This window comes from Rathayibacter sp. PhB152 (genome assembly GCF_003751395.1).
GTDB classification, from domain to species: Bacteria; Actinomycetota; Actinomycetes; order Actinomycetales; family Microbacteriaceae; genus Rathayibacter; species Rathayibacter festucae.
The window spans coordinates 1-55,800 of sequence record NZ_RJUT01000005.1; the positions used below are offsets into that span (position 1 = coordinate 1).

Consider the following 55,800-nt stretch of genomic DNA (forward strand, 5'->3'; position numbering starts at 1 on the left):
AGAACTCAACACCCGCCCCCGCAAAACCCTCGACTGGGCCACCCCCGCCCAACGCCTCGACCAACTCCTCGTTGCAACAACCACTTGACCACAAGCCCACCGTCGCCAGCAGGACGGGTCTGCAGACTCGTCTTTCGGGCGCCGGTGGATCTCGATACGCCCGCTCCGCGGGCTACTCGATCAGCAGGGAGTGCCGATCAGCGCGACTCGAACTCCTGGCGGAGCGTCCCGTGGATCGGGTGCGCCGGGTCGTCGCCGACCGCGCGCGCCGGGTCGTCGATCTCGACGGCGCGTCCCGGTGCGAGGTCCGCGTCACCGCCGATCATCTCCGAGACGCCGTCGAGCAGATCCTCGGCGATCCGGCTCGAGAGCCCGCTGCGCTCGCCCGGCCCGGGATCGGTGAGCTCGTCGACCGGAGCGGCCAGCGCCGCCTCCAGTCCCGTCCGCTCGACGCCGGCCTCCGGCTCGTGCTCGATCCGCCGCGCCTGCTCGTGCTGTGTCTCCGACCCCTGGGGCATCGTCGCTCCTCGTCCGTCTCCTCGCGGCAGCGTCGTCCCGAATGGGGGCCGAGCGCTCCCGCCGCTGCCCCGAGCGTAGATCACGGCGTGTCCGATCGCGGCGTCAGTCGAGCAGCAGCCAGGAGTGCGCCTCGACCCGCTCGCCGCCGACGCTCGCCGCCTCGTCGCCGAGATTGAGCGCGAGCCGGGCGCTCTCGCCGGCCGGCCCCTCGGCCACCAGCAGCACGGCGGAGTTCGACAGGTCGACGCTCCTGGCCCGCGCGGCGACCAGCCACGGGTGCCGGCGGCGGAAGGCGATGACCTCCTGGTGCACGCGGTAGGCGTCGTTCCGCGGCCACTCGGCCGGGTCCGCCGGGAACTCCGGCCGGATCGCGTCGTCGCCGCCCGCGCGCTCCTCCTTGACGCCCTCGAGCCCGCGCTCGTCGCCCGAGTAGATGCTCGGCACGCCGCCGACGAAGCCGAGGATCGCGACGGCGTGCCCGTGGTGGCGCGGGTCGCTGATCGCGCTGGCGAGCCGGGTCACGTCGTGGTTGCCGACGAAGGTCAGCGGCACGAACGCCTCGAGGCACTCCGCGTGCCGCTGCAGCGTCCAGTCGAGCTCGAACAGGTTGCCCTCCTCGATCGAGCTGCGCACCGACTTCCAGAGCTCGTACTGCGTGACGGAGTCCAGACCCGACTCCCGCACGTAGCCGGCGTAGTCGCCGTGGATGACCTCGCCGACGAACCACGCCTCCGGGAAGCGCTCGCGCACCGGGTCGATCGCGGCGCGCCAGGAGGAGGGGTCCACCGCGTAGGCGGCGTCGAGCCGCCAGCCGTCGATCCCGCGCTCGAGCCAGTGGCTCAGCACCGCGGAGACGTGCGCGGCGACCTCGGGGTTCGCGGTGTCGAGCTCGACGAGCGCCTCGTGCCCCTCGAAGACGTCGACCGGCAGGCCGTCGACCTCGCGCGCCGCGTCGGTCCGCCGGAAGCGTGCGGCGGCGGGCGAGCCCTCGCCCGCCGCCACGGCCTCGCGCCACCACGGGTGCTCGCGGCCGACGTGGTTGAAGACGCCGTCGAAGACGAGGCGGATCCCGCGCTCGCGGCAGGCCGCGATCAGCTCGTCCAGGTCGCGCTCGTCGCCCAGGCGCGGGTCGACCCGGAAGTGGTCGACGGTGTCGTAGCCGTGCGTCATCGAGGCGAAGACCGGCCCGAGCAGCAGGCCGTTGCAGCCCAGCGCGAGCAGGTCGTCGAGCCAGGGCAGGATCCGGCGCAGGCGGTGCTGCGGCTCGTCCCCGGGCTGCGGCCCGTCGGCCGAGGTCGCCTCGGCGCCGAGGAACGCCAGCGGGTGGATCTGCCACCAGATCGCCGTCGAGATCCAGCCGTCCGTCGTCGTCTCCGCCACTGCGGCCGCCTCTCCCGGCGGGCTCGGGTGCGCGCCGTCGGTGAGTGTAGCGACGGCCCCTGACATCGCCTCCCAGCCGCTCCCGACGGCTCCGCGGGCTGCCGATCGGCGTGTTTCCGGGGATTCCGTCGCGCGAATCGCCGCCGATCCGGGATCGGGCTGGTAGGTTACGGACGGTCCGACCGGTCGACGGGGTCCGTCCCCGGCCGTTGGACGACACACAACCACCAGCTGTTCTCAACAGCGCGAACGTCCTGGGAGGACACTCCAATGGCTGACAAGTCGCTCAACCGCACCGAGCTCGTCGCGAAGATCGCCGCCGACTCCGGCCAGAGCCAGGCCGCCGTCAACGGCGTCCTCGACTCGCTCTTCTCGACCCTCGCCGACTCCGTCTCCAACGACGTGAAGGTCACCATCCCCGGCTGGATCGCCGTCGAGCGCACGTCCCGCGCCGCGCGCACCGGCCGCAACCCGCAGACCGGCGAGACCATCCAGATCGCCGCCGGCCACTCGGTCAAGGTCTCGGCCGGCACCAAGCTCAAGGCCGCCGCCAAGTAGTCGCGGCTCGCGCCCTCACGGCGCAGCAGTTCCACACGAAGACCCCGGCCCTCCGCCGGGGTCTTCGTCGTCCTGCCGCCCCCCAGCCGCGAGAACGTAGGCTTGCCGGGTGAATCGAACCGTCCGGATCGCGGGCCCGGCGCTCCTGCTCGTGGTCGCCGCCCTCGTCGCGCTCCTGGCGGCGCTCGCGTTCGGCGGCGGTTCGGCGGCACCGCTCCTGAACGACCCGGGGCTCGTCGTCCGCTTCGGCCTCCCGGTCGCCAAGCTCGCGGTCAACCTCGGCGCCGCCGGCATGATCGGCTCGCTCGTCCTGACGCTGTTCGCGCTGAGCCCCCGCGCGATCGCGAAGCGCACCGGCGCCCCCGCCGAGGCGGAGCCGCGCACCGAGTACACGATCGCGCTCGACGTCGCCGCCGCGAGCGCCGCGTTCTTCGCCGCCGCCTCCGCGCTGACCGGCTTCTTCACCTTCCTCAACGTCACCCAGACGCCGCTGAGCCTCGACCGCGACTTCGGCACCAAGCTCAGCTACTTCATCGGCAGCATCCCGGTCGGCCAGGCCTGGCTGATCACCACCCTCCTCGCCGCCGTCGTCACGGTGCTCTGCTTCGCCGTGCGCAACCAGACCGCCCTCGTCTTCGTGACGGCGATCGCGCTCCTGACGCTGCTGCCGATGGCGCAGCAGGGCCACGCGGCCGGAGCGAGCGGCCACGACGCCGCGGTCACCGCCCTGGGCCTGCACCTGGTCTTCGCCGCGATCTGGCTGGGCGGGCTGGTCACGATCATCGTGCTGCGCCCGCTGCTCGGCGGCGCGCGCCTGCTGCCCGTGATCGGGCGCTACTCGAGCCTCGCCCTCGTCAGCTTCATCGTGGTCGCCGCCTCGGGCTACATCAGCGCCGAGCTGCGGCTCGCGACGCTCGGCAACCTGCTCACCGGCTACGGCGTGCTGGTGCTCGTCAAAGTCGCGGCGCTGACCGCGCTCGGCGTCTTCGGCCTCGTCCAGCGCCGCTTCCTGATCGCCCGCATGCGCAGCGCCGGCGGAGCGGGCGGGCGAAGCTTCTGGTGGCTCGTCGCCGCGGAGATCGCCTTCATGGGCATCGCCTCCGGAGTCGCGGCGGCCCTCGCCCGCACGGCGACGCCGGTCGACCAGGTCGCCGCCACCGAGCTGACGAACCCGACCCCCGCGGAGCTGCTGACCGGCGAGCCGCTGCCGCCCGCGCCGTCCGCCCTGAACTTCCTCACCCTCTGGAACGTCGATCTGGTCTGGCTCCTGGTCTGCGGCTTCGGCATCGCGTTCTACGTCGCGGGCGTCGTGCGCCTGCACCGCCGCGGCGACCGCTGGCCCGTGCATCGCACCGTGCTCTGGATCGCGGGCATGCTGCTGCTGGCGTACATCACCAACGGCGGCGTCAACGCCTACGAGAAGTACCTGTTCAGCGCGCACATGCTCGCGCACATGGTCCTGACCATGGCCGTCCCGGTGCTGCTGGTCCCGGCCGCGCCGGTGACGCTGATCGCGCGAGCCGCGGCGCGGCGCACCGACGGCTCCCGCGGCGGCCGGGAGTGGGTCCTGCTCGCCGTGCACTCGCGCTTCGCCACCGCGATCTCGCACCCGATCGTCGCGGCGCTGCTGTTCGTCGGCTCGCTCTGGGGCTTCTACTACTCGCCGCTCTTCCGCTGGGCGACGACCGATCACATCGGCCACGAGTGGATGATCGTCCACTTCCTGATCACCGGCTACCTCTTCGTGAGCGTCCTGATCGGCGTCGACCCGAGCGTGCACCGCGTGCCCTACCCGATGCGCCTGCTGCTGCTGCTGGGCACGATGGCGTTCCACGCCTTCTTCGGCCTGGCGCTGATGACGGGGGAGGGCCTCCTGCTCGCCGACTGGTACGGCGCGATGGGCTGGGGCACGAACGCCCTCGACGACCAGCAGGCGGCCGGCGGCATCGCCTGGAGCATCGGCGAGATCCCCACGCTCGCCCTCGCGATCATCGTCGCGGTGATGTGGAGCCGCTCGGACGCGCGCGACTCCAAGCGGCTCGACCGCCAGGCCGACCGCACCGGCGAGGCCGAGCTCACCGCGTACAACGACCGCCTGGCCGCCCTGCAGAAGCGCGGCTGAGCCGGGCCGTCCCCGATCCGGGCCGTCCCGGTCGAGTCGTCCCCGGTCGACGGACGTCCCGCGACAGCCCCGAGCGGGTTCCGCGGGCGCTTCCTAGGCTGGCCGCTGCTGTCCGACCTCGCCCGCGTCCCGCGGGCTCGAGGCGCAGCGCTGCGAGAAGGGGAGCGCATGATCGAGGCACGAGGCCTGACCAAGAGGTACGGAGCGAAGACCGCGGTCGACGGGATCGACTTCACCGTGGCGCCGGGGAGGGTGACCGGATTCCTCGGACCCAACGGCGCCGGCAAGTCGACGACGATGCGGATGATCGTCGGTCTCGACCGGCCGTCCGCCGGCTCGGTGCTGGTCAACGGCCGGCCCTACCGGGAGCACGCCGCGCCGCTCGCCGAGGTCGGCGCCCTGCTCGACGCGAAGGCGACGCACCGCGGCCGTACTCTCCGCGACCACCTGCGCGTGATCGCCGCGACCCACCGCATCCCGCGCTCCCGGGTGGAGGAGGTCATCGAGGTCGTCGGCCTCGGCAGCGTCGCGCGCAAGCGCGTCGGCGGCTTCTCGCTCGGCATGGGCCAGCGGGTGGGCATCGCGACCGCGCTGCTCGGCGACCCGCGGACCCTCCTGCTCGACGAGCCGGTGAACGGCCTCGACCCGGAGGGCGTCCGCTGGGTCCGCGACTTCGTCCGCGCGAAGGCGGCGGAGGGCTGCTGCGTGCTGCTCTCCTCGCACCTGATGAGCGAGATGGCGCAGACCGCCGACCACATCATCGTCCTCGGCCGGGGCCGGATCCTCGCCGACGCCCCGCTGGACGACTTCCTCGCCGAAGCGCGGCCGCGCGTGCGCGTCGAGAGCCCGGACTCGGTGCGGCTCGCCGAGTTCCTCGCCGCCCGCGGCGCCGCGGTCGCCGTCACCGGCGGCGGGCTCGAGATCGAGGGGCTCGAGGCGCCGGTGATCGGTGCGCTCGCCCACGAGGCCGGAGCGGTGCTGCACGCGCTCACCGCGCTGACCCGCTCGCTCGAGGAGGCCTACGTCGCGATGACGGCCGACGCCGTCGAGTACACCGCCGCCGGTCCCCACGGATCCCAGCCCCTCGAAGGAGCCTCCCGATGACCGCGACCGCCCCCAGCCCCGTCCGCGACGCCCCGAGCGGAGTGAGGCTCCGCCTCGACGGAGTCGTCCTCTCCGAGCTGCTCAAGCTCGTCACCGTCCGCTCGACCTGGTGGTCGATCGTCGTCTCGGTGCTCCTGGCGCTCGCTCTGGCTCTGGCCCTCGGTGCCGTCGTCACGCCGCCGAAGGAGGGCTCCGTCTCCGCGTTCGTCGCGGGCGGCGCGACCCTGCACCTGCAGTTCGTCGGCCTGGTGATCGCCGTGCTCGGGGCGCTGTCGCTCGGGGGCGAGTACTCCACCGGGATGATCCGCTCGACCTACACCGCCGTGCCGCGCCGGGTCCCGTCCCTCCTCGCCCGCGGGGTCGTCGTGGCCGTCGCGTCCTTCGTGGTGGGCGTGCTCACCTGCGTCGGCTCGTTCGCCGTCATCGCCGGGATGCTCGCGGCGAAGGGCACGCCCACGTCGCTGCTCGACGACGGCGTGCTGGGCAGTCTGCTCGGCGGCGGCCTCTTCCTGGCGGTCATCGGGGCGTTCTCGGTCGCCGTGGCGGCGCTGCTGCGCAGCACGGCGGCCGCCATCGGCCTCTCGGTCGGCGTGCTCTTCGTGCTGCCGCTGCTCGCGAGCATCGCGGGCGGGCTGCTGCAGGCCCAGTGGATCATCGACGTCAGCCCCTACCTGCTCTCGAACCTTGGGCTGGCGCTGTCCAGCGTCCCGAGCGAGGGCTCCGGCGTGGAGCAGATCAGCACGACGTCCGCGCTGCTCGCCAGCGCCGGGTGGCTCCTCGCCGTCTGGGTCCCGGCGCTGACGGCGACGCGCGTCCGCGACGTCTGACCGCGGCGCCGAGGTGCGGGGGTCGGCTGGGTACAGTGGAGCGGTGACCCAGCCGACCCTCTCCGACGAGCAGCAGCGGGTGTTCGACCTCATCGAGAACACCCGCGAGCACCTGTTCGTCACGGGCCGCGCCGGCACCGGCAAGTCGACCCTGCTCAACTACCTGAGCTGGAACACCGACAAGCAGATCGTCATCTGCGCGCCGACCGGGGTCGCCGCCCTCAACGTCGGCGGGCAGACGATCCACTCGCTCTTCCGGCTCCCCATCGGCGTCATCGCCGATTCGGACCTCGATCAGCCGCCCGAGCTGCGGAAGCTCCTGAACACCATCGACACCCTCGTCATCGACGAGATCTCGATGGTCAACGCCGATCTCCTCGACGGCATCGACCGCAGCCTCCGCCAGGCGCGGCAGCGCCGGTCCGAGCCGTTCGGCGGCGTCCAGGTCGTCCTCTTCGGCGACCCGTTCCAGCTCGCGCCCGTCCCGGGCGACCCGGAGGAGCGCGCCTACTTCGCCGACCGCTACCGCTCGCTCTGGTTCTTCGACGCGCTGGTCTGGCAGGAGGCGCCGCTGCGGATCATCGAGCTCGGGAGGATCCACCGCCAGAGCGACGAGCGCTTCAAGTGGATGCTCAACGCGGTGCGCTTCGGCATGGTCACCAAGGAGATCGCGGACGTCCTCAACGCCGCCGGTGCGCGCACGCCGCCCGAGAACGACGCAATCACCCTCGCGACCCGCAACGACACCGTCAACCGGATCAACCAGACCGCCCTCGCGCGGCTCAAGGGCCCGGTCAAGACCGCCTCGGCCGAGATCAGCGGCGACTTCGGCGGCCGCGCGTACCCGGCCGATCAGAACCTCGAGCTGAAGATCGGCGCGCACGTGATGTTCCTGCGCAACGACGCCGAGCAGCGCTGGGTGAACGGCACGATCGGCCGCGTGACCAAGGTGGCCGGCACGGTCTGGGTCGAGGTGGACGGCGAGGTGCACGAGGTCGAGCCCGCGACCTGGGAGCGCTACCGCTACTCCTACTCCGCCGCGACCAAGAAGCTGACCCGCGAGATCGTCGCCGAGTTCGCCCAGTTCCCGCTGCGCCTGGCCTGGGCCGTCACGATCCACAAGTCGCAGGGCAAGACTTACGACTCCGCCGTGGTCGACCTCGGCTCGCGAGCGTTCGCCCCCGGTCAGACCTACGTCGCGCTCAGCCGCATCACGAGCCTCGAGGGGCTCTACCTCACCCGGCCGCTCCGGCCGAGCGACATCATCGTCGACAAGGACGTGCTGCGCTTCATGTCCGAGCGCCGGGCCGAGCCCGCGGCCGTCGCCGAGCCGGAGTCCGCGTCCTCCTGAGCGCCTGAGCCCCTGAGCCCCTGAGCGGCCCGTCAGGCCGCGGCGCGCGAGCCGGCCAGGTCGCGGAACACCGCGGTGGTCAGCCGGTACGCCTCCGCCACCTCGGCGATGACGCGCTCGCGCTCGTCCTCGTCCCAGCCGGCGGCGTCGAGCTGCTCGCGGTAGACCGCGCGGAAGGCGGACGGCGTCGCGATCTCGCCGTAGAGGTAGAAGCCCACGCCGTTGGTCTCGAAGCCGAAGCGCCGCTGCAGCAGGCTCCGCACGATCGAGCACCCGGAGAGGTCGCCGAGGTAGCGGGTGTAGTGGTGGGCGACGAAGCCGCCGCTCCAGCCGCTCGCGACGGTGCGGATCCGCTCGACGTAGGCCGCCGTGGAGGGGAGCGGGCTGATCCGCGAGCGCCAGTCCTCGCCGACCAGGAAGCGCAGGTCCTCGCCGATGGCGGGCAGCCGGGTGAGCTTCGGCGAGATGAACGGCGCGGCGACCGGGTCGCCCGCCATCGCCTCCGCCACGGCTTCGAGCGCCTCGTAGACGAAGTAGTGCTGCGCGATCATCGCGACGTAGTCGTCGCGGCTGCCGGACCCGGTCATCAGCGCGGTCATGAAGGCCGAGACCTCGTCGTCCGCGGCGGACCGACCGAGGCGCGTGCGAAGGGCCTGCGAGAACGAGGTGACGTTCGAGACGTTCGGCACGGCGGCCTCCTTCGGCGTCTTAGGTTGCCCTTACCTTAGCTCGAAGGCACCGCGGTCGCCAGGGCAGGGCTCAGTGCGAGTGCCCGCTGTCGGTGACCGTCGTCATCATCCCGCCCATGTCGTGCGAGCCCTCGGAGGAGGCGGACAGCGCGGGCGTCGCGAGGGCGGAGACGAGGAGCGCGCCCGCGAAGAGACCGAGGACCGCGCGCGGGGCCGAGACGGGCCGCTCCGCGGTGCGCTGCGAGCGGAGGGTCGCCGCGACGACGGCCGCGGCGACGAGCTGCAGGGCGCCCGCCGCGAGGGCCGGTAGGGGATCGCGGAGCAGACCTGCGGCGATCGCGAGGACGAAGCCGGCGACGGTGACCCCGGTGACGGCGAGCGCGGTCCGCGGGAGGACGATCCGGTCGCGGGCGAGGACGACGACACCCCAGACCAGCTCGACGACACCGAGGGCGGCGAGCGGGAGGGTCCCCGCGTCGAGCTGCCCGGCGGCGAGGGAGAGGTGCACGAGGCCGGCGCCGATCCCGGCGAAGGCGGCGTTGCCGCGGGCGACGGTGCTCATCGCGGTCTCCGATCGTGGTGGAGGTGCAAGAGGAAGAGGCCCCGGATCGACACACCGCATCGTGTCGTCCGGGGCCGTTCGGTCCGTCCGCCGCGGAAAACGGCGGGCCCGCGGCGGACGGAGTCTGGGGGGAGCGGACGGATCCGCTCCGGGTCAGGCGACGGCGGTGCGCGCCCGGGCGCCCTTGTCGGCGGTGAGCCCGACTCCGAGGAGGACGAGCGCGCTGGCGAGGTGCAGGAAGTGGTCGGCGGTGTTCAGCGCGAGCACGTTGAGTGCGGTGTTGACCAGGAAGAAGCCGACGACGCCGAGCAGCAGGTAGACCGCGCCGACCGTCGTGTTGACCGTCTTGGCCGCCGAGGTGGTGGAGAGACCGGCGATCAGCAGCGCGCCGCCGATGAGCAGGTGCGCGATGTTGTGCAGCGGATTGACCTCGAAGATGCCGAGGAGCAGTCCGCCCTCCGTCGCGAGGAACTGGACGCCGCCGGTGACGACGAAGCCGAGCAGTCCGACGACCACGTAGACCGCGCCGAAGAGCGTGGCGAGCAGCCGGTTCGGTGATGTGCGCATGATTCCTCTTCTCCTTCCGGGCAACGCCTCCGCGTCGCTTGTCCCTTCTTCGTAGCAGCCGCTCAGACGGTTTGGAAAAGGGGTGGCCGGATCCGGATCCGCGTGGTTCCGGGTCACGGTCGGGACACGAAAGCCCCCGCGCCGGCCCCCGCCCCGTGCTGCGCGAGACCGCGCCCGTACAGTGGAGGGGTTCCAGCACGCGTCTTCGGGGGGAGTCGAACGGCATGATCGGTGGCCGCAGGCCGACCCGGGTCGGGGCTCTCGTCGTGACCGCTCTGGTCCTCGCCCTCACCGGCTGCACCGGCGGTGCCGACTCGGTCGTCCCGGACGCGCCGCCCGGGCCCGTGCCCGACGAGCTGGGGACCGCGCTCTCCGGCTTCCTCGTGGAGGCGCAGGGCGCCGCGGGGGCCACCGGCGCGATCGCGGGCGTCTGGTCGCCCTGGGCCGGCGGCTGGGAGACCGCGGTCGGCTCGATCGGTGACTCCGAGGCCACCCCGGTGACCACCGAGACGCACGTGCGCCTCGGTACCGGCGGGACCGCGGCGATGACCTGCGACGTCGTCGTCGCGCTCGCGGAGAAGGGGACGCTCGATCTCGACGCCGACGTGGGCGAGTCCCTCACGTCGCTCCCCGGCATCGAGGGGATGACCCTCCGCCAGCTCTGCTCGCACACCTCCGGCCTCGCCGACTTCCGCTCCATCCTCTGGCCGACCGTGGTGCAGAACCCCGCCCGCGAGTGGCCCACGCTCGAGCTGATCTCGGCCGCGCAGGTCAGCGCGCCGATCGCCGAGCCGGGCGCCGCGTGGGCCGACTCCTCGACCGGACCGCTGCTCGCCGGCGTAGTGGCGACGCAGGCCACGGGGCGCAGCATGCAGTCGCTGTACGACGAGTACATCGTGCCCCGCTACGGCCTGAGCAGCACCCGCCTCCCCGGCGACTCCGAGCTCGAGGTGCCCGGCCCGGCGATGATCGGCTTCTCCGCCGCCCTCGACCCGCGCTCCGGCGCTGTCCAGTGCGGGGTCCCCCGCGACCTGTCCCAGGCCTCGCCCTCCTCGCTCGGAGCGGCCGGCGGCGCCGTCACCGATCTCGACGATCTGCGCCGCCTCGCCCAGGGTCTGGCGTCCGAGCCCGCGGGGGAGGCGATGTGGGCCGATCCCGTCCCGCAGGGTCAGGGGCGGGCGGAGTGGCTGCTCGCCGGTCTCGGCGGCCACCAGGCCGGCCCGCTGCGCGGGTTCTCCGGCATCGCGCCGGGCTTCCTCACCGCCGCCTACTCCGATCCGGAGTCGGGGCTGACGGTCGCGGTCGCCTTCAACAGCTCGACCGCGGGCGACGGCTTCGCCGCCTCCGCCGCGCGCGCCCTCGCGGCGATCGCGGTCGAGCAGGGCGCGGCGGCCGGCGACACCGGGCTGCCCCAGCTGCCGTGGACGGCCGACGGCGAGCGCGGCGCCGTCCAGGGCGCGCGCCCCTGCTGAGCGGTCCTACCCTGGACCCATGCCGATCACTCCCGACACCAAGGACTGGACCTGGGTGCTCGAGCGCCCCTGCCTCGAGTGCGGCTTCGACGCCTCGCTCGTCGAGCCGGACGCCGTCCCCGCACTGATCCGCCAGAACGCCGCCGCCTGGCCGTACGTCCTCGAGCGCGAGGACGCCGCGGGCCGCCCCGACGACGAGACCTGGTCGCCGCTGGAGTACGCCGCGCATGTGCGCGACGTGCACCGCATCTACCGGCTGCGCCTCGGGCTGATGCTCGAGGGCGACGACCCGCTCTTCCCCAACTGGGATCAGGACGTGGCGGCGGTCGAGGAGCGCTACGACCAGCAGGACCCCGCGGCGGTCGGCCGCGAGCTCGTCGAGGAGGCGGACCGCATCGGCCACGTCTTCGAGGGCGTCGACGGCAGGCAGTGGCAGCGCCCTGGTCGCCGGAGCGACGGCGCGTCCTTCACGGTCGAGACGATCGCGAAGTACTACCTGCACGACGTCCAGCACCACCTGCACGACGTCCAGGGCTGAGCGCCCGGAGCCGGCTCGCCGGTCGGTGCGTCAGCAGTCGATCAGCTGCGGGTTGAGGAACGACAGGGTCCGCGCGTAGGCGAGCGCCGCGGCGGACGGGCTGACCGACTCCCGCAGGGTGGCGTTCGCGAAGTGCCGCCCGGTGTCCGGGTAGGTGTGCGCGGTGACGGGCGTGCCCGCCTCCTTCAGCCGGCCGACGAACGACTCCGGGTCGTCGCCCTCCGGCCAGTCGTCGCTCTGCGCGTAGTGCAGCAGCGTCGGGCAGGGCACCAGCGCGTGCTCCTCCCGGCCGAGGGTCGCGTAGTAGGCGACCACGGCGTCCACGAGACCGGTGGCGGCGACGAGCAGCGCCAGCCGCCCGCCGAAGCCGAAGCCGATGATCGCGGAGCGGGCCGCGCCGGCTGCCGCCCCGGTGCGCACCGCGTCGGCGACGGAGGCGAGGGCGCGGTCCTGCGCCGCCATCGCGGCGAGGTCCCGCGCGTCCTCGGCGGCGAGCGTGGCCCAGCCGTCGTAGAGGTCGGGGACGAGCACGTGGTAGCCGTGCTTCGAGACGGCCTCGGCGAACGGCTCCAGCCAGGGCAGCCGGCCGAACACGTCGTGCAGGATCACCACGACGGGGCGGCCGGGGTGCCCGTACTCGAGGGCGATGCCCGGAGACGGGATCTGGACGAGCTCGCTCACCCGTCCAGCCTGCACCGTCGAGGGGCCGGATCGGCGGATCGGCGCCGATCCGGTCGGCGTGTCGGGCTGAGCGCCCGGGGGCTCGTCGGACTGTCGACGAGCCCCCGGGGCGCCGAGCGCCTAGGGGCTCGTCAGAAGGTTGACGAGCCCGTAGCCCTTGGTCGGCGTGGCACCGAACACTGTCCAGGTTCCTCCCGGGAGCCGGTAAGCCGGGCCGTTCGCGGTGAAGCCGGGGCGCAGCGCGACCGTGCTGTCGAACTCGCGCCACTGGTCCCCGCCCGCCGCCTCCGCGCTGGCAAGGTGGTAGGTGCGACCGGCCGCGAGCGTCACCGGTGCGGCGAGCGGCCGGTACTGGAAGCCCAGACCGTCGGTCTCGCTCACCGCGGTGTCGAGTGCGGCGGTCGCCACCGCCGTCCCGGTGGTGGAGTCGTAGAGGCTCAGCTGGTGCACGCCCGTCGTCGAGCCGGTGACGAGCTGGCGCCCGAGCGCGGTCACCGTGACCGGCGAGGCTCCCGTGGTGAACGACAGGCCGACCTCTCCGGTCAGGTCGTTGCGGACGGTGCCGGGGTCGGCCTGGGACACCAGGCTCCCCGCCGCGGGGGCCGCCGTCGTGGTCACCTCCGCCCGGTCCAGCGCGGAGACGCTCTGACTCGCCTGCGGGTTGAAGCGCCCCGTGTGGCGGAACTCCAGCGTGTGCGGTCCCGACGCGAGGTCGGGGCTCTGCCAGATCAGCTGGTCACCGTGCCGCTGCGCGGCGTAGAGGTCGAGGTCCGTCGGCGGTCCGCCGTCGATCGACACGCGGGCGATCCCGGCGGTCGGGCCGGTCACGCCGCGCAGCGCGACCTTCGTCCCCGTGAACGACAGCGTCGCGGTCGCGTCCTTCTGCCCGGTGTAGCTGGTCGTTCCCGCATGCAGGTTCTGCGGGTCCCCGCACGCCGCGGCGGCGCAGTGGCCCCAGCCGGCGCTGTAGGACCACTGGTTCGCGCCCGTTCCGATGGTGGCGTCGTCGACCTGGATGCGGGCGTTCGCGCCGGAGTAGCTCAATCCGTCGATCACGAACGTCGTGATCGAGTTCGCGGGCAGGGAGGACGTGAGTGTCGAGCCCGCGATCGTGCCCGCGCTGACCGGCGCGATGCTCTCCGTCGCCGAGGTGCGGAACGCGGTCGCCGAGGCCGTCCCTCCGAAGGCGCGGAGGTCGAGGGCGATGTCGCGGGCCGCACCCGAGCTGTTCGTCGCGACGGCGACCAGCTTCCCGGAGCCGAAGTCGTACGCGGTCATCGTCGAGGGGTCGGTGTCGGCGATCATCACCGAGCCGGGGCGGAGGAACTTCGAGTACTGCCCCATGGCGTAGTAGCGCTTCGGGAACGTCAGCTCGCCGGAGCCGCTCGCCGCGTAGTCCGCGTAGACCAGTCCCCACAGGTCGTTGAGCTTCCCGCCGTTGGTCGGGCCGTCGACGGCCTGCCAGATCACCCACGCCTCGGGATGCATCTCGTCCTGGTTCTTGATGATCCGCGAGGACAGCTCGAGCGCCGCGCCCATCGACGTCGGGCTCGTATCGTCCCGATCGCCGTTGCTGCCCCACTCGGACATCCAGAGGCTCGTGTTCTCGCGCTCGGCGACGAGCCGCACCGCGTTCCCGTCGCCTCCGCCGTAGTCGTGGGTGTCGATCTGGGTCAGGCCGTCGCGCACCGCGGGGGAGTAGGAGTTGACGCCGGCCACCGTGCTGGCGACGCTGACCTCGTCGGACGCGGCGATCCCCGTCGACGGGGTCATCCCGCGGCTGCTCAGCGCCGCGATCAGCTCCTGGTACACGGCGTTCTGAGTCGCCTGCGACGCGTTCATCCCCTGGGTGCCGATCGGCGTCGTCACTCCCGGTGTCGGGTAGTCCTGGAGCAGCGCCGGCCAGGTGGTGTCCTTCGGCTCGTTGAAGGGCTCGATCGAGGAGATCGGCACGCCCGTCGTGGTCTGCAGGTGCTGCGTGACGGTGGCGAGGTGCGCTGCGTAGTCGTCGTAGAACGCGGGGTCGAGGTTGTCGGTGCCGGGTGCGGAGAAGTCGCCCATGGAGCACGCGGTCTTCGTCATCCAGACGGGTGCCGAGTAGTTCGTGGCCTGGAAGACGTTCGCCCCCCGCTTCTGAGCGGCGCGCAGCATCCAGGTCTGGCCGGAGGTGTCCGCCCAGTCGTAGGTCCCCTGGGTCGGCTGGAAGGAGTGGAAGTCCGACTCGGGCCACTGGGTGGCCGCGCAGGTGTTGGCGGGGCCGTCGGCCCCGTACACGTAGCGGGCGACCGTGAAGCCGAGCCCGTCCACGGGATCGAAGAGCGCGGTGGCGAGCGCCTCCCTGGCGGGCACGGAGGCCCATCTGCCCGATCCCTCGGCCCACCAGGCCAGGGAGGTGCCCCAGCCCTGGATGGTCTGGTAGGACGTGCCGGGATGGATCCCGATCGTGACCGGGGCGGCCGCGACGGCGACCGGTCCGGTGGCGAGGCCCGCCGCCGCTGTCGCGACGGCGAGTGCCCCCGCGACGGCGAGGCGTGCTCGTCGAGGTGCTCGACGAGTCCGGTTCGTTCTCATGTCAACTCCTTTGTTGAGGGGTGGTCTTCGATGTCCGCGCCTTCGTGCTGCGGCTCCGGTGTCGCTGCCGTCGGTGTCCCTGCCGTCGGTGTCGCTGCCGTCGGCGGCCCGGTGCGCGCTGCCCGGCCTGCGGAGCGCCGGGCGGTCAGGCCCGCGTCGACATCGACGCGGCGGAATCCCGGAAGAGGCCGTTCACCGTCCGCTGGAAGACGACGTTGTCCCAGCCCGGGTGGTGCGGGGCGCTGTTGGAGCCGGGGAGGGTGCCCCAGTAGCCGAGCTCGGCGCAGCGCCGCACGGCGTGCTCGGCCAGCTGTTGGCCGAGCGGTCCGTCCTCGAAGTCGGCGTGCAGCGGGGTGTAGCCGATCCAGCCCTCGCCGATGACGGCGGGGATGCCCCGGACCCGGCCGAGCTCCGCGAACGCCTCCAGCCGCTCGTCGATCGCCGCCCGCATCGACTCCCGATGATCGACGTACTCGCGCTCCAGCCAGGCGTCCCACTTCCGCGGGTCCACCCAGTCGTAGGCGTAGAACATGCTGGGCGAGATCCCGGTGGCGGCGAGTCGCCAGGGAGGGATCGACGCGCTCCAGTCCTCGAACGCCGGAGCGTCGTCGCGGAGGAGCGACACCAGTTCGGGCGACGGGAAGTGCGGCGCGTCGGCCCGCACCCCGGCCCATTGCTCGAGGGCGCCGAGCACTCCGTAGACGTAGAAGTGGGCGTGCGCGACCTGCGCGTTCTCCGGGACGGCCTCGAGGTCGAGGTGGGGCGGTACGCCGTAGCACACGGTTGAGAGGATCTCGGGATGGTCCTCCTGGAGCACCGCCAAGGCCTCCGTGAGGAGCGGGCGCAGCGCCCGGAAGACGTCGTCGCCGGGGTCGGCGGCCTCGCGCAGGCGGGAGAGATCGACCTCGTTGTGCAGCTCCACGTACGCGACGGTGTCGACCAGGTCGAGAGCGGTCAGCTGGTCGAGCATCCGCGAGAGGGAGCGCGCGAGCGCCAGGCACCGATCCTCCGGCGCGATCGCGCTCAGCATGTCGTGCCAACAGGAGTCGGCCAGGAAGGCGGGACTCTGCTGGTACTCCCACGACGAGACGATGACGACCACCCCGTGCTTCCTCGCCAGCCGGAAGAGCTCCAGAAGGCGCGCCCTCAGGTCGAGCGTGTCCCCGCCCTCGACGTTGTACCAGCGCGTGCCCTGGCCGACTCCGTCGGCGATCCGGGCGAAGCGGAGGGCGGACGTGTCCAGCTCGTGGTCTCCGAAGAGCAGCAGGGGTGCCGCGCAGATGCGGACGGTGTTGTAGCCGCGCTCGACGGTCTGCTGCAGGGCGGCGTCCAGATCGTGGAACGGCTCTCCGGGTCGCGTCTGCGTGAACCAGGTGAAGTCCCAGAGGCAGACGGCGAGTCTCGCCGGGAGCTCGGTGGTACGGGTGGTCATGGTCGTCTCTCCTCTGATCGGACTTCGTCGTCGATCGTGCTCGTCGGCGCCGTTCGCCGGCCCCTGCGCCGGATCCTGCATCAGCCCTTCACGCCGCCCTCGGCCAGCCCCGACTGCCAGTAGCGCTGCAGCAGCAGGAACACCGCGATCAGCGGGACGATCGTCAGCAGCGAGCCGGTGATCACCAGGTTGTAGACGGGGTCGCCGCCCGCAGTCGAGGCCTGGTTGTTCCAGGCGTTCAGGCCGAGAGTGAGGGGGTAGAGGTCCGGGTTCCGGAGCATGATCAGCGGCAGGAAGTAGTTGTTCCAGACGGCGACGACGCTGAACAGGAGCACCGTCACCGTTCCCGGTGCCAGCAGCGGAGCGGCGACCGTCCAGAAGACCCGGAACTCGCCCGCGCCGTCGATGCGCGCGGCGTCGAGGAGGTCGAGCGGGACGGCGTCGCGGGCGAAGTTCCACATCAGGTAGAGGCCGAACGGCGAGACGAGGGAGGGCACGATGACCGCCGACATCGTGTTCGTCAGGCCGAGCTGGCTGAACAGCAGGAAGGTGGGCACCGCGAGGGCGGCGCCGGGCACGGCGACCGAGACGAGCACGGCTCCGAGGACGAACTGCTTGCCCCGGAAATCGTAGGTGGCGAGGGCGTAGCCGCCGAGCGCGGCGAACAAAGTCGCTCCGCCGGCGCCGACGACGACGTAGACGAGGGTGTTGGCCAGCCAGCGCACGAAGACGCCGTCCTGGTAGGTCAGGGTCTCGACGATGTTCTGGACGAGGGTGAAGTCCCCCGCGAACCAGAGTCCGAAGGACGAGGCCAGCCCCTCCTCGGTCTTCGTCGCGTTGATCACCAGCCACAGGAACGGCAGGAGGGTGTAGAGGACGACCAGGCCGCAGACCAGGCTCAGCGGGATGCTCCGCCGCGGGCTGTCGAGGGTGTACAGGCGCCCGGTCATGCGTCCGTCCTCCGGAGGGTGCGGACCTGCACCGCGAACGCGATCGCCGCCGTCATGAGCCCGAGCAGGATCGACACCGCGGAGGCGTAGCTGATCTGCTGGCCGGAGAACGAGAGGGTGAACGCGTAGAGGTTGGGAGTGAAGAACGACGAGATGGCATTCGGCGCGAGCCCCTGCAGGATGCTCGGCTCGCTGAAGAGCTGGAAGCTGCCGATGATCGAGAAGACGACGGTCACGAGCAGCGCGCCGCGGATGCCCGGCAGCTTGACCGAGCGGATGAGCCGCAGCTCTCCGGCACCGTCGATCGCCGCGGCCTCGTACAGCGATCGCGGGATGATCCGCAGCGCCGAGTAGAAGATCAGCATGTTGTAGCCGATGAACTCCCACGTGACGATGTTCCCGATGGACGCCAGGATGAGGTCCGCGCGCAGCGGATCCGGCAGATCGAGGCCGAGCGCGTCGTTGAGGGAGCCGATCAGTCCGTATCGCGAGCTGTACATGAAGCCCCAGATCAGGGTCGAGACGACGGCCGGGACCGCGTAGGGGAGGAAGACGGAGATGCGGAGGAACCGCATCCCGTGGAGTCGGCCGCTGTCGATCGCCAGCGCGAGCCCGAGGGCGACGCCGAGCATGATCGGGACCTGCACTCCGAGCAGGAGCAGCACCGTCGTCAGCCCCTGCCAGAGCTTCGGGTCCCCCACTGCGCGGACGTAGTTGTCGAGTCCGACGAAGACCGTGCCGGTGAGCAGCTGCGTGCGGAACAGGCTGGTGACGACCGCGTAGACGATCGGGGCCGCGAACACGAGCACGAAGGCGGCGAGGAACGGTGTCAGCAGGACCCAGGCGGGCCACTGCGGGCGGAGCGAGCGCCGACGGCGCATCGGAGTGGTCGAGGTCATGGCGATCCTTGTCTCGGGGCGGTCCCGGGCCCGGGGCCCGGGACCGCCGGCCTCATTTCTCGACGGTGAAGCCCTGCTGGGCTCCGTACTCGTCCAGCGACGCCTGCCACTCGAGCAGGCCCTCCTCCAGGCTGATGTCCTTGGTGTAGGCCTTCCCGACGGAGTCGTTGAAGACCCCGTTGGCGTACACCTGGTAGGGCAGGAACTCGAAGTCGCCGGGGACGCTCGCCGACGCGGTCGCGTACTGCTGATTGACCTTCTGGCCGCCGAAGTAGTCGTTCGGCTCATCGAGGAACGCCGTGGACTCCGTGGCGGGCCGGTAGGCCGGCCACAGCCCGTTCTCCTTGATGATGTCGACGCCGGCGCCCTTGGTCGTGTACTCCAGGAAGTCGTAGGCGAGCTCCTTCTGCGAGCTGCTCTCGAGCACCGAGAACCCGCCGCCGCCGTGCTCGGCCGCGACCTGCTCGCCCGCCTCCCACTGCGGGAGCTGAGCCACCCGCCACTGACCGGCCGCATCGGGCACGCTCCCCATCAGCGCCGATCCCATCCAGCTTCCGGCGGGGAGGGTCGCGATCCGGCCGGCGCCGAGCATCTTCACCCAGTCGTCGCTCCAGTCGGCGACGGGCGCGAGCAGGTCCGCGTCGATGAGCTTCTGCCAGTTCTCGGAGTACCTCGTGGTGCCGGCGTCGGCGAGATCGATCGCCACCTCGGCGTCGTCCACCTCGAACGGAGTGCCGCCCGCCTGCCAGATCAGGCTGGTCGTGAGACCCGCGTTGCCGGAGTCGTTCAGGATGTAGACCTCGGGGTCCGCGGCGTGCAGCTGCTCGGCCGCGGTCACGTACTCCGACCAGGTGGTCGGCACCTGGACGCCGAGCCGATCGAAGACGGCCTGGTTGTAGAACATCACCATCGGGCCCGACGCCCAGGGCAGCCCGAGTGTCCTGCCGTTCAGCTGCGATGCCGCCCAGGGTCCGGGAGCGAAGTCGTCGGCCAGCTCGTCCGCGCCCAGGGGACCGAGATCGGCCAGCGCGCCCGCGATGCCGAACTGCGGAAGGGCGGTCGCGTCGAGGAAGGCGATGTCCGGGGCGCCCGACTTCGCGGCGATCGCGTTCTGGAGGGCGGTGTACTGGTCGATGCCGGTGCCCACGTTGACGACCTCGATCTCGACCCCCGGGTGCTCCTCCTGGTAGGCCTCTGCGATCTGGGGGACGTTGCCGTCCCAGGTCCAGACGAGGAGGCTCTGATCCTCCGGCGCGGCCCCGCCGGCGCACCCGCCGAGGGCGAGGGCGACCGCCGCTGCCACGACTGCGGCCGCGACGCGACGCGCGCGGTTCGACGTGTGAGAAGACATCTTCGTCCCTTCTATGTGCACGATCCGAGTTTCGTCGTTCGTGCATGGTTGCGTTACCATCATCGCATGTCACATGAAAATGCGCAAGGCTCATTTTCCGGCGACGATCTTGTCGACGACGTGATGAACCACGTCCGCGAGCGGAGGAGCCAGACTGAGGACATGACCGAAGCCTCTCGGCGCCCGTCGCTCGCGGACGTGGCGCGCCTCGCCGGTGTGGCGCCCGTCACGGCGTCCCGCGTCGCCAACGGCCAGTCGAACGTCGTCCCCGCGACGAGGGCCGCCGTGCTGGACGCGATGCGCGCCCTCGGATACCGGCCCAACAGCGCGGCGCGCGCCCTGAAGAGCGGCTCGTTCCGCACCATCGGCGTCGCCGTCTTCAGCCTGGACAGCCTGGGGATGACGAGGACGATCGATTCGATCGCCCGCGCCGCCGCCGCCGCCGGGTACGCGATCACCCTCGTCCCGGTCTCGGCGCCCAGTCAGACCGGGCTCAACGGCGCGTTCACGCGCTTCGGTGAGCTGGCCGTCGACGGACTCATCGTCATCGTCGAGACCCACCTGCGGGACACGGAGGAGCTGACCCTCCCTGAGATCCCGCGGGTGCTCGTGAACGCGGCCGCCGGCGCCCGCGGACCGGTGGTGGACGCCGATCAGGCGGGCGGTGTCCGCGCCGCCGTCGAGCACCTGCTGCAGCTCGGGCACCGGACCGTGCACCACATCGCCGGCCCCCGGGGCTCGTACGCGGCCGAGCGCCGCGAGGCGGCGTGGCGAGAGACCCTCCTCGCGGCGGGAGCACCCGTGCCGCCCGTGCGGTACAGCAACTGGCGCTCCGACGGCGGGCACCTGCAGGGCGCAGCCCTGGCCGAGGACAGCGAGTGCACCGCCGTGCTGGTCTCCAGCGACGAGGCCGCGCTCGGCGTCTACCGGGCGTTCGCGGAGCACGGACTTCGGATCCCGGAGGACGTCAGCGTGGTGGGGTTCAACGACATCCCGGAGGCGCAGGACTTCTCGCCCCCGCTGACGACGATCCGCCAGGACTACCGGGCGATCGGCGAGAGGTGCGTGGCGCGTCTGCTCGAGCAGCTCGCGCACGGGGTCACCGACGAGCCTGTCGTCGAGCTGGTGCCGACGACCCTGATCGTGAGGGCGAGCACGGCGCCGCCCGCGAAGCGAGAGGCCGACGCTCGTGCCCGATAGCGCAGCGCCCGTTCCCGCAGTGCCCGACCTCGCGCGGGTGATCGCCCTGCTGGAGGCGACCTGGCCCGACAACCGGGCGGTGAACCTCGTCTTCCATGGGCACAGCGTCCCCTCCGGCTACTTCGCGACGCCGGTGATCGATCGCCGCGCCTCCTACCCGCACGTCGTCGCCGGCCGGCTCGCGGAGCGCCATCCGCACGCCGTCCTCAACGCGATCGTCACCGCCGTCGGCGGCGAGCACTCGGAGTCGGGAGCGCGGAGGATGAGCGAGGTCCTCGGCCATCGCCCGGACGTCGTCCTGATCGACTACGCGCTGAACGACAGGGCGATCGGACCGGAGCGCTCCCGCCGCGCCTGGACATCGATGATCGACTCCGTGCTCGAGGCGGGCGTCGTCCCCGTGCTGATCACGCCGTCGCCGGATCTGACCGCGGATCTCGCCGACCCCGCCGACGACCTCGTCCGGCAGGCGGAGCAGATCCGCGAGCTCGCCGGCCGCGAGGGCGTGCTGCTGGCGGACCCGTTCCGGGTCTTCTGCGCCGTGCAGGAGCGCGGCGAGCCTCTGGCGGACGTGATGTCGTACGTCAACCATCCGAACGAGCGCGGCCACGCGATCATCGCCGCGGAGATCCTCGCGGTGTTCGACGCGGCTGCCGCACGTGCCGCTGCGGCACGCGCCGCTACAGCTGAGAGCGCCGGCTGAACCGCCGTGAGCGCCGGCAGCCGGGGGAGTCGGAGCGAGTGACGGGAATCGAACCCGCGCCATCTGCTTGGGAAGCAGAAGTTCTACCATTGAACTACACTCGCGCGGCGCCGCTCGGGCGCACCGCCCCATGGTAGCAAGCCCCGCGCCCTAAGCTCGCCTCGTGCTGCTCTCCGATCGCGACATCAAGCTCGAACTCTCCTCCGGCCGCGTCGGGCTCTCGCCCCACGACCCAGCGATGATCCAGCCGTCGTCGGTCGACGTGCGGCTCGACCGCTTCTTCCGGCTGTTCGACAACCACCGCTACCCCTACATCGACCCGGCGGAGGACCAGCCCGAGCTGACGCGCCTGGTCGAGACCCCGGCGGGCGAGGCGTTCATCCTGCACCCCGGCGAGTTCGTGCTCGGCTCGACCTACGAGGAGGTCTCGCTCCCCGACGACATCGCCGCGCGGCTCGAGGGCAAGAGCTCGCTCGGGCGGCTGGGGCTGCTCACCCACTCGACCGCGGGGTTCATCGATCCGGGCTTCACCGGTCACGTGACGCTCGAGCTGAGCAACGTCGCGACGCTGCCGATCATGCTCTGGCCCGGGATGAAGATCGGCCAGATGTGCTTCTTCCGCCTGAGCTCGCCCGCCGAGCAGCCCTACGGCTCGGCCGCCTACCTCTCGCGCTACCAGGGCCAGCGCGGCCCCACCGCCTCCCGCTCGTCCCTCAACTTCCACCGCACCGACGTCTACGGCGACTGACCCCCTCCGCGAGATGCCACTTGTGCACGCTCTCCACGGCGTGTCGCGTGCACAAGTGGCATCTCGCGGGAGGGAGCGGTCAGCCGAGCAGGCGGGGGAGCTGCAGCACGAGCCAGGGGGAGAAGGCCCAGGGGGTCGCGCGGACGGCGGCGAGGGTCGCCTCGGGGTCGACCCACTCGACGTCCATGACCTCGTCGGCGCGCGGACTCAGCGCGTCGCGGCTCGACACGGTCGCCGTGTAGACGGGACAGATCTCGTTCTCGACGATCCCGGAGGCGTCGACCGCGCGATAGCGGAAGTCCGGCAGCGCGACCTCGAGCGTCTCGAGCCGGGCACCGAGCTCGCGCTCCGCACGGCGCACCACCGCGTCCTCGATCCGCTCGCCGGGAGCGGGGTGCCCGCAGAACGAGTTGGTCCACACGCCGGGCCAGGTGCGCTTGCCGAGCGCGCGCCGGGTGACCAGCAGCGCGCCGTCAGGGGCGAAGACGTGGCAGGAGAACGCGAGGTGCAGGCGGGTCTGCGTGTCGTGCACGGTCGCCTTGTCGGCCACGCCGACGGCGGTCCCGGACTCATCGAGAAGGACCACCTCCTCGAGGAGATCCAGCTGCTCGAGCTCGTCGGTGCGCACGGCGATTCCTTCCGAAGTCATGACCGTAAGTCAAGCACGACGCCGGAACTCAGCCGGCTTATTGCTAGAGAAGCGAGTTTGTTAGCCTCGACCCCGTGGATACGCGCGACCCCGTGGTTCTCTCCCGAAGGCGGCAGGAGCACGTCGATGCTGTCCTCGACCGGTTCTTCTCGCTGGCGCGCTCGCGCGCGACCCGGCTCGGACCCCGGTACCTGACCCTCTGGCAGACCATCGAGGCGAACACCCGGGGCGGCAAGCGCTTCCGCCCGCTGATGGTGATCTCGGCCTACGAGGCGCACGGCGGACTCGACCCGGAGGCGTCCGCCCACCTGGGCGCGGCCTTCGAACTGCTGCACACCGCGCTGATCGTGCACGACGACGTGATCGACCGCGACTTCGTCCGCCGCGGCGGCCCCAACGTCTCCGGCAGCTACCGCGACGAGGCGACGACCGCCGGCCTCTCGATCCCGATCGCCGAGCACCGCGGCACCTCCGTCGCCGTCATCGCGGGCGACCTCGCGCTCACCGGCGCGCACCGCCTGGTCGAGGGCGTCGGCGCCTCCGACGGCGTCCGCGCCCGGCTGCTCACCCTGCTCGACGAGGCCGTCTTCGCCTCCGCCGCGGGCGAGCTGGCCGACGTCGACTTCTCGCTGATGCCCGGCATGCCCTCCGTCGACGAGGTGCTCGAGATGGAGCGGATGAAGACCGCGGTCTACTCGTTCGAGGCGCCGCTGCAGGCCGGCGCGATCCTGGCCGGCGCCGACGACGCGGCGGTCGAGGCGCTCGGCGAGTTCGGCCGCGGCATCGGCATCGCCTACCAGATCGTCGACGACCTGCTCGGCGTCTTCGGCTCCGAGGGGCAGACCGGCAAGACCACGCTCGGCGATCTCCGCGAGGGCAAGCGCACGGTGCTGATCGCGCACGCGGCCGGCACCGACCGCTGGCCGGAGATCGAGGGGCTGATCGGCGACGAGCACCTCGACCCGGACACGGCGGAGCGGGTGCGCTGCATCCTCGAGGAGTGCGGCTCGCGCGGCTACGCGGAGGCGCTCGCGAGCGACTTCGCGAACCGGGCCTGGGACGCGCTGCACACCCCCGCGGTGACGGAGGCGTTCCGCATCGAGATGCGGCCCCTCGTCTCCAGCGTCCTCGGGCGCACCCGTTGACCGCCGGACAGGCGGCCGCGCAGCGGAGGACCGCTCGCCACGCGCGGATCTCGGCCCCGATGCTTCTCGACGCCCGCGCGCGCCGTACGGTGGCACGATGAGCCGGCAGAGCGAACTGTACGACCGCGTCGCCCACGAGGCGTCCGCGCAGGTGATCCGGCGCTACTCCACCTCCTTCGGCCTGGCGACCCGTCTGCTCGGCGCCGGCGTGCGCGAGCGCATCGAGGACGTCTACGCGCTGGTGCGCGTCGCCGACGAGATCGTGGACGGGGTCGCCGAGGAGGCGCACCTCGACCGCGCCGCCGTCGAGGAGTCGCTCGACGCCTTCGAGGCCGAGACCGAGCGCGCGCTCGCCAGCGGCTACAGCGCGAACCTCGTGATCCACGCCTTCGCCCGCACCGCGCGGGCGACCGGCTTCGGCACCGAGCTCACCGGTCCGTTCTTCGCATCGATGCGCGCCGACCTCCGCGAGACCGTGCACACCCCCGAGTCGTTCGAGAGCTACGTCTACGGCTCGGCCGAGGTCGTCGGGCTGATGTGCCTGCACGTCTTCCTCGCCGCACCCGACGCGGGCCTCGTCTCGCCCGCCGCGCGCGAGCGCCTCGTCGCCGGCGCCCGTCGTCTGGGCTCCGCGTTCCAGAAGGTCAACTTCCTCCGCGATCTGGCCGCCGACGTCGACGGCCTCGGCCGCAGCTACTTCCCGGGCGTCGACCCGCGGGCGTTCTCGGAGACCGATAAGGCGGCCCTGCTCGCCGACCTCGACGACGACCTCGCCGCCGCCGGCGCGATCGTGCCGGAGCTGCCGCGCTCGAGCCGCCGCGCCGTGCTGCTCGCGCACTCCCTCTTCGCCGCCCTCGCCGACCGGATCCGCGCGACCCCCGCCGAGGAGCTCCTCCGTGCCCGGGTCAGCGTGCCGACCGCGACGAAGGCGGCGCTCGCCGCCCGGGCCGCGGTCTCGACCATCGGCCCGCGCCTGGGCACCGGCCCGGCCCGCGCCTCCCGGTCCGCGAGCGGCCCGCACCGCGCCGTCGTGATCGGCGGCGGCATCGGCGGACTCGCCTCCGCCGGCCTGCTCGCCCGCGACGGCTGGGACGTCACGCTGCTCGAGCAGCGCGAGGTCGTCGGCGGCCGCGCCGGCTCCTGGGAGCGCGACGGCTTCCGCTTCGACACCGGCCCCTCCTGGTACCTGATGCCCGAGGTGTTCGACCACTTCTTCCGCCTGATGGGCACGAGCGCCGCCGAGCGCCTCGACCTGCAGCGGCTCGACCCGGGCTACCGGGTGTACAGCCAGGGCATCGAGGAGCCGATCGACGTGCTCGCCGATCTCGAGTCGAACCTCGCCCTGTTCGAGAGCATCGAGCCCGGTGCCGGCGCCCGGATGCGGGTCTACCTCGAGTCAGCCCGCGACACCTACGAGGTCGCCAAGCGCCGCTTCCTCTACACCAGCTTCGCGTCCTTCCTCCCGCTGCTGCGCCGCGACGTGCTCAGCCGCACCGGCCGGCTCGGCCGCCTCCTGCTCACCCCGCTGGACACCTTCGCGGCGACCGCGGTCACCGACAACCGCCTGCGGCAGATCCTCGGCTACCCGGCCGTCTTCCTCGGCTCCTCGCCGTTCGCGGCGCCGAGCATGTACCACCTGATGAGCCACCTCGACCTGGCCGACGGTGTGCTCTACCCGATGGGCGGCTTCACCCGCCTGATCGCGGCGGTCGCCGAGGTGGCGGAGGAAGCGGGCGTCACCGTCCGCACCTCCTCGCCCGCGACCCGCATCCTCACGACCCGCGCCCCGCGCGGCAGCCGGCGCGGCGCCGAGGTCGTCGGCGTCGAGTACGAGGGGCCGGAGGGGACGAGGCGGCTCCCGGCCGAGCTCGTCGTCAACGCCTCGGACCTCTTCACCACCGAGCAGTCGCTGCTGCCCGACGAGCTGCGCAGCTACCCGCCGGAGTACTGGGAGAACCGCGAGCCCGGCCCGAGCGCCGTGCTGGTGCTGCTCGGCGTCCGCGGCGCGCTGCCGCAGCTCGAGCACCACACGCTGCTGTTCACGAGCGACTGGCGCGAGAACTTCGGCCGGATCTTCGGCGAGACCCCCTCCGTCCCCGACCCCGCGTCGATCTACGTCTGCCGCCCGAGCGCGACCGACCCCGGCGTCGCTCCCGAGGGCCACGAGAACCTCTTCGTGCTCGTGCCGATCCCGGCCGACACCTCGATCGGCCACGGCGGCGTCGACGGCGCCGGCGACGCGCAGGTCGAGGCGATCGCGGACGCCGCGATCCGCCAGATCGCGACCTGGACCGGTGCCGAGGACCTCGCCGAGCGGATCGTGGTGCGCCGCACCATCGGCCCGGCCGACTTCGAGAGCGACCTCGGCGCCTGGCGCGGCTCGATGCTCGGACCGGCGCACATCCTCTCGCAGAGCGCGTTCTTCCGCTCCGGCAACGCCAGCGCGCACGTGGACGGGCTGCTCTTCGCGGGCAGCTCGACGATCCCGGGCATCGGCCTGCCGATGTGCGTGATCAGCGCCGAGGTGATGCTCAAGCGCGTGCGCGGCGACGTGTCGACCGAGCCGCTGCCGGTGCGCGACGCGCCCTCGGCGCCGGTCGCTCCGAGCGTGGCTCCCGAGCCCGCGCCCGAGCCCGTGCCCGAGCCGGTCGTCGCGGTCGCGGGGGAGTAGCGCGTGGGGGTGCTCTACCTGCTCGCGCTCGTCGTCTCGATCACCGGGATGGTCGTGCTCGACCGGCGCTTCGGCCTGTTCTTCTGGTCGGACGCCCGCCGTGCCGCGATCGTGCTCCCGGCCGGCGTCGCGTTCTTCCTGCTCTGGGACCTCGCCGGGATCGGCCTCGGGGTCTTCTTCCGCGGCGAGACGCCGTACATGACCGGGCTGCAGATCGCGCCGGAGCTGCCGATCGAGGAGGTCCTCTTCCTCACGCTGCTCTGCTACCTGTCGATGGACGTGCACGGGTTCCTCGCGAAGCGGGCGGAGGCGCGCGCGTGACCTACCTGCTCCTGAACGCGGTGTTTCTCGCGGTGGTGGCCGCGCTGCTGGTGGTGGCCTTCCGCCGCGGCCGGCTCCGGCTGCCCGCGCTGCTCGGCACCCTCGCGGTGCTGCTCGTGATGACCGCCGTCTTCGACAACATCATGATCGGCGTCGGGCTCCTCGTCGCCTACGACGACGACCTGATCTCCGGTATCCGGATCGGCGTCGCGCCGATCGAGGACTTCGCCTACGCGATCGCCGCCGCGCTCGCCCTGCCGGCGCTCTGGACCCTCCTGCCCGCCCGGCGCCGGAGCGCCCCGTGAAGCGGCTGCGCGCGCTGTTCGTCTCGAGCCGCCCGCTGAGCTGGGTCAACACCGCGTACCCGTTCGCCGCGGCCTACCTGCTGACCACCCGCGAGATCGACCTCGCCTTCGTGCTCGGCACTCTCTACTTCCTGATCCCCTACAACCTGGCGATGTACGGGATCAACGACGTCTTCGACTACGAGTCCGATCTGCGGAACCCCCGGAAGGGCGGCGTCGAGGGCGCGGTCCTGGATCGCAGCGAGCACCGCGCGACGCTCGTCGCGGCGGTGGCGACCAACGTCCCGTTCCTGATCGCGCTCGTGCTGCTCGGCTCGCCGCTCTCCTGGCTGGTGCTGGCGATCAGCGTCTTCGCCGTCATCGCCTACAGCGCGCCCGGACTGCGCTTCAAGGAGCGGCCCTTCGTCGACTCGCTCACCTCGGCGACGCACTTCGTCAGCCCCGCGGTCTACGGCCTCGCGCTCGCGGGCACGACGGCGACGCCGGGTCTGTGGGCCCTCCTGGTCGCGTTCTTCCTCTGGGGGATCGCCAGCCACGCCTTCGGTGCGGTGCAGGACATCCTCGCCGACCGGGCCGGCGGCATCGGCTCGATCGCCACGGTGATCGGCGCGAAGGCGACGGTGCGCTTCGCGATCGGCGCCTACGTCGCCAGTGGGCTACTCCTGCTGCTGCTGCCCTGGCCGGGAACCCTCGCCGCGCTGCTGGCGATCCCCTACGCGCTGAGCGTCTGGCCGTACCGCTCGCTGTCCGACGAGCAGGCCGAGCGGGCGAACGCGGGCTGGAAGCGCTTCCTCGCTCTGAACTTCCTCACCGGGTTCCTGGTGACGCTGCTCCTGATCCTGTTCTGGCTCGCGACCTGATCGGAGCGGCTGATCAGTCGCTCGTCCGGGCGGCGGCGGCCGGCGTCTTGACCGGCAGCAGCAGCGCGAGCCCCGCGGCCAGCACGACGACCAGCCCGAGGATGCCCCAGTACTGCACGTCGGCGTCGCCGGAGACGCCCGCGGCGATCGAGACGGCCGCGGCGAAGGCGGCCGGCGCGAGGAACGACGCGGCACGACCGGTCGTGGCGTAGAGACCGAAGATCTCGCCCTCGCGCCCCTCCGGGATCAGCCGGGAGAGGTAGCTGCGGCTCGCCGACTGCGCGGGGCCGACGAACAGGCACAGCAGCAGGCCGAAGACCCAGAACGCGGTCGCGCCGGCGTCGTGCAGGAGGAAGACGGCGCCGCCGCAGACGATCAGCCCGATCAGCGAGGCGACGATGACGGACTTGGGCCCGAGGCGGTCGTCGAGGGCGCCGACGGCGATCGTCGCGACCCCGGCGACGATGTTCGCCGCGATCGCGAAGAGGATGACCTGGCCCGCGCTGAAGCCGAAGGTCCCCTGCGCGAGGACGCCGCCGAAGGTGAAGACGCCGGTCAGGCCGTCGCGGAAGACGGCGCTCGCGAGCAGGAAGGCGAGCGTCGTCGGGCTCTCGCGGCGGAGCGCCCCGATCTGGCGGAAGAGCGCGCGGTAGGACTCGAGCACACTCACCCGCTCCCCGCCGCCGACCCGTCCCGGGAGCTCCGGGACCGCGAACAGCACCGGCAGCGCGAAGACGGCGAACCAGACGCCGGCGAGGAGGATCGAGACGCGGACGTCGAGGCCGTCCTCGCCGGTGACGCCGAAGAGCCCGACCTCGGGCGAGATGAAGCCGAAGTAGAGGATCAGCAGGAGCGCGATGCCGCCGACGTAGCCCATGCCCCAGCCGAAGCCCGAGACGCGCCCGACGCTCGCCCGGGTGGAGACCTGGCTGAGCATCGCGTTGTAGTTGACGCTCGCGAACTCGAAGAAGACCGTCCCGACGGCGAGGAGACCCAGCCCGAGCCAGAGGTAGGCCGGGTCGGGGCGGACGAGGAACATCAGCAGGATGCAGGCGACGACGACCGCGGAGTGCAGGCCGAGCCAGCGGCGCCGACTCCCGCCGAGGTCGGCGCGGCGACCGGTGACCGGGGCGATCAGCGCGACGACGACCCCGGCGCCGGCGAGGGTCCAGCCGAGCGCGGCCGAGACACCGCTCGGCGTGCCGAAGAGGCCGTCGGTGGTGAGGTAGACGGTGAAGACGAACGTCGTGACGACGGCGTTGAAGGCGGCGCTGCCCCAGTCCCACAGCCCCCAGGCGAGGACGGGCCAGCGGCCGGTGCGGGGGCGGGGGAGGGTTCCGGCGGTCATGGACTCACCGTAGGGGGACCGGGAGAACGGCGGGTAGCGTGACGTTTTCTGCAGCCTGAGAGTTGAGTCGAGGCGACTCAGGTTCTCGGCTCTCGACTTGACTCCCCCCGACCCATGCGTAAACTTGAGCGTGCGGGGCTCAACTCCCGCGAACGACTTTCCCGCAGAAGATCCACCAGTGAGGGGCGGCCCGACGGCCGCCCGCGAAGGAGAAACACGCATATGTCCCGTGCCGTAGGCATCGACCTGGGAACCACCAACTCGGTCGTGGCCGTCCTCGAAGGTGGCGAGCCCACCGTCATCGCCAACGCCGAGGGCTTCCGCACCACCCCGTCCGTCGTCGCGTTCACCAAGGACGGCGAGGTGCTCGTCGGCGAGACCGCGAAGCGCCAGGCCGTGACGAACGTCGACCGCACCCTCGCCTCCGTCAAGCGCCACATGGGCACCGACTGGACCTTCGCGGTCGAGGACAAGAAGTACACGCCGCAGGAGATCTCGGCGCGCATCCTCGGCAAGCTCAAGCGCGACGCCGAGCAGTACCTGGGCGAGAAGGTGACCGACGCGGTCATCACCGTCCCGGCCTACTTCAACGACGCCGAGCGCCAGGCCACGAAGGACGCCGGCGAGATCGCCGGCCTCAACGTGCTCCGCATCATCAACGAGCCGACCGCCGCGGCGCTCGCCTACGGCCTCGACAAGGGCAAGGAGGACGAGCTCATCCTCGTCTTCGACCTCGGTGGCGGAACCTTCGACGTCTCCCTCCTCGAGGTGGGCAAGGACGACGACTTCTCCACCATCCAGGTCCGCGCGACCTCGGGCGACAACCGCCTCGGCGGCGACGACTGGGACCAGCGCGTCGTCGACTACCTGGTCAAGCGCTTCAAGGACTCGACCGGCGTCGACGTCTCGAAGGACAAGATCGCGCGCCAGCGCCTCAAGGAGGCGGCGGAGCAGGCCAAGAAGGAGCTCTCCTCGAGCACCTCGACCAGCATCCAGCTGCCCTACCTCTCGCTCACCGAGAACGGCCCCGCGAACCTCGACGAGACGCTCACCCGCGCCAAGTTCGAGGAGCTCACGAACGACCTGATCGAGCGCACCCGCAAGCCGTTCACCGATGTCATCGCGGAGGCCGGTGTCAAGGTCGACGACATCGCGCACGTCGTGCTCGTCGGCGGCTCGACCCGCATGCCCGCCGTGGCCGAGCTGGTCAAGAAGCTCACCGGCGGCAAGGAGCCCAACAAGGGCGTCAACCCGGACGAGGTCGTCGCCGTCGGCGCCGCGCTGCAGGCCGGCGTCCTCAAGGGCGAGCGCAAGGACGTCCTGCTCATCGACGTCACCCCGCTCTCGCTCGGCATCGAGACCAAGGGAGGGATCATGACCAAGCTCATCGAGCGCAACACGGCCATCCCGACCAAGCGGTCCGAGACCTTCACCACGGCCGACGACAACCAGCCGTCCGTCGCGATCCAGGTCTTCCAGGGCGAGCGCGAGTTCACCCGCGACAACAAGAACCTGGGCACCTTCGAGCTGACCGGCATCGCTCCGGCGCCGCGCGGCATCCCGCAGGTCGAGGTCACCTTCGACATCGACGCCAACGGCATCGTGCACGTGTCCGCCAAGGACAAGGGCACCGGCAAGGAGCAGTCGATGACGATCACCGGCGGCTCGTCGCTGCCCAAGGACGACATCGACCGCATGGTGCGCGAGGCCGAGGAGCACGCCTCCGAGGACAAGGCCCGCCGTGAGGCCGCCGAGGTCCGCAACAACGCCGAGACCCTCGCCTACTCGATCGACAAGCTGATCAAGGAGAACGAGGACAAGCTGCCCGAGGACGTCAAGACCGAGGTCCAGGGCGACGTCGACGCGCTGAAGACCGCGCTCGCCGGCGACGACGACGCGGCCGTCAAGACCGCGTTCGACGCGCTCAACGCCTCGCAGACCAAGATCGGGCAGGCCATCTACTCGCAGGATCAGGCCGCGCAGAGCGCTCCGCAGGACGCACCGGCCGAGGACGAGAAGAAGGACGACGAGGACATCGTCGACGCCGAGGTCATCGACGAGGACGAGCCGAAGGACACGAAGTAGCGATGGGGAAGCACAACCAGGAGCCCACCGACGGCGTGCCCGAGGAGGAGCCGACCTCGGGTGCCGAGGCGGCCGAGTCCGCCCAGGACACCGAGGGCCTGATCGAGGCCGAGGGGCCCGACGTCGAGACGACGCTCTCCGACGCCGACCTCTCGTTCCTCTCCGGTCAGTCCGACGCCGAGACGCTCGCGGCCGAGCACCTCGCCGACCTCCAGCGGGTCACCGCGGAGTACGCGAACTACCGCAAGCGCACCGAGTCGAACCGCCAGGTCGACAAGGAGCGGGCGATCGGCGACGCGGTGAAGGTCATCCTCCCCGTGCTCGACGACATCGACCGCGCCGAGAAGCACGGCGACCTCGCCGACGGCGGTTCGTTCACCGCCATCGCGCAGAAGCTGCGCGGCGGCATCGAGAAGCTCGGGCTGGTGAAGACAGGCGCCGTGGGCGACCTGTTCGACCCGAACATCCACGAGGCGATCTTCCAGCAGCCCACTCCCGGCGCCGAGACCTCCACGGTCGCGGACGTCGTCGAGTCGGGCTACTACCTCGGCGGCTCGCTGCTGCGCGCCGCCAAGGTGGTCGTCGCGGTCCCCGCCGACTGACCCGCCTCCCGCACCACTGCGGAGTCTCCGCTCCCGAGCAGGGGCCGTCCCGATCACGGGCGGCCCCTGCCGGGCGGCGGGGGCCGCGCACCACGACGCAGGCCGCACGACGGCACCGGGCCGCACGACGACCCGGACCGCAGGACGGCACAGGCCGCACTACCGAGAAGAAAGAGGCACATGGCCAGCCAGGATTGGTTCGACAAGGACTTCTACAAGATCCTCGGTGTCTCGAAGGACGTCTCCGCGGCGGACCTGAAGAAGACCTACCGCAAGCTCGCCCGGCAGTTCCACCCCGACTCCAACCCGGGGGACGCGAAGGCCGAGGCGCGGTTCAAGGAGATCAGCGAGGCGTACACCGTCCTCTCCGACGCCGAGCACCGCAAGGAGTACGACCAGATCCGCGCGATGGGCTCCGGCGCCCGCTTCACGGCCGGCGGCCAGCCGGGCGGCTTCGACGACGTCTTCGGCAACGTCTTCAACCAGGGTGGCGGCGGCCGCACCTCGTACAGCACCCAGCAGGGTCCGCCCGCCGGCTTCGAGGACATCCTCGGCGGCATGTTCGGCAACGCGGGCGGCGGCCGCTTCGGCCAGCCCAGCGGCGGGTTCCGCGGCTTCGGCGGCCCGCAGAAGGGCGCCGACGTCACCGCCAGCACCACCATCGACTTCCGCACCGCCACCCAGGGCGACACGGTGCAGCTGCAGACCGGCGAGGGCCGCGCGCTCTCGGTCCGCATCCCGGCCGGCGTCGCCGACCAGCAGAAGATCCGCGTCCGCGGCAAGGGCCGCCCGAGCCCCGACGGGGGCGAGCCCGGCGACCTCGTGCTCACCGTCGCGGTGCGCAAGCACCCGGTCTTCGAGCGCGACGGCCTGAACCTGCGCGTCACCGTCCCCGTCACCTTCGTCGAGGCCGTCTTCGGCGCGACGATCGAGGTGCCGACCCTCGGCGGCGACCCGGTCAAGCTCCGCGTCGCGCCCGGGACCCCGAGCGGCCGCGTGCTGCGGGTCAAGGGCCGCGGGGTCGCGACCGGCAAGGGGACGGGCGACCTGCTGGCCGAGATCCAGGTCGCGGTGCCCGATCACCTGTCCGGCGCGGCGCGCGACGCCCTCGAGGCCTACGCGGCAGCCGAGCCGTCGGACAACCCGCGGGACGACATCCTGGAGAAGGCTCGCTACTAGCGCGGTCCGTGAGGAGCGCTGCCCGGTCCCGTGCGGGCCGGCCGGAGAGGAGGAGACGTGGACGAGAGCACCCCGGTGTTCGCGATCGCGGTCGCCGCCGACCTCGCCGGCATGCACCCCCAGACGCTGCGGCAGTACGACCGGCTGGGCCTCGTGCGGCCGACCCGGACGGCCGGCAAGTCGCGGCGGTATTCCATGCGCGACGTCGTGCAGCTGCGCGAGGTCGCCCGGCTCTCCTCCGAGGGTGTCTCGCTCGAGGGCATCGCCCGCATCCTCCAGCTCGAGAACCAGGTGCTCTCGCTGTCGCAGCGCGTGCGCGAGCTGGAATCCGCGCTGGCCGACGAGCTGCTCAACCGCCCCGGCCGCCGGGTCTTCGCCGCGGGCCTCGAGGGCGACGTGGTCACCCTCCGGCACGGCACGCGCGCGCAGCGGCGGACCGAGCTCGTGGTCTGGCGGCCGCTGCCGCGCGGCGGTGGCGAGGATGCCGACACCCCCTGAACAGGGCTAGCCTGACGGGGTGCTCGGGACGGACCGGGCCGCTGAGAGGGCACCATGACTCAGGACGACCGCGGCGACGACGCCGCGATGCCGGACGCCGAGACGACCGACTACAGCCGCGAGGACTACGCGATCCACGCGACCCGGAGCGAGCTGCCGCTCTTCGCGGACGCGGTCGCCGACCGGCGGAACGACTCCGACTGGCTCTCCTCGCTGTCGGGCGTCCTCGGCGGCACCGAGAAGGACACCGCCGCGGCCGCCGCGCAGGCGGCGCTCGAGCGCCGCGCGCGCAGGACCGACGGAGCCTGACCACCCTGCTGGGGCCGGTGGGTCTCGATACGCCCCTGCGGGGCTACTCGACCAGCATGATGTGCCTGTTGATCGAGTAGCCCGCGGAGTGGTCGACCGTCGTCGGAAGTCGAGTCTGCAGACCCGCCCTGCTGGAGCGGTGGGTCTCGATACGCCCCTTCGGGGCTACTCGACCAGCATGATGTGCATGGTGATCGAGTAGCCCGCGGAGCGGGCGTATCGAGATCCGCCGACGTCAGGAGTCGAGTCGGCGGACCCGCCCTGCTGGGGCCGGTGGGTCTCGAGACGCTCCTGCGGGGCTACTCGACCAGCAGGGGGAGGCGAGGGCTGCCGCTACTTGCGGGCCGGGACGCGCAGGGGGGCCGGGGCGCCGAGGCGGCCGCCGCTGAGGCGGCTCAGGATCTCGGAGCCGAAGGGGACCGCGCCGACGAGACGGCGCGCGTCCACGTGCTCCTCGTCGGAGTAGCTCACGAGCACGTAGACGCCGACGACGACGATCGCGGCGATGGTCGCGACGCGGACCGGGATCTGGTCGACCGCGCCGCCCCCGCCGTCGACCGGCTCGGCGAGCGTGACGCACATCAGGAAGACCGTGGCGTAGACCGCCAGGTGCCGGTGGGTGCTGCGCCAGGGCCGTGAGAGCGCGGCGATCGGCAGGATCCACAGCGCATACCAGGGGTGGATGGCGGTCGACGCGGTGACGAAGGCCAGCAGCGCGCCGGTCAGGCGGGCGAGCGGGTCGATCGCCCGTCGCGACAGCATGAGGGCGCCGGCGGCCAGCCCGGCGGCGAGCAGGGCGAGCATCTTGACCACGGCGATCGCCGTCGCCGGGTCGTGGCCGGTCATCTGCACGGCAGTGGAGACCGCGACGACGACGGCGGACATCGGCGCGTACCAGTGCAGGATCGAGCCGGGCACGATCATCGCGCCGATCCAGCCCACGCCCACGCCCGCGGCGAGGCCGATCGCGACCACGACGGCGAGCGCGCCGGCGCCGCTCCAGGCCCAGGCGCGGATCCGATCCCGCAGCGTCGCGTCGTGGCGGAGCCAGAGCAGCGCGAGCACCGGCAGTGCGATGACCGCCACCGGCTTGACCGCGATCGCCGCTCCCATCAGCAGCACCGCCGCCACCCGGCGGTCGGTGTGCCCGTAGTAGAGCGAGGCGAGGATCAGCGCGATCATCACCGAGTCGTTGTGCCCGGCGACGACGAAGAGGACGAGGGTGAGCGGGTTGGCGACGAGGCTCCAGGCGGTGAGCGGGACGGACAGCCCGCGCAGCCGGGCGAGCCGGAGCGCGTAGACGGCGCTGACGGCGACTCCGGCGACGGACAGCGCGCGGAGCATCGCGATCGAGAGCTCGGGGAAGGTCCAGCCGGCGACGTGCACGGCGGTCTGCTCGGCGAGCAGGTAGAGCGGGCCGTAGGGCGTCGGGGTGTCGGCCCAGCGCGGATCGACGCCGAGGGCGAACCAGCCGGGGAGGGTGGCCACGCCGCTCGAGTACGGGTTCACGCCGGCCGTCATCAGCCGGCCCTGCGCGACGTAGGAGAACATGTCGCGGCTGAACAGCGGCACGGCGAGCAGCAGGGGAGCGGCCCAGGCCAGCGCGGCGACCAGGATCGCCCGGACCGAGCCGGGCCTGTCGTCCAGCGCGACCGCGCGCAGGCGCAGCCAGGCGACGAGCAGCAGGATGCCGCCGCCGACGACGGCGACGACACCGAGCTCGGTGGCGCCGGCGGAGGCGCGCAGCGCCGCGATCAGCGGCCAGCTCAGGATCGGCGAGTCGAGCGGCAGGTATCCGACCGCGAGGGAGCCCGCGAGGATCGCGAGCGAGCCGATCAGTCCGACCACGAGCGGCGCCGCCGTCGACAGCAGCGGTGCGCGCAGGCGCAGCCCCTGCGGCCGGACCTCGTCCGGTCGTCGTGTCGTCCCCCGAGTCACCATCCCGGCCACGCTAGGGGACCCGCATCGGAAAGCGGTGGACAGGCGGTGAACGGTTGACCAGCGGACTCTCAGGCGTTAGCGGCGTCCGGGGCGGCCTCGGCGAAGCGGAGCTGGTTCCCGAACGGATCGATCAGATCGAGAGCGAAGCCGAACGGCGATCGCGTGATCCGCGGGTTGAGGTACGGGTACTCCTTCGAGTCGAGCTCGGCGTGCAGCTCGCGCACCCCGCGGAGGGCCACGTGCACCGCCGCTCCGGGGCTCCCGTCGCGGTGGTGCTCGCTCAGGTGCAGCCGCAGACCCGACCTCGAGACCTGCAGGTAGAGCGGTGCGTCGCGCGAGGCGCGGTGCTCCCAGTCGACCGTGAAGCCGAGGTAGTCGACGTAGAACTCGCCCGCCTTGGCGACGGAGAAGATCCTCAGGATCGGCACAGCCGCCTCCAGCCGGACCGCTTCCAGGCGCGGAACGTCGCCTCCGGTCGGATGGTCTCTGGCGCGTCGTCTCGTCTCCACGCCACGAGGCTAGCCGCCTGCGCGAGGGCCCTTCGCCAGCGGCGTCGGTCGACGAGGTCGCGCTCAGTCGACGAGGTCCAGGGCGCGCAGCCGCTCGAGCGTGTCGACCCCGGCCGGCGGGCAGCGGTGCGCATCGGCGCCGGTGATCCAGTGCAGCGCGTCGATCTCGCCACTCGCGCGCGGTTCGCCGGCGAGCTCCGCGGCGAAGACCGTCATGTGCACCTCCCGCCCCTCCGGCTCGCCGTGCGCCTGGGTGCGGACGGTGAAGAGCTCGCGCAGGGCCGTGGGCGCGGTGCCGAGCTCCTCCTCCGTCTCGCGCGCCGCCGCCTCGGCGCTCGTCTCGCCCGGGTCGACCTTGCCGCCGGGGAGGTAGACGACGTCGCGTCCGCGAGCCGTCACCATCAGCACGCGGCGCTCGCGCAGGACGGCGACGGCGGAGACGATGAGGGGAGGGAGGCTGCTCATCCCGCCATCATGCCCGCGGACGGACCCCGCCCGCGGTCGGCCGCCGGGGCCCGCGGCTACCATGGACGCACACCAGAAGGACGCGCGCAGCCGGCGCGCGCCAGGGCCCCGTGCGCCCGAACAGCTAGGAGCTCCCCGTGGCAGAACCCACCACCCTCGACAAGGTCGTCACCCTCGCCCAGCACCGGGGGTTCGTCTTCCCCTCGGGCGAGATCTACGGGGGCACCCGCTCCGCCTGGGACTACGGTCCCCTCGGCGTCGAGCTCAAGGAGAACATCAAGCGCCAGTGGTGGAAGGCGTTCGTGCAGGGCCGCGGCGACGTCGTCGGCCTCGACTCCGCCGTGATCCTGCCGACCGCGATCTGGAGCGCCTCCGGCCACGTCGGCGTCTTCTCCGACCCGCTCACCGAGTCGCTGATCACCCACAAGCGCTACCGCGCCGACCACCTCTTCGAGAAGTACGAGGAGGTCAACGGGCACGCCCCCGAGAACGGCCTCGCCGACATCCCGGACCCGGAGCACCCCGACAAGATCGGCCAGTGGACCGAGATCAAGCAGTTCTCCGGGCTGATGAAGACCTACCTCGGCGTCGTCGACGACGAGTCCGGGCTGCACTACCTCCGCCCCGAGACCGCGCAGGGCATCTTCACCAACTTCGCCAACGTGCTGCAGAGCGCGCGGAAGAAGCCGCCGTTCGGCATCGGCCAGATCGGCAAGGCGTTCCGCAACGAGATCACCCCCGGCAACTTCATCTTCCGCACCCGCGAGTTCGAGCAGATGGAGCTCGAGTTCTTCGTCGAGCCCGGCACGGACGAGGAGTGGCAGGAGACCTGGATGCAGCTCGCCTGGGACTGGTTCGTCGACCTCGGGATCTCGCCGGAGAACATCCGCCAGTTCGAGCACCCGAAGGACAAGCTCTCCCACTACTCCAAGCGCACCGTCGACATCGAGTACCGCTTCAGCTTCGCCTCGGGCGAGTGGGGCGAGCTGATGGGGGTCGCGAACCGCACCGACTTCGACCTCAAGACGCACATGGAGCACTCCGGCAAGGACCTCTCCTTCTTCGACCAGACGAAGAACGAGCGCTTCGTGCCGTTCGTGATCGAGCCGTCCTTCGGCCTGACCCGCGCGCTGATGGCGTTCCTGGTCGACGCCTACGAGGAGCAGGAGCTGCCGCCGAACGCGAAGGGCAAGGTCGAGACGCGCACCGTGCTGCACCTCGACCCGCGCCTCGCGCCGGTCAAGGTCGCCGTGCTGCCGCTCTCGCGCAACGAGGCGCTCTCGCCGCTCGCCCGCGAGGTCGCGGACCGGCTCCGCGCGCTCTGGAACGTCGACTTCGACGACTCCGGCGCGATCGGCCGCCGCTACCGCCGCCAGGACGAGATCGGCACGCCCTACTGCGTCACCATCGACTTCGACTCGCTCGAGGACCACGCGGTGACGGTCCGCGACCGCGACACCATGAAGCAGGAGCGCATCCCGCTCGACCAGCTGGAGACCCACCTCTTCACGGGCCTGCGCGGCGCCTGACCCTTCCTGCGAGATGCCACTTGTGCACGCCTTTCACGGCGTGTCGCGTGCACAAGTGGCATCTCGCGGCGGGCGTCAGCGCTCGCGGGCGAGGAGGGCGTAGACGAGGGTCGAGGTCCACTCGCCCTTGCAGAACTCGTCGTCGAGGTGGTGCGCCTCGAGGCGCAGGCCGAGACGCTCGCAGAGGCGGGCGGAGGCGGTGTTGCGCGCGTCCAGCTGCGCGACGACCCGGTGGGCGCCGAGGCGGTCGAACGACAGGTCGATCAGGGCGCGGGCGGCCTCCGTCGCGAAGCCCCGACCCTGCGCCTCCGGGTGCAGGACCCAGCCGATCTCGACGCCGGCCTGCTCCGACGAGGTCGCGATCAGCGTGAGATCCCCGACGACCCGGCCGGCGAACGGCCCGGAGCGCGGCACGATCGCGAGCACGACGACGTCGCCGTCGGCCGCGAGCCGGTCCGACGGCAGCCGGACGGCCAGGTGCGCGCGCGACTCCTCGGGCGTCCGCACCGGCCAGCGCAGATAGCGGACGGCCTCCGCATCGCCCTGGTAGCGGGCGTGGTCCTCGGCGTCGTCGAGCGAGAGCGGACGGAGCAGCAGCCGCTCCGTCTCGATCGGCTCCGCCTCGTACGGGAGCCGGAGCGGCGTCACGCCGAGGCCGCGGACTCGCCGCCGGCCTCGAGCGGGCGGGCGGCGGTGCGCTCGGCCGGCACCTCGATGCCGAACAGCGCCTCGAGGCCGGTGAGGTACGCCTCCTGCTCGCCGGCGCGGGCGTAGTCGCGGGCGCGGACGCTCGGGGTGTGCAGCAGCACGCCGGCCAGGTGCCGCAGCGCCTGCTCGGTGCGGCCGTCCTCGTCGCCGCGCGAGCGGGCGCGCTCGATCTCGGCGTCGAGCGCATCGAAGACGTGGGCGCGCAGGGCGACCACGGCGGGGGTGAGGCTCTTCTCGTCGGCCACGTCGGAGAACTTGCGAGCGGCCTTGTCGACGAGGGCGCGCGCCTGGGTCGACGCGTCGAGCACGTCGAGCGGGGCGTGCAGGCTGATCGTCTCGAGGTCGAGCAGCTCGACGCCGGTCACGGTGGTGACGTCGGCGGCGACGTTGCGGGGGAGGCCGAGGTCGATGACCAGCTGGCGCTCGCGGGAGAAGCCGCGCAGGCGTCCCTCCGTGAGGATCGCCGCGTCGAGGACGGGCTCCTGGGTGGTGGTGCAGGTGATGACGACGTCGGCGGCGACGGCCTCGGTCGCCAGCTCGGCGCCGTCGATCGGGCGGAGCGCGCGGCGGGTCGCGAAGCCCTCGGCGCGGCCGGAGGGGGAGTGGATGGCGATCTCGAGCACGCCGCGGTCGCGGAGCGCCGCGACGGTCGCGCGGGCGTAGCTGCCGGTGCCGATCAGCAGCACCCGGGCGGCGCGCCAGTCGGTGATGCGGCTGGAGGCGAGATCGAGGGCGAGGCGCACGATCGAGCGACCGGCGCTGCCGAGGCCGGTGCGGTTCTTGATGCCGCGCGAGGTCTGCGAGGCGCGCTGGAAGAGGCGCTCGAGCTCGGAGGAGGTGGTGCCGAGGCGGCGCGCCTCCTCGAGCGAGCGGCGGACCTGGCCGGCGATCTCGCCCTCGCCGACGACGACGGACTCGAGTCCGCTGGAGACGGCGAAGAGGTGCTCGGCGACGCGGTCGCCCGAGACGACGGTGACCGAGCTCCGCAGCTCCTCCTGCTCGACGCCGGTCGCGGCGCTCACCGCGGCGGTGGCGGCCTCGACGGTCACGGCCTGCGCGGCGGTGAGCGGCTCGTCGATGTCGAGGTAGGCCTCGAAGCGGTTGCAGGTCGCGACGACCACGGCACCCGAGACGAAGTCGATGCCGTCCGAGAGCGCTGACGCGACGGCGGAGGAGTCGACGGAGAGCTTCTCGAGGAGATCGAAGCTGGCGTTCTTGTGCGACGCCGTCAGACACAGAAGCACCAGGGCAGTCTACCCGGGGCGTCCGGGGGTCGGCCGCGGTCCTCGGGAAGACTGCACGAATGCTCCCGGATCAGCGGGGCCTGGAATAATGCCGCGGTGACCTCCCCCATCGCCGGCCTGCTCGATCCGCTGCACCCGCTCGCCTCCGGGCGCACGGCCGACTCCTCTCTCCTGCGGGCCTACCGCTCCGATCGGCCGGAGTCGACGCCCGTCTGGTTCATGCGCCAGGCCGGCCGCAGCCTGCCCGAGTACCGGGCGCTGCGCACCGACACCCAGATGCTCGACGCCTGCCTCGACCCGGCGCTCGCGAGCGAGATCACCCTGCAGCCGATCCGCCGGCACGGCGTCGACGCGGCGATCTTCTTCAGCGACATCGTCATCCCGCTGCGCCTCGCGGGCGTCGCGGTCGACATCGTCCCCGGGCGCGGACCCGTTCTCGAGAAGGCGGTGCGCACCGCCGCGGACGTCGACGAGCTGGTCGCGCTCGATCCGGCCCTGCTCGACGAGACGCTCGAGCCGATCCGCGAGGGCGTCCGCCGCACGGTCGAGGGTCTGCGGGAGATCGGCGAGGGCGGGACCCCACTGATCGGCTTCGCCGGCGCCCCCTTCACCCTCGCGGCCTACCTCGTGGAGGGCGGGCCGTCCAAGGACCACATCCGCGCCCGCACCCTGATGCACGCCGACCCCGAGGCCTGGGCGCGGCTGATGGAGTGGACCGCCGAGGTGACCGGCCGCTTCCTCCGCGCACAGGTGCTGGCCGGGGCGAGCGCCGCGCAGCTGTTCGACTCCTGGGCCGGCGCGCTGTCCCTCGCCGACTACACCGCGCACGTGGCTCCCGCCTCCTCGCGGGCGCTGACCCACGTGCGCGACCTCGCCTACGATCACGGCGAGACCCGCCGGAACGTGCCGATCGTGCACTTCGGCGTCGGCACCGGCGAGCTGCTCGGCGCGATGCACGGGATCGGCGCGGACGTCGTCGGCGTCGACTACCGCATCCCGCTCGACGAGGCGAACCACCGGCTCGGCGGCTTCGTCCCGGTGCAGGGCAATGTCGACCCGGCGCTGCTCTCCGCCCCGTGGGAGGTGCTGGCCGCGCACGTCGACGACGTCCTCCGCCGCGGCACCAGCGCCCCCGCCCACGTGCTCAACCTCGGCCACGGCGTGCCGCCCGAGACCGACCCCGACGTGCTGACGCGCCTGGTCGCGCACGTGCACGCCTGGCGGCCATGACCGAGGGGAACAGCACCCAGGGACACGGCAGCGAGGCCGGCGCCGACTACGACGTCGCGGTCGTCGGCGGGGGAGTGGCGGGACTCGCCGCCGCCGCCGAGTGCCTGCGGATCGGCCTGCGCGTGGTGGTGCTCGAGGCGGGCGACGCGGTCGGCGGCTCGGTCGCCCCGCTCGAGATCGCCGGAGCCGTCCTCGATGCCGGCGCCGAGAGCTTCGCCACCCGCGGCGGTCACGTCGAGAAGGCGCTCGCCGCGCTCACCCTCGACGGCCGACCGCTCGCCGAATCGATCGTCGAGCCGCGGACCGGCGGCTCCTGGCTGCACCTCGCGGGCGGCCGCTCCGTCCCCTCACCGCGCGCCGGGATCCTCGGCATCCCCGGCACCCCGCTCGCCCCCGACGTCGTCCGTGCGATCGGCCGCCGCGGCGCCGCCCGCGCCTGGCTCGACGCCGTGATGCCGGTGCTGCGGATCGGCCGCGCCCACTCCCTCGCCGAGCTGGTGCGCACCCGGATGGGGCAGCGGGTCCTGGACGATCTCGTGGCGCCCGTCGTCTCCGGCGTCTACTCCAGCCGTCCCGAGGACATCGACGTGGACGCCGCGGCGCCCGGGCTGAACGGGGCGATCACCCGGGCGGGGTCGCTCGCCGGCGCGGTCGCCGCGCTGCGCGCGAACCTTCCGGCCGGCGTGGCCGTCCGCGGGATCGACGGCGGGATGCACCGCCTGGTCGCCGCGCTCGTCGAGCGGATCGACTACCTCTCGGGCGAGATCCGCACCGGCACCGCCGTGACCCGGCTCGAGGGCGACGGCGAGCCGTTCCTGCTCACCCTCGGCGACGGCGCCGTGCTCAGCGCGCGGTCGGTCATCGTCTCGACCCCGGAGCGCGACGCGCGCGAGCTGCTCGCCGGGATCGTCCCCGCCGTGCGCGACGAGGCGGCCGAGGTGCTGCACGACTCCGTCGAGCTGGTCACCCTCGTCGTCGACGACGCCCGCCTCGACGCCGCACCCCGCGGCTCCGGCGTGCTCGTCGCGCCGACCGCCCGGGACGTCACAGCGAAGGCGATCACCCACGCCACCGCGAAGTGGGCCTGGCTGGCGGCCGGCCTGCCCGCGGGACGGCACGTCCTCCGCCTCTCCTACGGGCGTCCGGGGGAGCATCCGCCGCTCGAGGGCGCGAGCGACGCCGAGGCGGCCGCGACCGCCCTGCGCGACGCGTCGATCCTGCTCGGGATCGAGCTCGACCCCGCGACCCTCGTCGACTCGGCCCGGGTGCGCTGGGCGAACGTCCGCCCGGCCGCGGCGCTCGGCCGGCGCGCGCACCTGGAGGCCTTCCGTGCGGCGCTCGCCCCGGTCGCCGGGATCGCCGTCACCGGCACCTGGCTCGCGGGGACCGGGCTGGCCTCGGTGCTCCCGCACGCCGCCGAGACCGCCGCTCTTATCCGCCGCCGACTGGTGCGTCAAGGCGTCGGCATACCGCGCGAAGAATATGACGGCGACGGCTACTCTGGGTCGGAGGCTCCCGCATGACTGCGGCGTGCCCCGACACGAGTGGTCATCGACCGCGTGAACGAGCCGCGAGAGCGGCCCAGGACGAGGAGTAGGCGTGAAGGGCAAGATTCTTTTCGTGGCAGGAGCCGCAGCCGGCTACGTGCTGGGAGCGCGTGCCGGTCGCAAGCGGTACGAGCAGATCGCCTCGGCGGCGAACAAGTTCTGGCAGACGCAGCCCGTGCAGGACGTCGCGGGTGCGGTCGGCGGAGCGGCGAAGACGCAGCTCAGCACCGTCTCGGACAAGGCCTACGAGCTCGTCCGCACCGTCGTGGTGAAGGCGGTGTCCGGCGGCAAGAAGGCCCAGGGCGCCTCCTCGGCCGAGGCGACCGCCGCGGCCCGCTCGGCCGCGTCGAAGGTCGACGAGGCCGCCGCCGCGGCCGGCTCCGGAGGATCGACGTCGTCGTCCTCCACCAGCAAGGCGTAGTCCTCATCCCTCCGGGCCGTCCGTTCGGCCGAGGCCCGGCACGACCACCCTCCGAGGAGCCCCCGTGGTGAACGAACGCAATCCGAAGAACGCCCGATCGCTGGGCGAGCTGGTCAGCGACCTCCCCGGTCTCGTGATCGAGCTCGTCAAGGCCGAGATCGCGTCCCTCAAGAACGAGCTGTCCGGGAAGGCGAAGAGCGCCGGACTCGCGGTCGCGCTGTTCGCGGTCGCGGCCTTCTTCCTCCTCACCGCGTGGGCGACCCTCGTCACCTTCGCGATCATCGGCATCGCCTCCTGGCTCCCCGCCTGGCTGTCGGCGCTGATCGTGACCGTGTTCTTCCTGCTCGTGGCGGTCGTGCTGATCCTGGTCGGCGTCAAGTCGATCAAGAAGGCCGTCCCGCCCGTTCCGCAGGACTCGATCGAGAGCATCAAGAAGGACGTCCAGGCGTTCAAGGGAGTCGGCAGCTATGACAACTGATCGCGCTGTATCCAGCACTACGCCCCGCTTCGTCGACCCGGCGGAGCTCCAGCCGAGCCAGCTGAAGGCCGACATCGAGCGCGCGCGCACCGAGCTCGCCGCGACGCTCGACGCGATCGAGTACAAGGTGAACGTCCCGCGCAAGGTGCGGAACGTCCAGCGGACGCTCGAGCGCAAGGTCTCCGTCGTGCGCAAGCACCACCCCGAGGCGCTGATCGCCGGTGCCGCCGGTGCTGCCGCCGCGGTCGGCCTCGTCGTCTGGGGCATCGTCCGCGCCGTCGTCGAGGACTGACCCCGCCCGCCTCACCTCGTGAGCGGAGGGGTCCGGATCGCTAGCGCTCCGGACCCCTCGGCGCCAGAGCCCCTCCTGCTTTTGTGCATCCGCACGAGCGGAGGGATGATGGATCAATGACCGATCAGACCGCCGACACGGCGGGTCCCGTTCAGTCCGCCCCCGACACGAGCGCCGCTCCGGCGCCGCAGCCCCCCGCCGATCAGGATCACTCCGATCAGGCCCTGGGATACACGCTCTGGGCGGTTCTCCGCAGGGATCCCTCACGTCCGTTCACCCTCTCCGCCGACGAGGCCGCCCGGGCGGCCGCCGGCTACGAGGACACCGTCGCGCGGCTCGCGGGCGAGGGCGTCACGGTGCGCGGCACCTACGACGTCTCGGCCCTGCGCGCCGACGCCGACATCATGCTCTGGCTCACCGGAGCCGCGCCCGAGGAGCTCCAGCGCGCCTACCGGGAGCTCCGCCGCACCGACCTGCTCTGCGCGCTGCTGCCCACCTGGAACGCGATGGGCGTGCACCGCGACGCCGAGTTCAGCGCGAACCACCTCCCCGCCTACATGCGCGGCAAGGCGCCGGCCCGCTGGCTGACGGTCTACCCGTTCGTCCGCTCCTACGAGTGGTACATCCTCCCCGAGGAGGAGCGCCGCACCATGCTCGCCCAGCACGGCCGCCAGGGCTCGCGCTTCCGCTCCGTGCTGACCAACACGGTCGCCTCGTTCTCGCTCGGCGACTACGAGTGGATCCTCGCGCTCGAGGACGAGGAGCTCGTCAACCTGGTCGACCTCATGCGCGATCTGCGGGCCACCGAGGCCCGCCGTCACGTGCGCGAGGAAGTCCCCTTCTACACCGGTCGGCGCATCGAGGCCGACCAGATCGCCGAGGTCCTCCGATGAGCTCCACCGTCCCCGCTCCCGAGGCGCGCGACTTCGCCGAACCCGTCCCCGAGGTCGCCGAGGGCGTCCTCGTCCGCGGTGCCACGCCGGCCGCGGCGTCGGGCCCCGAGCACGTCACCGAGCCGGTCGCCTACGACGCGATCCTGCTCGCCGGCTTCGGCGGCCCCGAGGGGCAGGACGACGTCATCCCGTTCCTGCGCAACGTCACCCGCGGCCGCGGCATCCCGGAGGAGCGCCTCGAGGAGGTCGCCCACCACTACCGCCACTTCGGCGGCGTCAGCCCGATCAACGCGCAGAACCGCGCGCTCAAGGCCGCCCTCGAGGCCGAGCTCGCGAGCCGCGGCATCGACCTGCCGGTGCTCTGGGGCAACCGCAACTGGGCGCCCTACATGAGCGAGGCGGTGACGGAGGCGAAGGAGCGCGGCTTCTCGAACCTGATCGCCATCGCGACCAGCGCCTACTCGTCGTTCTCCTCCTGCCGGCAGTACCGCGAGGACTTCGCGGCCGCACTGGACGCGACCGGCCTCGAGGGCGAGCTGCGGATCGACAAGGTCCGCCAGTTCTTCGACCACCCGGGTTTCGTGATGCCGTTCGTGAAGGCCGTCCACGACGGGCTCGACGAGCTGCGCTCGCGCCTGCCCGGGCTCGACGCGACCACCGAGGTCGAGGTGCTCTTCGCGACGCACTCGATCCCCTCGACCGATGCCGCGCGAAGCGGCCCGCACGAGCGCCACGAGGACGGCACCGTCGTCGACGTGCACCACTTCGGCGACGGTGGCGCCTACGAGGCGCAGCACCTCGCCGTCGCGGAGGTCGTCATGGCGGCCGCCGGTGCGGAGGACGTGCCGTGGCAGCTCGTCTACCAGTCGCGCTCCGGCCCGCCCACCCAGCCGTGGCTCGAGCCCGACATCAACGACGCGATCGCCGAGCTGCCCGCCAAGGGCCGCAAGGCGCTCGTGATCGTGCCGCTCGGCTTCGTCTCGGACCACATGGAGGTCATGTGGGACCTCGACAACGAGGCCCTCGAGACCTCGGAGGAGCACGGCCTCGTCGCCGTCCGCGTCGCGACGCCGGGCACCGACCCGGTCTACGTGTCCGGTCTCGTCGACCTCGTCATGGAGCGGGTGAACGGCACACCGGTCGAGGACCGTCCGTCGATGACGGCGCTCGGCCCCTGGTACGACGTCTGCCGCCCCGGCTGCTGCGAGAACGTGCGCGCGGGCTTCAAGCCGGCGCTGGCGGGGATCGCGCCGTGACGGGCGGGGTCGCTCTGTGACGGGGAGCATCGCCCCGTGAGCATCCGAGTCGGCACCCGCGCGAGCGCTCTCGCGGTGGCGCAGACCCGGATGACCGCCGATCTGATGGCGCAGGCCGCCGGCGTGCCGGTCGAGCTGGTGCGCATCGAGTCCGACGGCGACCGGATGCGCGGCTCGCTCGCCTCGCTCGGCGGCACCGGGGTCTTCGTGAGCGCGCTGCGCGACGCGCTGCTGGCCGGGCGCTGCGACGCGATCGTGCACTCGCTCAAGGATCTGCCGACGGCGCCGGTCGAGGGCCTCGTCCTCGGCGCGGTGCCCGAGCGGGAGGATCCGCGCGACGCGCTCTGCGCCCGCGACGGGGCGACGCTCGCGACGCTGCCCCGCGGTGCGCGGGTCGGCACCGGGTCTCCGCGGCGTCGCGCGGCACTGCTCGCGGCGCGCCCCGACCTCGAGATCGTGGACATCCGCGGGAACATCGACACCCGGCTCGGCCGGGTGGCCGACGGGAGCTCGTCGCCGCTGGACGCGATCGTGCTCGCCCTGTCGGGGCTGCGGCGCCTCGGGCGCACCGACGCGGTCACCGAGGTGCTCGACTTCGGCGTCTCGCCGCACGCGCCCGGTCAGGGTGCGCTGGCGATCGAGGTCCGGGACGAGGAGCCGTCCGACGATCTGCGCGCGGCCCTCGCGGCCGTCGAGCACGCTCCCACCCGGGCGGCGATCACCGCCGAGCGGGCGCTGCTCGCCGTGCTCGAGGCGGGCTGCGCGGCGCCGATCGGCGCGAGCGCGACGGTCGAGGCCGGCCGTGTGGTGACGCGCGGCGTGGTCTTCGCGGTGGACGGCTCGGCGTCCCTCTCTCGGGAGGTGGCGGAGCCGATCGATAACGGTTCGGTCGACGGACCTCGACACCTGGCGGTTTCGCAGTATGGTGGTCGCGAACTGCCCGTCGTCGAAGCCGCGTTCCGTTGCGGCTCTCTGCTCGCTGACGCGCTTCTCGGTGCGGGTGCCGCCCAACTCGCACCTCTGGGAGCCTCTTCGTGATCGTGCCCGCCGCCTACTCCCAGTGGGAGAAGCCGTTGCAGGGCTGGCGTGTCCTCGTCCCCCGCGGAGGTCCGTGGGGCGACGGCGTCGCCGGTGCCCTCCGTGCGAAGGGAGCGTCGCCCGTCGTCGCTCCGATGATCAACTTCGCGCCCACCGACGACTTCCCGGCGCTCGAGCAGGCCCTGGCCGACCTCGAGTCCGGCGCCTTCGACTGGATGACCGTGACGAGCGCGACCACGGTCGACGTGCTGTCGCTCCTGCGCACGACCGTGCCCGCGAGCACGAAGGTCGCCGCCGTCGGCGAGACCACGGCCGCGGCGCTCGTGGCGGCCGGCTACTCCGTCGATCTCGTGCCGTCCGAGGACAACTCCGCGAAGGGCCTGCTCGCCGAGTGGGAGCAGGCGACCGGCGGGCAGCACCCGCTCCGCGTGCTCACGCTGCGCTCCGAGATCGCGAAGCCGCTGCTGACCGAGGGTCTGAAGCGCATCGGCCACGACGTCCGCTCGGTGGTCGCCTACCGCACCGTCGGCGTGCAGGTCGAGGACCGCGTCGTCGCGGACGTCGCGAGCGGTGCCGTGCACGCGATCCTGGTCACCTCGGGGAGCGTGGCCGAGCAGGTGCAGAAGCAGCTCGGCCCCGTGCCCGAGTCGACGCTCGTCGCCGCGATCGGCCCGCAGACCGCCAAGGACGCGCGCGCCTTCGGCCTGCGCGTCGACGTCGTCGCCGACGAGCGCTCCGCCTCCTCCCTGATCGAGGCCGTCGCCGGCGTCGCCGCGGAGCGCGCGACCCGCTGACCGGCGCTCTTCGCGCACAACATCAGCTGACACGGGTGGGCCTCCGCTGACAGAGGAGGGACCCCCTTCTCAGCTGATGTTGTGCGGCCGTCACTGGTCGAGGTGAGTGCTCACCAGTGTTCGAGTGCCCGGCGCCTGCGCTGCGCTGCAGTCCACATGTGCTCGTTCCGGCGGATCATCTCGATGAGGGCCGCTTCGGTGCGGGGCCAGTCGTCCATGATCTGGTGGTTGTCGAGCCGGATGCAGAGGTACTCCTGGCGGGCGAGCTCGAGGTCGCGCCGCCGGTCCTCGTGGAACTGCTCGATGCTGGAGTGGTAGCGGTAGCCGTCGGTCTCGAGGACCATCCGCTCGCCGATCACCTCGTCCACACGGCCGACACGCGGGACGAGGACCTGCGTGCGGACCGGCACGTTGCGGCGGCGCATGCTCAAGCGGGTCTTCGTCTCGAGGCCGGACTGACTGCGGCCGTCGACACGGGCGAAGACCGCCCGCTTCCCCGCCGGAGCGAGCGCGCGGAGCGTCGGCAGGTCGTCCTCGGCGAGCAGGCCCAGGTTGAGAGCCGAGTCGATCGTCACGACGGCGTCGTCCTCACCGATGCAGGTGATGAGATTCAGGATCGCCGCACCGATCCCGTCCTGCGAGAACGAGCGCCGGCCCTGACCCGGCCATCGCCGCCAGTGGCCGACCGCCCCCGGACGCGGGGTATGGACGAAGGAGTCGCCGAGCGCGATGTGCAGGCCTGGCCGCTCGGTGGTCCAGAGCCCGAGAGCGTGCAGCAGAGAGACGCACGTGAGGACTCCGCCCGCACGCACGGCGGCCAGTTCGGCCTCGGGCGCTCCTGCCATCGCGTACCAGCCGCGCCGCACGCGGACGATCTCGCCCGTCGACAGGGCGCGCTCGACCGCGGACCGGTCCACGCCGGCGGCGCGAAAGGCGCTCGCGGGAGCGAACCCGCCGCCCGAGGCGAGGAGAGAGCCGACTCCGTCCATGGTGTCGACGGTGGCGGAACACCGCCTCGGGTGCGGGCGCTCGTCGGTGATCTGTGCAGGAAGGAAGACGAGACGATCCTGTGGAGGAGTGGATGTCGACGGTCACGGGGCGCGACGCGAGCCCGGCTTAGGCTGGAGGCATGACCGCGATCCGCCCGCGGCGCCTCCGCACGACCCCGGCCCTGCGCCGGCTCGTGCGGGAGACGCGCGTCCACCCCGCCCAGCTCGTCCTCCCGCTGTTCGTCGCCGAGGGGATCACGGAACCTCAGCCGATCGGTTCGATGCCGGGGGTGTCGCACCAGTCGCTCGACAGCGTCCGCCGCGCGGTGACCGAGGCGGCCGAGGCGGGGCTCGGCGGCGTCATGCTGTTCGGCGTGCCGAGTACCCGCGACGCGGTGGGCTCCGGAGCGACCGACCCCGACGGCGTGCTCAACGCCGCCGCGCGGGTCGTCGTCGAGGAGGTCGGCGACGCGCTCGTCGTGCAGACCGACCTCTGCCTCGACGAGTTCACGGACCACGGGCACTGCGGCGTGCTAGACGCGCACGGCCGGGTCGACAACGACGCGACGCTGCTCCGCTACGAGCAGATGGCGCTCGCGCAGGCCGAGGCCGGCTCGCACCTGCTCGGGCTGTCCGGGATGATGGACGGCCAGGTCGGCGCGATCCGCGCGGCCCTCGACGGCGCGGGGCACCTCGACACCGCGATCCTCGCCTACTCCGCGAAGTACGCCTCCAGCTTCTACGGCCCCTTCCGCGAGGCCGTCCAGTCGACGCTCGAGGGCGACCGCCGCACCTACCAGCAGGACCCGGCGAACCGCCGCGAGGGGCTCCGCGAGGCGACGCTCGACCTCGCCGAGGGCGCGGACGTCGTGATGGTGAAGCCGGCGATGTCCTACCTCGATGTGCTCTCCGACGTCGCGGCGATCTCGGACGTGCCGGTCTGGGCGTACCAGGTGTCCGGCGAGTACGCGATGATCGAGGCCGCCGCCGCGAACTGCTGGATCGACCGCGAGGCCGCGATCGTGGAGTCGGTCACCGGCATCGTCCGCGCCGGCGCCGACGCCGTGCTCACCTACTGGGCCGTCGAGCTCGCGAACGATCTGCTGAAGTAGGCCGGGCGGTCCCGCGTCCGGCGTCCGCTGAGGCGCGCGCCGTATCGTGGTCGGGTGACTCCCACCGCGAACGACACCCTGTACGAGCGTGCCCGGCACGCGATCCCCGGCGGCGTGAACTCGCCGGTCCGCGCCTTCCGCTCGGTCGGCGGGACCCCGAGGTTCATGGTGTCGGCGACCGGCCCGTACATCACCGACGCCGACGGCCGCGAGTACGTCGACCTGGTCTGCTCCTGGGGTCCGGCCGTGCTCGGCCACGCGCACCCCGAGGTCGTCGCCGCCGTGCAGGAGGCGGCGGCGCGCGGTCTCTCCTTCGGAGCGTCGACCCCGGCCGAGACCGAGCTCGCCGAGCTGGTGGAGGCGCGGATCACGGCCGGCGGAGTGTCGCCGATCGAGAAGCTGCGGCTCGTCTCGACGGGCACCGAGGCGACGATGACCGCGATCCGCCTGGCCCGCGGGGTCACCGGCCGGGACCTGCTGATCAAGTTCTCCGGCCACTACCACGGCCACTCCGACGGACTGCTCGCCGACGCCGGCTCCGGCCTCGCGACGCTCGCCCTGCCCGCCTCGGCCGGCGTCACCGCGGCCACCGCGGCGCAGACGATCGTGCTGCCCTACAACGACCTCGACGCGGTGCGCGCCGTCCTCGCCGAGCGCGGCTCCGAGATCGCCGCGGTGATCACCGAGGCGGCCGCCGCGAACATGGGCGTCGTCCCGCCCGCGCCGGGCTTCAACGCGACGCTGGCCGAGCTCGTGCACGCCAACGGCTCGCTGCTGATCATGGACGAGGTGCTCACCGGCTTCCGCGTCAGCGCCGGCGGCTGGTGGGGGCTGGAGAACGCGGGCGCCGGTGCCGATGGCGCCGACGCGCCCTACGTCGCCGACCTCTACACCTTCGGCAAGGTCATCGGCGGCGGCATGCCGGTCGCCGCGCTCGGCGGCCGCGCGGACGTGATGGACCACCTGGCCCCGCTCGGGCCGGTGTACCAGGCGGGCACGCTCTCCGGGAACCCGGTCGCCGTGGCCGCGGGCATCCGCACCCTGCAGCTCGCCGACGACGCCGTCTACGCCTCGCTCGACCGCACCGCCCTGACGCTGCAGCGCGAGGTCTCGGCCGCGTTCTCGGCCGAGGGCGTCGTGCACACGGTGCAGAGCGCGGGCAGCCTCTTCAGCTTCATGTTCACCGACATCGGCGGACCGGTGCGCGACTACGCGCAGGTCCAGGCGCAGGAGTCGTTCCGCTACCCGGCCTTCTTCCACGCGATGCTCGACGCGGGCGTCTCGCTGCCGCCATCGGTGTTCGAGGCGTGGTTCGTCTCGGCCGCGCACGACGACGCGGCGATCGGCCGGATCGTCGACGCGCTGCCGGCCGCCGCGAAGGCCGCGGCGGCAGCGCGCCCTCAGGAGTAGGCGGTCGCGCCGGGGTCAGCCCCGGCGCGACACCGACTTCGGCAGCACGAAGACGAGCGCGAAGGCGGCGATCGCCATCAGCGCGCTGACCAGCATCGCCGGGGCCGCGGCGTCGAGGAAGCCCGAGGCGACGGTGTCCGGGCCGGTGATGACCAGGCCGCCGAAGAGGATGCTGCCGATCGCGGCGATGCCGACCGCCGAGCCGATCCGCTGGATCGCGGAGATGACGCCACTGGCCGCGCCCGCGTCCTGCGGGTCGACCGTCGAGACGATGAACTGCACGTTCGGCGCGATGAAGAAGCCGTTGCCGACACCCGCGATGAACAGCGGCGCGAGCAGCTGCCAGTTGGTGATCGAGTCCGGCGTCGCGGTCAGCAGCACCAGCCACACCCAGATCAGGCCGACGGCGAGCAGTCCGCTGCCGAGCACCAGGACGTTGCGGCCGAGCTTCGCGGTGAGGCGGTTGCTCTGCGAGGAGCTGACGATGCTGCCGATCGCGAAGGGGATCGAGACGAGGCCCGACTCCAGCGCCGTGTGGCCGAGGCCGGACTGCCAGAGCAGCGAGATGGTGAAGAAGATGCTCGTGAAGGCCGCGAAGTAGACCAGCGCCAGGATCACGCCGCCGGTGAAGGCGGGGTGGCGGAACAGGGTCGGCGGCACCAGCGGCGCGCGGCCGCGGCGGGTGTACGCGACCTCCCAGGCGCCGAACGCGGCGAGGAGGATCACGCCGCCGGCGATCGAGAGGAAGGTCCAGAGCGGCCAGCCCTCGTCCTCGCCCTGGATCAGCGGCACGAGCAGGGCGACGAGTCCCCCCGAGACGAGGATCAGGCCGAGCCAGTCGACGCCGCCGCTCGGGGCGCGGTCGCCGTCCTGGAGCTCGCGGCGGGTCGGCAGCAGCATCGCCGCGGCGATGAGCGTCGCGACGCCGATCGGCAGGTTGACCCAGAAGACCAGGCGCCAGCCGTTCTCGTCGCCGAAGGCCTGGATGATCAGTCCGCCGATGATCGGACCGAGCGCCGACGAGACGCCGAGGACGGCTCCCATCACCGCGAACGCCTTGCCGCGGGCGGGGCCGCGGAACAGGATCTGGATGTAGGCGTTGACCGCCGGGACGAAGATGCCGCCCGCGAGGCCCTGCACGACGCGCGCGACGACGAGCTGGACGTCGTCGGCGGCCAGGCCGCAGGCGAAGCTCGCGACGGTGAACAGCGCCACGCCGCTGACGAAGACCCACTTGTGCCCGAAGCGGTCGCCGAGGCGGCCGGCCGGGATCAGCGCGAGGCCGAAAGCGAGCGCGTAGCCCGAGATGATCCAGGAGAGCGTCGACTCGGAGGCGTCGAGGGTGGTGCGGATCGTCGGCAGGGCGACGTTCACGATGGTGGTGTCGAGCAGGGCGATGAACATGCCCGCCAGGAGGACCACGAGGGAGCGCCAGGCGCGGCGGTCGGGGGCCGGCGGGGCGCCGGTCGCGCGGTCGGACGACGTCTCGGTCATGCGGAGGGAGGCCTTTCGAGAGGCGGCAGAAAGCGGGGAGGGGGAGCGGGACCACCCATCGGGGGTACGACCGCATGTGAACTCTCGCAGGAGCACCCGGGTTTCTGCACGCCTTGACCTGTGGGGGCCTTCAGGTGCGGGGCGCGGACAGCGTCGTCAGCGGTGGCGGGACTCGGCGGCGCGGGCGCAGGCGATGCAGAGGTCGGCGGTGGGGCGGGCCTCGAGGCGGGCGGCGCCGATGGGGAGGCCGCAGCGGGCGCAGTCGCCGTAGTCGCCGGCGGCGAGGCGCGCGCGGGCGGCGGCGAGATCGCGCTCGGTGCGGGCGAGGGCGTCGCGCACCCCGGCCATCCGCGACCACTCCGCGGAGAGCGGGGTGCCCTCCGGATCGTGCTCGTCGTCGGCGGTGCCGTCGGCGCGGTCGAGGAGGAGCTCGCGGAGGGACTCGTCGAGTGCCGCCGCCTCGCGCCGAGCCTCGGCCTGCCGCTCGGCGAGGCGTGCGTCGAGGAGGCGCCGCTCGTCCGGATCCGTGGCCATCCCTCCATGCTGCCACCGCGACCCCCGGGCGCCGAGTGCGATGGGCGGGGCAGACTAGGGGCATGCCCGTCGTGACCGTGCTCCCCGACCGCCTCGAACTCCGCCTGACCCGCGCCGAACGGCTGCTCGCCCTGCATCGCGGCGACGTCGTCGTCGAGCGCTCGAGCATCCGCTCGGCGACCGTCACCGAGGATCCCTGGATCTGGGTGCGCGGCATCCGGGCGCCGGGGACCGCGGTGCCGCTGACCCTCGCGGCCGGCACCTGGAAGTTCCACGGCGGCAAGGACTTCCTGCTGATCAAGCGCACGGCCGCGGCGGTGGTGATCGACCTGGTCGGCGAGGAGTACTCGCGCCTGATCGTCAGCACGAAGCACGCTCCCGAGCTGATCGCGGCGCTGCAGCTGGGCACCACGACCTCGGCGATCCCGGTGATCGAGACGGACGATCTGGTCGTCGTCCCGGCCGTCGCCGAGCAGGCCGCCGAGCGCCTGGCCGCGGCGCAGGCGGAGGCGGAGAGCAGGGACGAGCAGACGCCCGCGGGGGAGACGCCGGCCGCGAAGGAGACCGTCGCGACGAAGCCCGCGGCGAAGAAGGCGCCCGCGAAGAAGCCGGCGCCCGGGAAGCCGGCGCCCGAGAAGACCGCCGCTGAGGCGCCTGCGCCCGAGAAGCCCGCCGCGAAGAAGCCGACCGCGAAGAAGCCTGCCGCGAAGCCGCGCCCCGACTCCTCCGTCGGTCACGCCTCCGCCGAGCCCAGCGGCGCGACCGAGGCCGCCGAGTAGCTCGGACCGCCGCGCGACCCGAGCTCCGGAGCGTCAGCCCCGGACGTCGACGAGCGTGCGCCCGTGCGCGCGCCCTTCCAGCAGGTCGGCCGCGGCGTCGATCGCGCCCGCGAGCGGTACCGCCGTGGTCAGGCCGTCGAGCAGCTCCAGGTCGAGGTCGTGGGCCAGACGGCGCCAGGCCTCCTCGCGGAGCTTCCGCGGCGCCTCCACCGAGTTGATGCCCGCCAGCGTCACTCCCCGCAGGATGAACGGCATCACCGTCGCGGGCAGGTCGCCGCCCTGCGCGAGACCGCAGGCGGCGACGGTGCCGCCCCAGCGGGTCTGCGCGAGGGCGTTGGCGAGGGTGTGCGAGCCGGCGGAGTCGATCGCGCCGGCCCAGCGCTCCGACTGCAGCGGCTTCCCCTTCTCGGACAGCTCGGCCCGATCGAGGACCTCCGTCGCGCCCAGACGCTGGAGCAGCTCGCCGTGCTCGTCCGCGCGCCCGGTCGAGGCGACCACCTCGTGGCCGAGCTTCGCGAGCAGCGCGACGGCGAGGGAGCCCACGCCGCCCGAGGCGCCGGTGACCAGCACCGGTCCGTCGCCGGGGCGGACTCCGTGCCGCTCGAGGGCGAGGACGGCGAGCATCGCGGTGAAGCCGGCGGTGCCGATCGCGCCGGCGCGGGCGGAGGAGATCGCGCCGGGGATGCGCAGCAGCGACGCGGAGTCGACGCGGGCCCGCTCCGTGAATCCGCCGTCGAAGCGCTCGCCGAGGCCGGCGCCGTTGAGCACCACGCGGTCGCCGGAGTCGAAGCGCTCGGCCGCGGCGCCGTCCGCGTACTCGACCGTGCCGACGACGTCGATGCCCGCGATCAGCGGGGTGCGGCGCACGACACCCGGCCGGCCGGCGAGCGCGAGGGCGTCCTTGTAGTTCACGCTCGAGTACTCGACGGCGAGGGTCACGT

At 72.5% G+C, this 55,800-nt stretch carries 55 protein-coding genes and 1 tRNA gene (1 of these 56 only partly in view); 33 read left to right on the forward strand and 23 right to left on the reverse strand.

The window, feature by feature from the left end; translation table 11 throughout:
* Positions 1-197: 197 nt before the first annotated feature.
* The gene (locus tag EDF36_RS12910) at positions 198-518 is read right to left on the reverse strand and encodes a hypothetical protein (protein WP_123733358.1); all 321 of its coding nucleotides are present in this window, start codon (positions 516-518) and stop codon (positions 198-200) included.
* 103 nt (positions 519-621) lie between these two features.
* Entirely contained in the window at positions 622-1,899 is a 1,278-nt protein-coding gene (locus tag EDF36_RS12915; RefSeq protein WP_260300712.1) for an alpha-amylase family glycosyl hydrolase, read from the reverse strand.
* A gap of 270 nt (positions 1,900-2,169) precedes the next feature.
* Between EDF36_RS12915 and EDF36_RS12920 the strand changes: the two genes are divergently transcribed.
* The 5 genes from EDF36_RS12920 to EDF36_RS12940 all read left to right on the forward strand — a co-directional run bounded on the left by EDF36_RS12920 (position 2,170) and on the right by EDF36_RS12940 (position 7,861).
* On the forward strand, positions 2,170-2,457 hold the full coding sequence (locus tag EDF36_RS12920) for an HU family DNA-binding protein (RefSeq protein WP_055786347.1): 288 nt from the start codon (positions 2,170-2,172) through the stop codon (positions 2,455-2,457).
* Between the two features lie 109 nt (positions 2,458-2,566).
* Positions 2,567-4,579 carry a cytochrome c oxidase assembly protein gene (locus EDF36_RS12925; RefSeq protein WP_221181661.1) on the forward strand — a complete coding sequence of 671 codons (2,013 nt, stop codon included), beginning with the start codon at positions 2,567-2,569 and terminating at the stop codon, positions 4,577-4,579.
* 168 nt (positions 4,580-4,747) lie between these two features.
* Complete coding sequence (locus EDF36_RS12930; protein ID WP_123733360.1) at positions 4,748-5,683, forward strand: ABC transporter ATP-binding protein; 936 nt, start codon at positions 4,748-4,750, stop codon at positions 5,681-5,683.
* Positions 5,680-6,510, forward strand: a complete 831-nt coding sequence (locus tag EDF36_RS12935; protein WP_123733361.1) for an ABC transporter permease — start codon at positions 5,680-5,682, stop codon at positions 6,508-6,510. The genes EDF36_RS12930 and EDF36_RS12935 overlap by 4 nt, the downstream gene beginning before the upstream one ends.
* Positions 6,511-6,553: 43 nt before the next feature.
* Entirely contained in the window at positions 6,554-7,861 is a 1,308-nt protein-coding gene (locus EDF36_RS12940) for an ATP-dependent RecD-like DNA helicase (RefSeq protein ID WP_123733362.1), read from the forward strand.
* A 32-nt stretch (positions 7,862-7,893) separates the two neighbouring features.
* Here EDF36_RS12940 and EDF36_RS12945 read toward each other — a convergent pair whose 3' ends face one another.
* From EDF36_RS12945 to EDF36_RS12955, 3 genes are all read right to left on the reverse strand, one after another.
* Entirely contained in the window at positions 7,894-8,550 is a 657-nt protein-coding gene (locus EDF36_RS12945) for a heme oxygenase (biliverdin-producing) (RefSeq protein WP_123733363.1), read from the reverse strand.
* Positions 8,551-8,620: 70 nt separating this feature from the next.
* Entirely contained in the window at positions 8,621-9,112 is a 492-nt protein-coding gene (locus EDF36_RS12950; protein ID WP_123733364.1) for a hypothetical protein, read from the reverse strand.
* A 153-nt stretch (positions 9,113-9,265) separates the two neighbouring features.
* A complete protein-coding gene (locus EDF36_RS12955) occupies positions 9,266-9,679 on the reverse strand; it encodes a DUF4383 domain-containing protein (RefSeq protein WP_123701737.1) in 414 nt (137 codons plus the stop codon).
* Positions 9,680-9,945: 266 nt separating this feature from the next.
* On the opposite strand from EDF36_RS12955, the gene EDF36_RS12960 reads away from it, so the two are divergent.
* Together EDF36_RS12960 and EDF36_RS12965 are read left to right on the forward strand one after the other, a co-directional pair.
* Entirely contained in the window at positions 9,946-11,151 is a 1,206-nt protein-coding gene (locus tag EDF36_RS12960; RefSeq protein ID WP_148059073.1) for a serine hydrolase, read from the forward strand.
* Between the two features lie 19 nt (positions 11,152-11,170).
* A complete protein-coding gene (locus tag EDF36_RS12965; protein WP_123701740.1) occupies positions 11,171-11,689 on the forward strand; it encodes a DinB family protein in 519 nt (172 codons plus the stop codon).
* A gap of 30 nt (positions 11,690-11,719) precedes the next feature.
* On the opposite strand, the gene EDF36_RS12970 is transcribed toward EDF36_RS12965, so the two are convergent.
* From EDF36_RS12970 to EDF36_RS12995, 6 genes are all read right to left on the reverse strand, one after another.
* Entirely contained in the window at positions 11,720-12,370 is a 651-nt protein-coding gene (locus tag EDF36_RS12970; protein WP_123733365.1) for a dienelactone hydrolase family protein, read from the reverse strand.
* A 120-nt stretch (positions 12,371-12,490) separates the two neighbouring features.
* On the reverse strand, positions 12,491-14,941 hold the full coding sequence (locus EDF36_RS12975) for a glycoside hydrolase (RefSeq protein ID WP_123701745.1): 2,451 nt from the start codon (positions 14,939-14,941) through the stop codon (positions 12,491-12,493).
* Between the two features lie 145 nt (positions 14,942-15,086).
* The gene (locus EDF36_RS12980) at positions 15,087-16,373 is read right to left on the reverse strand and encodes a cellulase-like family protein (RefSeq protein WP_123701747.1); all 1,287 of its coding nucleotides are present in this window, start codon (positions 16,371-16,373) and stop codon (positions 15,087-15,089) included.
* A gap of 80 nt (positions 16,374-16,453) precedes the next feature.
* On the reverse strand, positions 16,454-17,323 hold the full coding sequence (locus EDF36_RS12985) for a carbohydrate ABC transporter permease (RefSeq protein ID WP_123733366.1): 870 nt from the start codon (positions 17,321-17,323) through the stop codon (positions 16,454-16,456).
* A complete protein-coding gene (locus tag EDF36_RS12990) occupies positions 17,320-18,222 on the reverse strand; it encodes a carbohydrate ABC transporter permease (RefSeq protein ID WP_123733367.1) in 903 nt (300 codons plus the stop codon). Before EDF36_RS12990 ends, EDF36_RS12985 begins: the two co-directional genes overlap by 4 nt.
* A 52-nt stretch (positions 18,223-18,274) precedes the next feature.
* The gene (locus EDF36_RS12995; protein WP_123701754.1) at positions 18,275-19,573 is read right to left on the reverse strand and encodes a sugar ABC transporter substrate-binding protein; all 1,299 of its coding nucleotides are present in this window, start codon (positions 19,571-19,573) and stop codon (positions 18,275-18,277) included.
* A 162-nt stretch (positions 19,574-19,735) separates the two neighbouring features.
* Here EDF36_RS12995 and EDF36_RS13000 point away from each other — a divergent pair, with 162 nt between their 5' ends.
* Together EDF36_RS13000 and EDF36_RS13005 are read left to right on the forward strand one after the other, a co-directional pair.
* On the forward strand, positions 19,736-20,773 hold the full coding sequence (locus tag EDF36_RS13000; RefSeq protein WP_123733368.1) for a LacI family DNA-binding transcriptional regulator: 1,038 nt from the start codon (positions 19,736-19,738) through the stop codon (positions 20,771-20,773).
* Positions 20,763-21,476 (forward strand): SGNH/GDSL hydrolase family protein, encoded by a 714-nt coding sequence (locus tag EDF36_RS13005; protein ID WP_123701757.1) that lies wholly within the window; start codon positions 20,763-20,765, stop codon positions 21,474-21,476. The genes EDF36_RS13000 and EDF36_RS13005 overlap by 11 nt, the downstream gene beginning before the upstream one ends.
* Positions 21,477-21,509: 33 nt before the next feature.
* Here the strand turns inward: EDF36_RS13005 and EDF36_RS13010 are convergent.
* A tRNA-Gly gene (locus tag EDF36_RS13010) sits at positions 21,510-21,580 on the reverse strand.
* A gap of 59 nt (positions 21,581-21,639) precedes the next feature.
* Here EDF36_RS13010 and dcd point away from each other — a divergent pair.
* Entirely contained in the window at positions 21,640-22,224 is a 585-nt protein-coding gene (dcd, locus tag EDF36_RS13015) for a dCTP deaminase (RefSeq protein ID WP_123701759.1), read from the forward strand.
* A 79-nt stretch (positions 22,225-22,303) separates the two neighbouring features.
* Here dcd and idi read toward each other — a convergent pair whose 3' ends face one another.
* On the reverse strand, positions 22,304-22,873 hold the full coding sequence (idi, locus tag EDF36_RS13020; protein WP_123733369.1) for an isopentenyl-diphosphate Delta-isomerase: 570 nt from the start codon (positions 22,871-22,873) through the stop codon (positions 22,304-22,306).
* A 74-nt stretch (positions 22,874-22,947) separates the two neighbouring features.
* On the opposite strand from idi, the gene EDF36_RS13025 reads away from it, so the two are divergent.
* The 5 genes from EDF36_RS13025 to EDF36_RS13045 all read left to right on the forward strand — a co-directional run bounded on the left by EDF36_RS13025 (position 22,948) and on the right by EDF36_RS13045 (position 28,175).
* Positions 22,948-24,018: a polyprenyl synthetase family protein gene (locus tag EDF36_RS13025; protein WP_260300713.1), complete on the forward strand. Its 1,071-nt coding sequence runs from the start codon at positions 22,948-22,950 to the stop codon at positions 24,016-24,018.
* Positions 24,019-24,115: 97 nt separating this feature from the next.
* Entirely contained in the window at positions 24,116-26,689 is a 2,574-nt protein-coding gene (gene crtI / locus EDF36_RS13030; RefSeq protein WP_123733371.1) for a phytoene desaturase family protein, read from the forward strand.
* Between the two features lie 3 nt (positions 26,690-26,692).
* The gene (locus tag EDF36_RS13035; protein WP_123733372.1) at positions 26,693-27,010 is read left to right on the forward strand and encodes a lycopene cyclase domain-containing protein; all 318 of its coding nucleotides are present in this window, start codon (positions 26,693-26,695) and stop codon (positions 27,008-27,010) included.
* Positions 27,007-27,315 (forward strand): lycopene cyclase domain-containing protein, encoded by a 309-nt coding sequence (locus EDF36_RS13040; RefSeq protein WP_123733373.1) that lies wholly within the window; start codon positions 27,007-27,009, stop codon positions 27,313-27,315. Before EDF36_RS13035 ends, EDF36_RS13040 begins: the two co-directional genes overlap by 4 nt.
* Positions 27,312-28,175 carry a prenyltransferase gene (locus tag EDF36_RS13045; protein ID WP_123733374.1) on the forward strand — a complete coding sequence of 288 codons (864 nt, stop codon included), beginning with the start codon at positions 27,312-27,314 and terminating at the stop codon, positions 28,173-28,175. The genes EDF36_RS13040 and EDF36_RS13045 overlap by 4 nt, the downstream gene beginning before the upstream one ends.
* Positions 28,176-28,188: 13 nt before the next feature.
* Here the strand turns inward: EDF36_RS13045 and EDF36_RS13050 are convergent, their stop codons facing one another.
* Entirely contained in the window at positions 28,189-29,523 is a 1,335-nt protein-coding gene (locus tag EDF36_RS13050) for an MFS transporter (protein WP_123733375.1), read from the reverse strand.
* 222 nt (positions 29,524-29,745) lie between these two features.
* On the opposite strand from EDF36_RS13050, the gene dnaK reads away from it, so the two are divergent.
* The 5 genes from dnaK to EDF36_RS13075 all read left to right on the forward strand — a co-directional run bounded on the left by dnaK (position 29,746) and on the right by EDF36_RS13075 (position 34,196).
* Positions 29,746-31,608: a molecular chaperone DnaK gene (dnaK, locus tag EDF36_RS13055; RefSeq protein ID WP_123444861.1), complete on the forward strand. Its 1,863-nt coding sequence runs from the start codon at positions 29,746-29,748 to the stop codon at positions 31,606-31,608.
* Between the two features lie 2 nt (positions 31,609-31,610).
* Positions 31,611-32,210, forward strand: a complete 600-nt coding sequence (locus EDF36_RS13060; RefSeq protein ID WP_123733376.1) for a nucleotide exchange factor GrpE — start codon at positions 31,611-31,613, stop codon at positions 32,208-32,210.
* 180 nt (positions 32,211-32,390) lie between these two features.
* Positions 32,391-33,389, forward strand: coding sequence for a DnaJ C-terminal domain-containing protein (locus tag EDF36_RS13065; protein ID WP_123444863.1), 999 nt, complete (start codon positions 32,391-32,393; stop codon positions 33,387-33,389).
* Positions 33,390-33,446: 57 nt separating this feature from the next.
* Positions 33,447-33,887, forward strand: coding sequence for a heat shock protein transcriptional repressor HspR (locus EDF36_RS13070; RefSeq protein WP_123701775.1), 441 nt, complete (start codon positions 33,447-33,449; stop codon positions 33,885-33,887).
* Between the two features lie 54 nt (positions 33,888-33,941).
* Positions 33,942-34,196, forward strand: a complete 255-nt coding sequence (locus tag EDF36_RS13075; protein WP_123733377.1) for a hypothetical protein — start codon at positions 33,942-33,944, stop codon at positions 34,194-34,196.
* 333 nt (positions 34,197-34,529) lie between these two features.
* Here EDF36_RS13075 and mptB read toward each other — a convergent pair whose 3' ends face one another.
* From mptB to EDF36_RS13090, 3 genes are all read right to left on the reverse strand, one after another.
* A complete protein-coding gene (gene mptB / locus EDF36_RS13080; protein WP_123733378.1) occupies positions 34,530-36,137 on the reverse strand; it encodes a polyprenol phosphomannose-dependent alpha 1,6 mannosyltransferase MptB in 1,608 nt (535 codons plus the stop codon).
* A 68-nt stretch (positions 36,138-36,205) separates the two neighbouring features.
* Positions 36,206-36,646: a glyoxalase superfamily protein gene (locus EDF36_RS13085; protein ID WP_260300714.1), complete on the reverse strand. Its 441-nt coding sequence runs from the start codon at positions 36,644-36,646 to the stop codon at positions 36,206-36,208.
* A 63-nt stretch (positions 36,647-36,709) separates the two neighbouring features.
* Positions 36,710-37,111, reverse strand: coding sequence for an NUDIX domain-containing protein (locus EDF36_RS13090; protein WP_123701781.1), 402 nt, complete (start codon positions 37,109-37,111; stop codon positions 36,710-36,712).
* 137 nt (positions 37,112-37,248) lie between these two features.
* Here EDF36_RS13090 and EDF36_RS13095 point away from each other — a divergent pair, with 137 nt between their 5' ends.
* On the forward strand, positions 37,249-38,640 hold the full coding sequence (locus tag EDF36_RS13095; RefSeq protein ID WP_123701783.1) for a glycine--tRNA ligase: 1,392 nt from the start codon (positions 37,249-37,251) through the stop codon (positions 38,638-38,640).
* Positions 38,641-38,715: 75 nt separating this feature from the next.
* On the opposite strand, the gene EDF36_RS13100 is transcribed toward EDF36_RS13095, so the two are convergent.
* Complete coding sequence (locus EDF36_RS13100) at positions 38,716-39,288, reverse strand: GNAT family N-acetyltransferase (RefSeq protein ID WP_260300715.1); 573 nt, start codon at positions 39,286-39,288, stop codon at positions 38,716-38,718.
* A complete protein-coding gene (locus EDF36_RS13105) occupies positions 39,285-40,592 on the reverse strand; it encodes a glutamyl-tRNA reductase (RefSeq protein ID WP_123733379.1) in 1,308 nt (435 codons plus the stop codon). Before EDF36_RS13105 ends, EDF36_RS13100 begins: the two co-directional genes overlap by 4 nt.
* A 96-nt stretch (positions 40,593-40,688) precedes the next feature.
* Between EDF36_RS13105 and hemE the strand changes: the two genes are divergently transcribed.
* The 9 genes from hemE (at position 40,689) to EDF36_RS13150 (ending at position 48,541) form a co-directional block, all read left to right on the forward strand.
* On the forward strand, positions 40,689-41,822 hold the full coding sequence (gene hemE, locus EDF36_RS13110; RefSeq protein WP_243581005.1) for a uroporphyrinogen decarboxylase: 1,134 nt from the start codon (positions 40,689-40,691) through the stop codon (positions 41,820-41,822).
* A complete protein-coding gene (gene hemG / locus EDF36_RS13115) occupies positions 41,819-43,345 on the forward strand; it encodes a protoporphyrinogen oxidase (RefSeq protein ID WP_123733380.1) in 1,527 nt (508 codons plus the stop codon). The genes hemE and hemG overlap by 4 nt, the downstream gene beginning before the upstream one ends.
* Before the next feature lie 97 nt (positions 43,346-43,442).
* The gene (locus tag EDF36_RS13120; RefSeq protein ID WP_185020476.1) at positions 43,443-43,790 is read left to right on the forward strand and encodes a YtxH domain-containing protein; all 348 of its coding nucleotides are present in this window, start codon (positions 43,443-43,445) and stop codon (positions 43,788-43,790) included.
* Between the two features lie 64 nt (positions 43,791-43,854).
* Positions 43,855-44,268: a phage holin family protein gene (locus EDF36_RS13125; protein WP_123733381.1), complete on the forward strand. Its 414-nt coding sequence runs from the start codon at positions 43,855-43,857 to the stop codon at positions 44,266-44,268.
* Entirely contained in the window at positions 44,258-44,560 is a 303-nt protein-coding gene (locus tag EDF36_RS13130) for a DUF3618 domain-containing protein (protein ID WP_123444872.1), read from the forward strand. Before EDF36_RS13125 ends, EDF36_RS13130 begins: the two co-directional genes overlap by 11 nt.
* 116 nt (positions 44,561-44,676) lie before the next feature.
* Positions 44,677-45,453 carry a hydrogen peroxide-dependent heme synthase gene (gene hemQ, locus EDF36_RS13135; RefSeq protein WP_123701790.1) on the forward strand — a complete coding sequence of 259 codons (777 nt, stop codon included), beginning with the start codon at positions 44,677-44,679 and terminating at the stop codon, positions 45,451-45,453.
* A complete protein-coding gene (locus EDF36_RS13140; RefSeq protein WP_123701792.1) occupies positions 45,450-46,709 on the forward strand; it encodes a ferrochelatase in 1,260 nt (419 codons plus the stop codon). The genes hemQ and EDF36_RS13140 overlap by 4 nt, the downstream gene beginning before the upstream one ends.
* 90 nt (positions 46,710-46,799) lie before the next feature.
* On the forward strand, positions 46,800-47,747 hold the full coding sequence (gene hemC, locus EDF36_RS13145) for a hydroxymethylbilane synthase (protein ID WP_397459904.1): 948 nt from the start codon (positions 46,800-46,802) through the stop codon (positions 47,745-47,747).
* Positions 47,747-48,541: a uroporphyrinogen-III synthase gene (locus tag EDF36_RS13150; protein ID WP_123733538.1), complete on the forward strand. Its 795-nt coding sequence runs from the start codon at positions 47,747-47,749 to the stop codon at positions 48,539-48,541. The genes hemC and EDF36_RS13150 overlap by 1 nt, the downstream gene beginning before the upstream one ends.
* Before the next feature lie 110 nt (positions 48,542-48,651).
* Here the strand turns inward: EDF36_RS13150 and EDF36_RS13155 are convergent, their stop codons facing one another.
* The gene (locus EDF36_RS13155; RefSeq protein WP_123733383.1) at positions 48,652-49,530 is read right to left on the reverse strand and encodes a type IV toxin-antitoxin system AbiEi family antitoxin domain-containing protein; all 879 of its coding nucleotides are present in this window, start codon (positions 49,528-49,530) and stop codon (positions 48,652-48,654) included.
* A gap of 140 nt (positions 49,531-49,670) precedes the next feature.
* Here EDF36_RS13155 and hemB point away from each other — a divergent pair, with 140 nt between their 5' ends.
* Positions 49,671-50,642 (forward strand): porphobilinogen synthase, encoded by a 972-nt coding sequence (gene hemB, locus EDF36_RS13160; RefSeq protein WP_123733384.1) that lies wholly within the window; start codon positions 49,671-49,673, stop codon positions 50,640-50,642.
* Positions 50,643-50,696: 54 nt separating this feature from the next.
* Positions 50,697-52,052 (forward strand): glutamate-1-semialdehyde 2,1-aminomutase, encoded by a 1,356-nt coding sequence (gene hemL, locus EDF36_RS13165; protein WP_185020477.1) that lies wholly within the window; start codon positions 50,697-50,699, stop codon positions 52,050-52,052.
* Between the two features lie 15 nt (positions 52,053-52,067).
* Here the strand turns inward: hemL and EDF36_RS13170 are convergent, their stop codons facing one another.
* Both EDF36_RS13170 and EDF36_RS13175 read right to left on the reverse strand, forming a co-directional pair.
* The gene (locus tag EDF36_RS13170; RefSeq protein WP_123733385.1) at positions 52,068-53,546 is read right to left on the reverse strand and encodes an MFS transporter; all 1,479 of its coding nucleotides are present in this window, start codon (positions 53,544-53,546) and stop codon (positions 52,068-52,070) included.
* A gap of 156 nt (positions 53,547-53,702) precedes the next feature.
* Positions 53,703-54,080 (reverse strand): TraR/DksA C4-type zinc finger protein, encoded by a 378-nt coding sequence (locus tag EDF36_RS13175; RefSeq protein ID WP_123733386.1) that lies wholly within the window; start codon positions 54,078-54,080, stop codon positions 53,703-53,705.
* 62 nt (positions 54,081-54,142) lie between these two features.
* Between EDF36_RS13175 and EDF36_RS21835 the strand changes: the two genes are divergently transcribed.
* The gene (locus EDF36_RS21835; protein ID WP_260300716.1) at positions 54,143-54,859 is read left to right on the forward strand and encodes a hypothetical protein; all 717 of its coding nucleotides are present in this window, start codon (positions 54,143-54,145) and stop codon (positions 54,857-54,859) included.
* 33 nt (positions 54,860-54,892) lie between these two features.
* Here EDF36_RS21835 and EDF36_RS13185 read toward each other — a convergent pair whose 3' ends face one another.
* On the reverse strand, positions 54,893-55,800 hold the 3' portion of the coding sequence (locus tag EDF36_RS13185) for an MDR family oxidoreductase (RefSeq protein WP_123444879.1). The gene runs 103 nt beyond the window's last position; only the last 908 of its 1,011 coding nucleotides appear in the window; its start codon lies beyond the right edge, outside the window — the gene reads right to left on this strand; it ends in the stop codon at positions 54,893-54,895.

Excerpts from the sequence above, each read along its gene's own strand:
- EDF36_RS12950 (WP_123733364.1), bottom strand. The coding sequence starts at position 9,112 with ATGAGCACCGTCGCCCGCGGCAACGCCGCCTTCGCCGGGATCGGCGCC.
- hemQ (WP_123701790.1), top strand. The coding sequence starts at position 44,677 with ATGACCGATCAGACCGCCGACACGGCGGGTCCCGTTCAGTCCGCCCCC.
- EDF36_RS12930 (WP_123733360.1), top strand. The coding sequence starts at position 4,748 with ATGATCGAGGCACGAGGCCTGACCAAGAGGTACGGAGCGAAGACCGCG.
- EDF36_RS13155 (WP_123733383.1), bottom strand. The coding sequence starts at position 49,530 with ATGGACGGAGTCGGCTCTCTCCTCGCCTCGGGCGGCGGGTTCGCTCCC.
- EDF36_RS13000 (WP_123733368.1), top strand. The coding sequence starts at position 19,736 with ATGACCGAAGCCTCTCGGCGCCCGTCGCTCGCGGACGTGGCGCGCCTC.
- EDF36_RS13060 (WP_123733376.1), top strand. The coding sequence starts at position 31,611 with ATGGGGAAGCACAACCAGGAGCCCACCGACGGCGTGCCCGAGGAGGAG.
- mptB (WP_123733378.1), bottom strand. The coding sequence starts at position 36,137 with ATGGTGACTCGGGGGACGACACGACGACCGGACGAGGTCCGGCCGCAG.
- EDF36_RS12990 (WP_123733367.1), bottom strand. The coding sequence starts at position 18,222 with ATGACCTCGACCACTCCGATGCGCCGTCGGCGCTCGCTCCGCCCGCAG.
- EDF36_RS12955 (WP_123701737.1), bottom strand. The coding sequence starts at position 9,679 with ATGCGCACATCACCGAACCGGCTGCTCGCCACGCTCTTCGGCGCGGTC.
- EDF36_RS13140 (WP_123701792.1), top strand. The coding sequence starts at position 45,450 with ATGAGCTCCACCGTCCCCGCTCCCGAGGCGCGCGACTTCGCCGAACCC.
- EDF36_RS13065 (WP_123444863.1), top strand. The coding sequence starts at position 32,391 with ATGGCCAGCCAGGATTGGTTCGACAAGGACTTCTACAAGATCCTCGGT.
- EDF36_RS12910 (WP_123733358.1), bottom strand. The coding sequence starts at position 518 with ATGCCCCAGGGGTCGGAGACACAGCACGAGCAGGCGCGGCGGATCGAG.
- hemB (WP_123733384.1), top strand. The coding sequence starts at position 49,671 with ATGACCGCGATCCGCCCGCGGCGCCTCCGCACGACCCCGGCCCTGCGC.
- EDF36_RS12920 (WP_055786347.1), top strand. The coding sequence starts at position 2,170 with ATGGCTGACAAGTCGCTCAACCGCACCGAGCTCGTCGCGAAGATCGCC.
- EDF36_RS12980 (WP_123701747.1), bottom strand. The coding sequence starts at position 16,373 with ATGACCACCCGTACCACCGAGCTCCCGGCGAGACTCGCCGTCTGCCTC.
- idi (WP_123733369.1), bottom strand. The coding sequence starts at position 22,873 with ATGACTTCGGAAGGAATCGCCGTGCGCACCGACGAGCTCGAGCAGCTG.
- EDF36_RS12985 (WP_123733366.1), bottom strand. The coding sequence starts at position 17,323 with ATGACCGGGCGCCTGTACACCCTCGACAGCCCGCGGCGGAGCATCCCG.
- EDF36_RS13130 (WP_123444872.1), top strand. The coding sequence starts at position 44,258 with ATGACAACTGATCGCGCTGTATCCAGCACTACGCCCCGCTTCGTCGAC.
- EDF36_RS12975 (WP_123701745.1), bottom strand. The coding sequence starts at position 14,941 with ATGAGAACGAACCGGACTCGTCGAGCACCTCGACGAGCACGCCTCGCC.
- EDF36_RS13090 (WP_123701781.1), bottom strand. The coding sequence starts at position 37,111 with ATGAGCAGCCTCCCTCCCCTCATCGTCTCCGCCGTCGCCGTCCTGCGC.
- EDF36_RS13170 (WP_123733385.1), bottom strand. The coding sequence starts at position 53,546 with ATGACCGAGACGTCGTCCGACCGCGCGACCGGCGCCCCGCCGGCCCCC.
- EDF36_RS12935 (WP_123733361.1), top strand. The coding sequence starts at position 5,680 with ATGACCGCGACCGCCCCCAGCCCCGTCCGCGACGCCCCGAGCGGAGTG.
- hemG (WP_123733380.1), top strand. The coding sequence starts at position 41,819 with ATGACCGAGGGGAACAGCACCCAGGGACACGGCAGCGAGGCCGGCGCC.
- EDF36_RS13075 (WP_123733377.1), top strand. The coding sequence starts at position 33,942 with ATGACTCAGGACGACCGCGGCGACGACGCCGCGATGCCGGACGCCGAG.
- EDF36_RS13050 (WP_123733375.1), bottom strand. The coding sequence starts at position 29,523 with ATGACCGCCGGAACCCTCCCCCGCCCCCGCACCGGCCGCTGGCCCGTC.
- EDF36_RS13175 (WP_123733386.1), bottom strand. The coding sequence starts at position 54,080 with ATGGCCACGGATCCGGACGAGCGGCGCCTCCTCGACGCACGCCTCGCC.
- dnaK (WP_123444861.1), top strand. The coding sequence starts at position 29,746 with ATGTCCCGTGCCGTAGGCATCGACCTGGGAACCACCAACTCGGTCGTG.
- EDF36_RS12965 (WP_123701740.1), top strand. The coding sequence starts at position 11,171 with ATGCCGATCACTCCCGACACCAAGGACTGGACCTGGGTGCTCGAGCGC.
- crtI (WP_123733371.1), top strand. The coding sequence starts at position 24,116 with ATGAGCCGGCAGAGCGAACTGTACGACCGCGTCGCCCACGAGGCGTCC.
- hemC (WP_397459904.1), top strand. The coding sequence starts at position 46,800 with ATGACCGCCGATCTGATGGCGCAGGCCGCCGGCGTGCCGGTCGAGCTG.
- EDF36_RS21835 (WP_260300716.1), top strand. The coding sequence starts at position 54,143 with ATGCCCGTCGTGACCGTGCTCCCCGACCGCCTCGAACTCCGCCTGACC.
- EDF36_RS12995 (WP_123701754.1), bottom strand. The coding sequence starts at position 19,573 with ATGTCTTCTCACACGTCGAACCGCGCGCGTCGCGTCGCGGCCGCAGTC.